This is a genomic window from Xanthomonas sp. JAI131 (assembly GCF_013410075.1).
Classification (GTDB): Bacteria; Pseudomonadota; Gammaproteobacteria; order Xanthomonadales; family Xanthomonadaceae; genus Xanthomonas_A; species Xanthomonas_A bonasiae.
This window is the reverse complement of record NZ_JACCCN010000001.1, coordinates 1,323,870-1,381,365: the sequence shown is the minus strand read 5'-3', so window position 1 is coordinate 1,381,365 and position 57,496 is coordinate 1,323,870. Positions and strand designations below refer to the sequence as shown.

The 57,496-nt window shown below is 69.0% G+C and carries 47 protein-coding genes (2 of these 47 only partly in view); 19 read left to right on the top strand and 28 right to left on the bottom strand.

Annotated features, from left to right (window positions below; genetic code table 11):
* The 6 genes from dnaK to HDC36_RS05665 all read left to right on the top strand — a co-directional run.
* Positions 1–871: the final stretch of a molecular chaperone DnaK gene (gene dnaK / locus HDC36_RS05690; protein ID WP_179565161.1), read on the top strand. 1,046 nt of this gene lie to the left of the window's left edge; 871 of the gene's 1,917 nt are visible here — the last part of the coding sequence; its start codon lies off the left edge, out of view; the stop codon is at positions 869–871.
* Between the two features lie 160 nt (positions 872–1,031).
* The gene (gene dnaJ / locus HDC36_RS05685) at positions 1,032–2,171 is read left to right on the top strand and encodes a molecular chaperone DnaJ (protein WP_179565159.1); all 1,140 of its coding nucleotides are present in this window, start codon (positions 1,032–1,034) and stop codon (positions 2,169–2,171) included.
* 393 nt (positions 2,172–2,564) lie between these two features.
* On the top strand, positions 2,565–4,685 hold the full coding sequence (locus tag HDC36_RS05680; RefSeq protein ID WP_179565157.1) for a hypothetical protein: 2,121 nt from the start codon (positions 2,565–2,567) through the stop codon (positions 4,683–4,685).
* Entirely contained in the window at positions 4,682–5,401 is a 720-nt protein-coding gene (locus HDC36_RS23635; RefSeq protein WP_218848002.1) for a DUF3142 domain-containing protein, read from the top strand. Before HDC36_RS05680 ends, HDC36_RS23635 begins: the two co-directional genes overlap by 4 nt.
* A gap of 46 nt (positions 5,402–5,447) precedes the next feature.
* Positions 5,448–6,356, top strand: coding sequence for a pyridoxal kinase (gene pdxY, locus HDC36_RS05670; RefSeq protein WP_179565155.1), 909 nt, complete (start codon positions 5,448–5,450; stop codon positions 6,354–6,356).
* The gene (locus HDC36_RS05665) at positions 6,353–7,465 is read left to right on the top strand and encodes a prephenate dehydrogenase (RefSeq protein ID WP_179565153.1); all 1,113 of its coding nucleotides are present in this window, start codon (positions 6,353–6,355) and stop codon (positions 7,463–7,465) included. Before pdxY ends, HDC36_RS05665 begins: the two co-directional genes overlap by 4 nt.
* Positions 7,466–7,827: 362 nt before the next feature.
* Here the strand turns inward: HDC36_RS05665 and HDC36_RS05660 are convergent, their stop codons facing one another.
* The 5 genes from HDC36_RS05660 to HDC36_RS05640 all read right to left on the bottom strand — a co-directional run bounded on the left by HDC36_RS05660 (position 7,828) and on the right by HDC36_RS05640 (position 12,400).
* Positions 7,828–8,040, bottom strand: a complete 213-nt coding sequence (locus HDC36_RS05660; RefSeq protein ID WP_179565151.1) for a hypothetical protein — start codon at positions 8,038–8,040, stop codon at positions 7,828–7,830.
* A gap of 125 nt (positions 8,041–8,165) precedes the next feature.
* Positions 8,166–9,932, bottom strand: a complete 1,767-nt coding sequence (locus tag HDC36_RS05655; RefSeq protein WP_179565149.1) for an ABC transporter transmembrane domain-containing protein — start codon at positions 9,930–9,932, stop codon at positions 8,166–8,168.
* Entirely contained in the window at positions 9,929–10,522 is a 594-nt protein-coding gene (locus HDC36_RS05650) for a YigZ family protein (protein WP_179565141.1), read from the bottom strand. Before HDC36_RS05650 ends, HDC36_RS05655 begins: the two co-directional genes overlap by 4 nt.
* Before the next feature lie 148 nt (positions 10,523–10,670).
* Complete coding sequence (locus HDC36_RS05645; protein WP_179565139.1) at positions 10,671–11,849, bottom strand: hypothetical protein; 1,179 nt, start codon at positions 11,847–11,849, stop codon at positions 10,671–10,673.
* On the bottom strand, positions 11,846–12,400 hold the full coding sequence (locus tag HDC36_RS05640) for an RNA polymerase sigma factor (RefSeq protein WP_179565137.1): 555 nt from the start codon (positions 12,398–12,400) through the stop codon (positions 11,846–11,848). The genes HDC36_RS05645 and HDC36_RS05640 overlap by 4 nt, the downstream gene beginning before the upstream one ends.
* 214 nt (positions 12,401–12,614) lie before the next feature.
* On the opposite strand from HDC36_RS05640, the gene HDC36_RS05635 reads away from it, so the two are divergent.
* The gene (locus HDC36_RS05635; RefSeq protein WP_179565135.1) at positions 12,615–15,491 is read left to right on the top strand and encodes an EAL domain-containing protein; all 2,877 of its coding nucleotides are present in this window, start codon (positions 12,615–12,617) and stop codon (positions 15,489–15,491) included.
* Positions 15,492–15,575: 84 nt separating this feature from the next.
* Here the strand turns inward: HDC36_RS05635 and HDC36_RS05630 are convergent, their stop codons facing one another.
* The 7 genes from HDC36_RS05630 to HDC36_RS05600 all read right to left on the bottom strand — a co-directional run bounded on the left by HDC36_RS05630 (position 15,576) and on the right by HDC36_RS05600 (position 24,934).
* Positions 15,576–15,860 carry a hypothetical protein gene (locus HDC36_RS05630; protein ID WP_255432594.1) on the bottom strand — a complete coding sequence of 95 codons (285 nt, stop codon included), beginning with the start codon at positions 15,858–15,860 and terminating at the stop codon, positions 15,576–15,578.
* A 275-nt stretch (positions 15,861–16,135) separates the two neighbouring features.
* Positions 16,136–16,729 (bottom strand): TIGR00730 family Rossman fold protein, encoded by a 594-nt coding sequence (locus tag HDC36_RS05625; protein WP_179565133.1) that lies wholly within the window; start codon positions 16,727–16,729, stop codon positions 16,136–16,138.
* A gap of 228 nt (positions 16,730–16,957) precedes the next feature.
* Positions 16,958–18,400, bottom strand: a complete 1,443-nt coding sequence (gene lpdA / locus HDC36_RS05620) for a dihydrolipoyl dehydrogenase (RefSeq protein WP_179565131.1) — start codon at positions 18,398–18,400, stop codon at positions 16,958–16,960.
* Between the two features lie 112 nt (positions 18,401–18,512).
* The gene (gene sucB / locus HDC36_RS05615; protein ID WP_179565129.1) at positions 18,513–19,727 is read right to left on the bottom strand and encodes a dihydrolipoyllysine-residue succinyltransferase; all 1,215 of its coding nucleotides are present in this window, start codon (positions 19,725–19,727) and stop codon (positions 18,513–18,515) included.
* Between the two features lie 42 nt (positions 19,728–19,769).
* A complete protein-coding gene (locus HDC36_RS05610) occupies positions 19,770–22,595 on the bottom strand; it encodes a 2-oxoglutarate dehydrogenase E1 component (protein WP_179565127.1) in 2,826 nt (941 codons plus the stop codon).
* 181 nt (positions 22,596–22,776) lie between these two features.
* Positions 22,777–23,685 carry a GNAT family N-acetyltransferase gene (locus HDC36_RS05605; RefSeq protein ID WP_179565125.1) on the bottom strand — a complete coding sequence of 303 codons (909 nt, stop codon included), beginning with the start codon at positions 23,683–23,685 and terminating at the stop codon, positions 22,777–22,779.
* A 10-nt stretch (positions 23,686–23,695) separates the two neighbouring features.
* On the bottom strand, positions 23,696–24,934 hold the full coding sequence (locus tag HDC36_RS05600; protein WP_179565123.1) for a cupin domain-containing protein: 1,239 nt from the start codon (positions 24,932–24,934) through the stop codon (positions 23,696–23,698).
* A gap of 237 nt (positions 24,935–25,171) precedes the next feature.
* On the opposite strand from HDC36_RS05600, the gene HDC36_RS05595 reads away from it, so the two are divergent.
* Positions 25,172–26,353 carry an OmpA family protein gene (locus HDC36_RS05595; RefSeq protein WP_179565121.1) on the top strand — a complete coding sequence of 394 codons (1,182 nt, stop codon included), beginning with the start codon at positions 25,172–25,174 and terminating at the stop codon, positions 26,351–26,353.
* A gap of 37 nt (positions 26,354–26,390) precedes the next feature.
* Here HDC36_RS05595 and HDC36_RS05590 read toward each other — a convergent pair whose 3' ends face one another.
* Positions 26,391–27,029, bottom strand: a complete 639-nt coding sequence (locus tag HDC36_RS05590) for a DUF3060 domain-containing protein (protein WP_179565119.1) — start codon at positions 27,027–27,029, stop codon at positions 26,391–26,393.
* Positions 27,030–27,099: 70 nt separating this feature from the next.
* On the bottom strand, positions 27,100–28,467 hold the full coding sequence (gene purB / locus HDC36_RS05585; RefSeq protein WP_179565117.1) for an adenylosuccinate lyase: 1,368 nt from the start codon (positions 28,465–28,467) through the stop codon (positions 27,100–27,102).
* Between the two features lie 225 nt (positions 28,468–28,692).
* Between purB and HDC36_RS05580 the strand changes: the two genes are divergently transcribed.
* Together HDC36_RS05580 and HDC36_RS05575 are read left to right on the top strand one after the other, a co-directional pair.
* Entirely contained in the window at positions 28,693–29,682 is a 990-nt protein-coding gene (locus HDC36_RS05580) for a YiiG family protein (protein ID WP_179565116.1), read from the top strand.
* Positions 29,683–30,146: 464 nt separating this feature from the next.
* Positions 30,147–31,559 carry a class II fumarate hydratase gene (locus HDC36_RS05575; protein WP_179565115.1) on the top strand — a complete coding sequence of 471 codons (1,413 nt, stop codon included), beginning with the start codon at positions 30,147–30,149 and terminating at the stop codon, positions 31,557–31,559.
* Positions 31,560–32,019: 460 nt separating this feature from the next.
* Here HDC36_RS05575 and HDC36_RS05570 read toward each other — a convergent pair whose 3' ends face one another.
* Genes HDC36_RS05570 through HDC36_RS05540 form a run of 7 tightly spaced genes read right to left on the bottom strand, consistent with a single transcriptional unit; the run spans position 32,020 to position 36,454 of the window.
* Positions 32,020–32,460 carry a hypothetical protein gene (locus HDC36_RS05570; RefSeq protein WP_179565114.1) on the bottom strand — a complete coding sequence of 147 codons (441 nt, stop codon included), beginning with the start codon at positions 32,458–32,460 and terminating at the stop codon, positions 32,020–32,022.
* Between the two features lie 53 nt (positions 32,461–32,513).
* Positions 32,514–33,074, bottom strand: a complete 561-nt coding sequence (locus HDC36_RS05565) for a DUF2884 family protein (RefSeq protein ID WP_179565113.1) — start codon at positions 33,072–33,074, stop codon at positions 32,514–32,516.
* A 40-nt stretch (positions 33,075–33,114) separates the two neighbouring features.
* Complete coding sequence (locus HDC36_RS05560) at positions 33,115–33,942, bottom strand: DUF2807 domain-containing protein (RefSeq protein ID WP_179565656.1); 828 nt, start codon at positions 33,940–33,942, stop codon at positions 33,115–33,117.
* 55 nt (positions 33,943–33,997) lie between these two features.
* Positions 33,998–34,978: an ABC transporter permease gene (locus HDC36_RS05555; RefSeq protein ID WP_179565112.1), complete on the bottom strand. Its 981-nt coding sequence runs from the start codon at positions 34,976–34,978 to the stop codon at positions 33,998–34,000.
* On the bottom strand, positions 34,975–35,856 hold the full coding sequence (locus HDC36_RS05550) for an ABC transporter ATP-binding protein (protein ID WP_179565111.1): 882 nt from the start codon (positions 35,854–35,856) through the stop codon (positions 34,975–34,977). The genes HDC36_RS05555 and HDC36_RS05550 overlap by 4 nt, the downstream gene beginning before the upstream one ends.
* Complete coding sequence (locus tag HDC36_RS05545; RefSeq protein ID WP_046980357.1) at positions 35,853–36,215, bottom strand: GntR family transcriptional regulator; 363 nt, start codon at positions 36,213–36,215, stop codon at positions 35,853–35,855. The genes HDC36_RS05550 and HDC36_RS05545 overlap by 4 nt, the downstream gene beginning before the upstream one ends.
* Positions 36,216–36,217: 2 nt before the next feature.
* Positions 36,218–36,454, bottom strand: coding sequence for a hypothetical protein (locus tag HDC36_RS05540; protein ID WP_009603375.1), 237 nt, complete (start codon positions 36,452–36,454; stop codon positions 36,218–36,220).
* Between the two features lie 130 nt (positions 36,455–36,584).
* Between HDC36_RS05540 and HDC36_RS05535 the strand changes: the two genes are divergently transcribed.
* The 7 genes from HDC36_RS05535 (at position 36,585) to HDC36_RS05505 (ending at position 43,596) form a co-directional block, all read left to right on the top strand.
* Entirely contained in the window at positions 36,585–37,151 is a 567-nt protein-coding gene (locus HDC36_RS05535; RefSeq protein WP_225209655.1) for a glutathione peroxidase, read from the top strand.
* 87 nt (positions 37,152–37,238) lie between these two features.
* A complete protein-coding gene (locus tag HDC36_RS05530) occupies positions 37,239–38,186 on the top strand; it encodes an FKBP-type peptidyl-prolyl cis-trans isomerase (protein WP_179565110.1) in 948 nt (315 codons plus the stop codon).
* A 15-nt stretch (positions 38,187–38,201) separates the two neighbouring features.
* Positions 38,202–39,545: a UDP-glucose/GDP-mannose dehydrogenase family protein gene (locus HDC36_RS05525; protein WP_179565108.1), complete on the top strand. Its 1,344-nt coding sequence runs from the start codon at positions 38,202–38,204 to the stop codon at positions 39,543–39,545.
* Positions 39,535–39,771, top strand: coding sequence for a SlyX family protein (locus tag HDC36_RS05520; RefSeq protein ID WP_003481221.1), 237 nt, complete (start codon positions 39,535–39,537; stop codon positions 39,769–39,771). Before HDC36_RS05525 ends, HDC36_RS05520 begins: the two co-directional genes overlap by 11 nt.
* A gap of 21 nt (positions 39,772–39,792) precedes the next feature.
* Entirely contained in the window at positions 39,793–40,569 is a 777-nt protein-coding gene (locus HDC36_RS05515; protein WP_179565106.1) for a DUF2058 family protein, read from the top strand.
* A 17-nt stretch (positions 40,570–40,586) separates the two neighbouring features.
* On the top strand, positions 40,587–42,734 hold the full coding sequence (locus tag HDC36_RS05510) for an acyltransferase family protein (protein ID WP_179565104.1): 2,148 nt from the start codon (positions 40,587–40,589) through the stop codon (positions 42,732–42,734).
* 31 nt (positions 42,735–42,765) lie between these two features.
* A complete protein-coding gene (locus tag HDC36_RS05505; RefSeq protein ID WP_255432592.1) occupies positions 42,766–43,596 on the top strand; it encodes a transporter in 831 nt (276 codons plus the stop codon).
* A gap of 224 nt (positions 43,597–43,820) precedes the next feature.
* On the opposite strand, the gene HDC36_RS05500 is transcribed toward HDC36_RS05505, so the two are convergent.
* The 4 genes from HDC36_RS05500 to HDC36_RS05485 all read right to left on the bottom strand — a co-directional run bounded on the left by HDC36_RS05500 (position 43,821) and on the right by HDC36_RS05485 (position 49,780).
* Entirely contained in the window at positions 43,821–44,714 is an 894-nt protein-coding gene (locus HDC36_RS05500; RefSeq protein WP_179565102.1) for an NAD(P)-dependent oxidoreductase, read from the bottom strand.
* A gap of 91 nt (positions 44,715–44,805) precedes the next feature.
* The gene (gene metH, locus HDC36_RS05495) at positions 44,806–47,613 is read right to left on the bottom strand and encodes a methionine synthase (protein WP_255432626.1); all 2,808 of its coding nucleotides are present in this window, start codon (positions 47,611–47,613) and stop codon (positions 44,806–44,808) included.
* Positions 47,614–47,675: 62 nt separating this feature from the next.
* Positions 47,676–48,800 (bottom strand): homocysteine S-methyltransferase family protein, encoded by a 1,125-nt coding sequence (locus HDC36_RS05490; protein ID WP_179565097.1) that lies wholly within the window; start codon positions 48,798–48,800, stop codon positions 47,676–47,678.
* Complete coding sequence (locus HDC36_RS05485; protein WP_179565095.1) at positions 48,797–49,780, bottom strand: metalloregulator ArsR/SmtB family transcription factor; 984 nt, start codon at positions 49,778–49,780, stop codon at positions 48,797–48,799. Before HDC36_RS05485 ends, HDC36_RS05490 begins: the two co-directional genes overlap by 4 nt.
* Positions 49,781–49,873: 93 nt before the next feature.
* Between HDC36_RS05485 and HDC36_RS05480 the strand changes: the two genes are divergently transcribed.
* Positions 49,874–51,055 carry an acyl-CoA dehydrogenase family protein gene (locus HDC36_RS05480; RefSeq protein WP_179565093.1) on the top strand — a complete coding sequence of 394 codons (1,182 nt, stop codon included), beginning with the start codon at positions 49,874–49,876 and terminating at the stop codon, positions 51,053–51,055.
* A gap of 179 nt (positions 51,056–51,234) precedes the next feature.
* Here HDC36_RS05480 and HDC36_RS05475 read toward each other — a convergent pair whose 3' ends face one another.
* The 3 genes from HDC36_RS05475 to HDC36_RS05465 are packed head-to-tail and all read right to left on the bottom strand — an operon-like array spanning position 51,235 to position 56,342.
* Complete coding sequence (locus tag HDC36_RS05475; protein ID WP_179565091.1) at positions 51,235–54,408, bottom strand: multidrug efflux RND transporter permease subunit; 3,174 nt, start codon at positions 54,406–54,408, stop codon at positions 51,235–51,237.
* A gap of 12 nt (positions 54,409–54,420) precedes the next feature.
* Positions 54,421–55,686: an efflux RND transporter periplasmic adaptor subunit gene (locus HDC36_RS05470; protein ID WP_179565089.1), complete on the bottom strand. Its 1,266-nt coding sequence runs from the start codon at positions 55,684–55,686 to the stop codon at positions 54,421–54,423.
* Positions 55,683–56,342: a TetR/AcrR family transcriptional regulator gene (locus HDC36_RS05465; protein ID WP_179565087.1), complete on the bottom strand. Its 660-nt coding sequence runs from the start codon at positions 56,340–56,342 to the stop codon at positions 55,683–55,685. The genes HDC36_RS05470 and HDC36_RS05465 overlap by 4 nt, the downstream gene beginning before the upstream one ends.
* A 252-nt stretch (positions 56,343–56,594) precedes the next feature.
* Between HDC36_RS05465 and HDC36_RS05460 the strand changes: the two genes are divergently transcribed.
* Positions 56,595–57,496, top strand: partial view of an NAD-glutamate dehydrogenase domain-containing protein gene (locus HDC36_RS05460; protein ID WP_179565085.1) — the beginning only. The gene runs 4,207 nt beyond the window's last position; only the first 902 of its 5,109 coding nucleotides appear in the window; it begins with the start codon at positions 56,595–56,597; its stop codon lies beyond the right edge, outside the window.

Genomic DNA, 57,496 nt, shown 5'->3' with positions numbered 1-57,496 from the left:
GAAGGTGCAGCAGGCGGTGGCCGAGTTCTTCGGCAAGGATCCGCGCAAGGACGTCAACCCCGACGAGGCCGTGGCGCTGGGCGCGGCGATCCAGGGCGGCGTGCTGGCCGGCGACGTCAAGGACGTGCTGCTGCTCGACGTGACCCCGCTGAGCCTGGGCATCGAGACCCTGGGTGGCGTGTTCACCAAGATCATCGAGAAGAACACCACGATCCCGACCAAGGCCTCGCAGACCTTCTCCACCGCCGAGGACAACCAGTCCGCGGTGACGGTGCACGTGCTGCAGGGCGAGCGCGAGCAGGCCCGCTACAACAAGTCGCTGGCCAAGTTCGACCTGTCCGGGATCGAGCCGGCGCCGCGCGGCCTGCCGCAGGTGGAGGTGTCCTTCGACATCGACGCCAACGGCATCCTGCACGTGTCGGCCAAGGACAAGAAGACCAACAAGGAACAGAAGGTCGAGATCAAGGCCGGCTCCGGCCTGTCGGACGACGAGATCCAGCGGATGGTCGCCGACGCGGAAGCCAACCGCGAGGAAGACAAGAAGTTCCATGAGCTGGTGCAGGCGCGCAACCAGGCCGACGGCCTCATCCACGCCACCCGCAGCGCGATCACCGAGCACGGAAGCAAGGTCGGCGGCGACGTGATCGGCAAGGTCGAGTCGGCCCTGGCGGACCTGGAAACGGCGATGAAGGGCGACGACAAGGGCCAGATCGAGGCCAAGACCAAGGTGCTGGAAGAAGCCGGGCAGTCGCTGTACGCGGCGGCGGCCGCCGGCGAGCAGCCGGGCGCTGCGCCGGGCGGCGCGCAGGCCGCGGCCGGCGACGACGTGGTCGACGCCGAGTTCACCGAGGTCAAGGACGACAAGAAGTAAGCCGGGATTCGGGATTCGGGAGCAGGGATTCGAAAGGCCTTCGCCTGTCCGCTTCCCGCTCCCGATACCCTGTCCGTAGCGCTCGCAAAAGCGGAAGAGTTGACGCTCTCCGCTTTTGCTTTACACGAATCCCGAATTTCGAATCCCTAATCTCCGCCCTATGAGCAAACGCGACTACTACGAAGTGCTGGGCGTGGCCCGTACCGCCAACGACGACGAGCTGAAGAAGGCCTATCGCCGTTGCGCGATGAAGTTCCACCCCGACCGCAATCCTGGCGACCACGCCGCCGAGGCGGCGTTCAAGGAGTGCAAGGAGGCCTACGAGGTCCTGTCCGACGGCAACAAGCGGCGCATGTATGACGCGCACGGCCATGCCGCGTTCGAGCACGGCATGGGCGGGATGGGCGGCGGTGGCGGTGCTGGCGGCCCGGACATGGGCGACATCTTCGGCGACATCTTCGGCAACATCTTCGGGGGCGCCGGCGGCGGTGGCGGCCGCGCGGCGCGGCGCGGCGCCGACATCGGCTACGTGCTGGAACTGGATCTGGAAGAGGCGGTGGCCGGGATCGAGCGGCGCATCGAGATTCCGACCCTGGGCGAATGCGAACACTGCCACGGCAGCGGCTCGGAAGACGGCAAGGTGGAGACCTGCACGACCTGCCAGGGGCGCGGCCAGGTGCGGATCCAGCGCGGCATCTTCGCGATGCAGCAGAGCTGCCCGCATTGCGCCGGGCGCGGCCAGATCGTACAGAACCCGTGCGGTACCTGCCACGGCGCCGGTCGCGTCGAGGAAACCAAGGTGCTGTCGGTGAAGATTCCGCCCGGCGTGGACAACGGCGACCGCATCCGTCTGTCCGGCGAAGGCGAGGCCGGTCCGGCCGGCACCCCGCCTGGCGATCTGTATGTGGAAGTGCGGGTGCGCGAGCATGCGATCTTCCAGCGCGACGGCGACGACCTGCACTGCGAAGTGCCGATCCGCATCTCCCAGGCCGCGCTCGGCGACACCGTGCGCGTGGCCACTCTGGGCGGCGAGGCGGAGATCCGCATTCCCGCCGAGACCCAGACCGGCAAGCTGTTCCGCTTGCGCGGCAAGGGCGTGCGTTCGGTGCGCAGCCGCAGCGAGGGCGACCTGTACTGCCGCGTGGTGGTGGAAACCCCGGTCAATCTCACCGCCGACCAGCGCAAGCTGCTGGAGCAGTTCGAATCCACCTTCACCGGCGAGGACGCGCGCAAGCATTCGCCGAAGTCGGCGACCTTCATCGACGGGGTGAAGGGGTTCTGGGACCGGATGACGTCGTAGAGCCGGGATTGGGGATTCGGGATTGGGGATTCGCAACGGCGGGTCCCGAGCGGCGGTCGCGAGTGTGTGGACCGATGGAAGAGGCACGTGCAGGGCGAGAGCCCGGTACGTGCCTTTTTCAGTTTTCTGGATTGCGATCGATTGCGTGCGAATCGAATGCCGGTTTCGAGAGGGATCGCCGCTGTGCTGCTGTTACCAATCCCCAATCCCGCATCCCAATCCCAGCACTTGAACTACGGCAATGCACGGAAGGAGTTCTGGGACCGGATGACCTCCTGATCCTTCCGCGCGGGCCGCGTCGGCGCAATGCCCGCGCGGCCGCGCTGGCCGCGCATCGCTAGCGTGCGCCGTCTGCGCCGCGTCACCCTGCGTGGCGCGGTCCGGCATGCGAACATGCCGCTACGCCGATCGCGGCGCATCTGGAGTGCAGAGTTCGCCATGGACATCGGCCGTTCCGTTGTTGCCCGCCTTGCCGCGCTGCTGCTGTGCGCTTGCTTTGCCGCACCCGCGCTCGCCAGTTCCGATGCCGGTTGCGACTCCAGCCTGCTGTTGGATTTCGGCGACTACAGCGGATGCCAGAACACCGTGGCGCTGGCGCCGGGCAGCGACACCCGGGTCAATCTGCTGCTGTTGATGCGCGATGGCGCCGCGCCGGCGGTGGCGCCTGCCAGCCCGCTCGAACCGGCGTTCACCTGGGAGGCGGCGGTGCAGGCGCTGCAACCGCCGGCGACCGATCAGGTCGCTGCTGCCGACGGGATGCTCGACGGCGAGGCGAACCGCTGCAACAGCAATGCGCGCGGCGGCAGCGAGTTCAACGAGGCGCTGAACGCGAACGCGCGCGTGCCGGCGACGGAAAAAGCGCGCTTGGTCCAGGCGCGGCCGGCGCAGTGCCCGGACCAGCAAATCGCTGCGCCCGACGGCGTGTCGTCGGCCGCAGGCAGGGAATTCGCGCAGTACCTGCAGGCCGCCAGCGCGTTCTATGCCGGCGCCTTCGATGCGTCCGCGCAGGGCTTCGATACGCTGGCAAAGGCGGCCGACCCCTGGCTCCGGGAGACGGCGCGCTACATGCTGGGGCGGGTCGCGCTCAACGCGGCGCAGGTCGATGGCTTCGACGAGTACGGCGTGCAGCGCGATCCACCGCAGTTCGACCGGGCCGCGTTGGCGCGCGCCGAGCGAGGGTTCGCCGCGTACCTGCACGACTATCCGCAAGGACGCTACGCCGTATCTGCACGCGGATTGCTGCGGCGGGTGTACTGGCTCGGTGGCGACACGCCGAAGCTGGCCGCCGAATACGAACGCTTGCTGCGCCTGCCCGCGGCGCAGCGCGGCCTGTCGGACCAGGAGCTGGCCCAGGAAATCGACAACAAGCTGCTGGCCAGCGCCGCTCCCGCGGCGCTGACCACGCCGCTGCTGCTGGCCGTGGCTGATCTCAAGGCGATGCGCTCGGGCGATGGCAGCGATGGCCACGGACTGTCGCCGGCCGCGCTGGAGGCGCAGCGGCCCCGCTTTGCCGACGAGCCTGACCTGTTCGCGCTGCTGCTGTCCAGCTACCAGTACTACGTGGCGCGGTCGCCGGCGCAGGCGCTGCGCCTGCTGGATGTCGGCAAGGGGCCGGCCAAGCGCGGCAGCGTGGCCTTCGCCGCCGCCATGCTCAAGGGCTTGGCGCTGGAGGACACCGGGGCGCCGGACCTGGCGGCCTACTGGCGGCGCCTGCTGGACCGTGCCGAGCCGGCGTTGCAGCAACCGCTGGTGCAGCTGGCGCTGGCGCGGCGCCTGGAGCGCGACCGTGCGCTCGACCAGGCGTTCGCCGCGGATTCTCCGATCGTCAACCAAGCCATCCGCGACCAGTTGCTGATCTACGCCGCCGGTGCCGACCTGCTGCGGCGTCGCGCGACGGCGACGGACGTGCCGGCGCACGAGCGCGAACTGGCCGCCTTCGTGCTGCTGTACAAGGAACTGTCGCGCGGCCAGGCCAAGGCCTTCCTGCAGGATCGCGTGCTGCTTGCCGACGTGCCGCACGACACCAGCGATCCCCGGCCCGGTGCTTACTGGTTGCCGCAGTCGTCGCCGCCGCTGGCGGTGTTCTCCGGCCCGTTCGAGCAGGGCGAGGATGCGTGCCCGGCGATCGAGGCGGTGGCGAAAACCCTGGCCGCTGCCCCGGCCGACGCCCATGCGCAGCTGTGCCTGGCGGATTTCATCCGGGTCATGAACTGGGATCACCTGCCGATCAACCAGCCACCGCCTGTCGCCGAGCTTGGCGGAGCGCCTGCGCAGTTTCCTGGCGCTGCGTATTTCCGTTTGCCCGTCTACCAACGCATCATCGACGACGCCCACGTGGCCGCCGACGACAAGGCCTATGCGCTGTATCGCGCCATCCAGTGCTATGCGCCCAGCGGGAACAACGATTGCGGCGGCAAGGACGTGCCGGTGAGCGAGCGCAAGCGTTGGTTCCAGCGCCTGAAACGGGAGTTTCCGTCCTCGGCCTGGGCGCAGGACCTGAAGTACTACTGGTGAGCGGCGCCATGCCCGGGCGCTGCGCCGTGCTGTTGGCGCTGTGCATGTCGATGGGCGCGGCGATCGCCGCACCGGTGGATGCGCGCCGCTACGATGCGTTCTGGCTCTGGGCCGGGGTGCGGCCGCAGCCGGTGCTGGCCAATGCGCGCCGCGTGTACCTGCTGCAGGCCGAGGTGCCGCTGGACGCCGGCGCGCCGGCACGACTGGTGGCGCAACGCGCCGCGCTGCCGCAGCTGCGCCACTGCCAGGTGTGGATGGTGTTGCGGGTGGAACGCATCGACTGGACGCCGGCATTGTTCGAGGCGGTCCTGGTGCAGCTGCAGCGCTGGCATGCGGCCGGCAACGACGTGGTCGGCCTGCAGATCGATTTCGATGCCGGTACCCGCCACCTCGCGCAGTACGTGGCGTTCCTGCGCACGCTGCGTGCGCGCTTGCCGGCCGGCTACCAACTCGGCATCACCGGCCTGCTGGACTGGAGTGTCAACGGCCGCGCCGAGGCGCTGGGCGGATTGCGCGGCGTGGTCGACGAGGTGGTGCTGCAGATCTACCAGGGACGCGCGGTGATCCCCGACTATCCGGTCTATGTCGCCCGGCTCGGCAGGCTGCGGGTGCCGTTCCGCATCGGCCTGCTGCAGGATGGCGACTGGCAGCCGCCGCAGGGCCTGCAGGACAATCCGTGGTTCCGCGGCTACGTGGTGTTCCTGCACAACCGCTGAGCGGTGCCGGTACGCCGCCGTGGCTGCCGCGGCCTAGAATGTGCGGATGAACGCATCCACTGCCAGCCATCTCGTCCACGGCCGTCGCCAGCGTCCGGATGGACCGTCGCCGATCGACGTGATCTCGGTACAGTCGCAATTGGTCTACGGCCACGCCGGCAACAGCGCGGCGGTGCCGCCGTTGCGCGCGCTGGGCCTGCGCGTGGCCGAAGTCCCCACGACCTTGCTCAGCAACGCGCCGTTCTACGACACCTTGCGCGGCAAGGTGCTGCCGTCGGACTGGTTCGCCGATCTGCTGCTCGGCGCCAGCGAGCGCGGCTTGCCGCAGCGTGCGCGCATGGTGGTGTCCGGCTATTTCGGCAGCGTCGGCAACGGCACTGCGTTCGCCGACTGGCTCGACGCCACGCTGCCGCAGTGCCCGTCGCTGCGCTACTGCCTGGATCCGGTGATCGGCGATACGCATACCGGACCCTATGTCGAGCCGGGCTTGGAAGCGGTGTTCGCCGAACGCCTGTTGCCGCATGCGTGGCTGGTCACGCCGAATGCGTTCGAACTCGGCCGCCTGACCGGCCTGCCGGCGCTGGCGCAGGACGATGCCATCGCCGCAGCGCGCGTGCTGCTGGCGCGCGGGCCGCAGTGGGTGTTGGCGCACAGCGTCAGCGGCGACGCAGGCCAGCTGGTGACCCTGGCGGTGAGCCGCGAGGCGGTCTACCGCTGGTGCTCGCCGCTATTGCCGGTGGACGTGGCCGGCACCGGCGACGTGCTGATGGCGCTGCTGGTCGCGTTCCTGCTGCGCGGCGACGCGTTCGAGCTGGCGATCGGCCGCGCCGTCGCCGGCGTGCATGCGGCGCTGGAAGCGACCCTGGCCAGCGGCTACGAGGAACTGGATGTGCTCGCCGCCGCGCCCGCGGCGCTGGCCACGCCCCTGCGCTTCGCCGCCGAGCGCCTGGCGTGAGCCTGCGCCCGGTCGTCGGCATCGTCGGCAGCGCCGGCGCCTATGGCCGCTGGCTGAGCCGGTTCTTCCGCGAGCGCATGCAGCTGGAGGTGGTCGGCCACGATCCGGCCGACCCGCAGTCGCTGGATCCCGATGCCGTGCTGCAGCGCGCGCAGGTGCTGATCTTCTCCGCGCCGATCCGGCACACGCCGGCGCTGATCGGCGACTACGTGCGCCGCGCCGCCGGGCGCGAACGCGAGCAACTGTGGCTGGACGTGACCTCGGTCAAGCGCGAGCCGGTGGCGGCGATGCTGGCGTCGCAGGCGGAAGTGGCCGGGCTGCATCCGATGACCGCGCCGCCGAAGTCGCCCACGCTCAAGGGCCGCGTGCTGGTGGTGTGCGAAGCGCGGTTGGCGCGTTGGAGCGAGTGGCTGCAACAGCTGTGCACGGCGCTGGAAGCCGAATGCGTGCGCAGCACGCCCGATCACCACGACCAGGTGATGGCGCTGGTGCAGGCGATGGTGCACGCCAGCCACCTGGCCCAGGCCGGCGTGTTGCGCACGCACGCGCCGACGCTGGGGCCGCTGGAGGCATTGATGCCATACCGTTCGGCCTCGTTCGAACTGGATACCGCGATCATCGCGCGCATCCTGGCGTTGAATCCGGCGATCTACGAAGACATCCAGTTCGGCAATCCGCATGTCGGCGGCGTGCTCGACGGCTTGATCGCGCAACTGTCGCGGCTGCGCGACCAGGTGAGCCGTGGCGACGATGCGGCGCGCGCGCAATTCCGCGCCGATTTCCTCGACGCCAATCGCCAGGCGCTGGGCGCGGCGGCGATCGCGCACGGCAACTACAGTTACGAACGCGTAGGTTATCTGCTCGCGGATCTGACCGAGCAGCTCACACTCAGCGTCTATCTGCCCGAAGACCGCGCCGGCTCGCTGCGGAGCTTGCTGTACGTGTTCGAGCGCCACGGCGTCAGCCTGGCCTCGATCCATTCCTCGCGCACGCCGGCCGGCGAACTGCATTTCCGCATCGGCTTCGACCCGGCCACCGTGGCGACGGCATTGGACGCCGCGGCAGCGGAGATCGATGCCAGCGGCATCGGCCGGGTGTTGCCGCGCTAGTCCGGTGCAAACGGCCACCCTGTAGGAGCGGCTTCAGCCGCGACAGGCAGTGCGATCAAGCGATCGGGTGTGGTCGGCGGGCAGCATGTTGCGCATGCATGTCCGTGTCCAGATAGTCACGGTCGCGGCTGAAGCCGCTCCTACAAGGGGTAGAGAGAACACACTGTTGCTGCAGCCGCACTTCATCCACAGGCAGTGTGGATGGAATGCGCGCAAACATGTGGATAAGTGTCTGCGCGCCTTGCTGGGCGGGCGTGTCAAGAGGCTTGGTCAATAATTGACCACTGGCCCGTCGCGCGTACCGCGCGCGAGGCGGACAGATCGCACTGCCGCTCGTCGTCGCTACGCGGCAGCGCGCGCGCTCACACCGCGGTCAGGGTCAGTTCGCCGCCGGTGGTGGTGAACTGCTGGCCGCGGCGGATCAGTTTGCGCCCGTCGGCCAGTTCGTAGCGCAGCGCCGGCGTGGACGGCGCGTCGTGCTGCGCCTGCTGCTGATGCTGGACTTCGTCCTGGAACTCGGTGATCAGATAGGCCTCGCCGTCGGGGCCGAGGGCGGGCAGTTGGCGAAAGGACATGGCGTGTCTCCTGAAGGCGATTCGTCGAACCGGATTGCGCCTGAAAACGCTGCCGGCGCCTTGCGCCGCCGCCGTTGCGTGGGGCGCAGCGGGACCGTAGTCCCGCCAGTGTTAGCACGGCGTGCTCAGTCGATGAATTGCAGCCGTGCCAGTTCCGCGTACAGGCCGCCCTGCGCCAGCAGCTCGGCATGGGTGCCCTGGGCGACGATGCGGCCGTGGTCCATCACCACGATGCGGTCGGCCTTGAGCACCGTTGCCAGGCGGTGCGCGATGACCAAGGTGGTGCGCCCGGCCATCAGGCGTTCCAGCGCCTGCTGCACGGCATGTTCGCTCTGTGCGTCGAGCGCGCTGGTGGCTTCGTCCAGCAGCAGGATCGGCGCGTCCTTGAGCAGGGCGCGGGCGATGGCGATGCGCTGCTGCTGGCCGCCGGACAGGCGCGCGCCGCGCTCGCCCAGTTCGCTGGCGTAGCCGTCCGGCAACTGGCGGATGAAGGTGTCGGCTTCGGCGGCGCGCGCCGCCGCCTCGACCTCGGCGTCGCTGGCCGTGAGCCGGCCGTAGCGGATGTTGTCGGCGGCGCTGGCCGCGAACAGGGTCGGATGCTGCGGCACCAGGCCGATGCCTTCGCGCAGCTGCGCCGGATCCAGTTCGCGCAGGTCGGCGCCGTCCACCCGCACCGTGCCCGATTGCGGATCGTGGAAGCGCAGCAGCAGCGACAGCACGGTGCTCTTGCCGGCGCCGGAGGGGCCGACCAGGGCCACGCTCTCGCCGGGCCGCACGTGCAGGTCGAAGCCGTCCAGCGCCGGATGGTCGGGGCGTTGCGGGTAGCGGAACACCACGTTGTCGAAGCGCACTTCGCCGCGCAGCGGCTGCGGCAGCGCGCGCGGCTGCGCCGGCGCCAGCACCTCGGGGCGTTCGGCGAACAGTTCGGCGATGCGGCCCATGCCGCCGGCCGCGCGCTGCAGGTCGTTCCAGACTTCGGCCAGCGACGCCACCGAGCCGCCGCCGAACATCGCATACAGCACGAACTGGCCGAGCGCGCCGGCGCTCAGTTCGCCGGCCGCCACTTCGTGCGCGCCGGACCACAGCACCAGCACGATTGCGCCGAACACCAGCACGATCGCCACCGCGGTGATCAGCGCCTGCGCGCGCACCCGGCGCCGCGCCACGTCCACCGACAGCGCAAGCGCCTGGCCGAAGCGGCCGCGCTCGTAGGGTTCGCGCGCATGCGCCTGCACCGTGCGCACCGCGCCCAGGGTTTCGGCGGCCAGCGTGTTGGCGTCGGCGACGCGGTCCTGGCTGGCGCGCGAGATCTTCTGCAGGCGGCGCGCGCCGAGCACGATCGGCAACACCGCCAGCGGGATGCCCAGCAGCGCGTAGGCGGCCAGGTGCGGGCTGGTCACGAACAGCATCACGATGCTGCCGATCGCGGTGACTGTGCTGCGCAGCGCCACCGACATGGTGCTGCCGATCACCCCGCGCAGCAGTTCGCTGTCGGCCGACAGCCGCGACACCAGCTCGCCGCTGCGGTTGCGGTCGTGGAAGCCGGCGTGCAGGCCGATCAGGTGCGCATACAGGCGCCCACGCAGGTCGGCGACGACCTTCTCGCCCAGCAGCGACACGAAGTAGAAGCGCAGCGCGGTGGCGATCGCCAGCACCACCGACACCGCGAACAGCAGCGCGAAGGACTGGTTGATCCTGCTGCCGTCGCTGAAACCGTGGTCGATCATCTGCCGGACCGCCACCGGCAGGCTCAGCGTCGCGCTGGAGGACACCGCCAGCGCCAGCAGCCAGGCGCCGAACAGGCCGCGCTGGCGCTGCACGAACGGCCACAGGGTGCGCAGGCTGCCGAGTTTGCGCAGCGACTTGGCCTGGTCGGCCGACGGATCGTTCATGCGGGGGAGGTTTCCGAACAGCGGACCCTGTTCCGAGTGGCGTCGCGCAGCCGCGTTTTCAAGGCGTCCACGCGATCGCTGGGCAGGCGCAGGTGCAGTTCGGCGCCGTCGGCGTCGAAGCGTTCATCGAGTTTTTCGGCGGCGCAGGCGCTCAGCGCCGCGTGCACCGCGCCCAGATCGTCGAAGCCGCAGTGCAGGGTGATCAGGCTCAAGGCCAGCAGCGGCTGCCGCGGCGCCAGGCGCAGGCACTCGGCGGCGGTGCCGCCGTAGGCGCGGACCAGGCCGCCGGCACCGAGCTTGATGCCGCCGTACCAGCGCGTGACCACCACCACTACGCGGTCGAAGCCCTGGCCGTCGATCGCCGCCAGGATCGGGCGGCCGGCGGTGCCGGCCGGTTCGCCGTCGTCGCTGGAGCGGTAGTCGTCGCCGTGGCGGTAGGCCCAGCAGTTGTGGGTGGCATCGGCCACCGCGACCTGCTGCACGAACGCCAGCGCCGCGCCGGCGTCGGCGATCGGCGCCGCCTGCGCCACAAAGCGGCTGTGCTTGATGTCCACGCTGTGGCTGACGAGGTGGGGAAGCGTATCGGGCATCGGCGCCATTCTAGACGAGGTGCTGTGGCCAGCTGCGGCTGACTGTGGTTCGGCGGCGCAACGTGCAGACGGATGCCTGCGCCGCGCACGGCCGCGGCATCGCGCGCACCGGCAACGGCACGCATCGCCTTCGATCGCGCAAGGCGATTCAGTCGTCGAGCAGGTCGCGCAGGTCGTCGGGGATGCGCGCGTGCGGATGCTCGCGTTGGAAGCGCTGCAGGCTGGCGTGCGCGGCGGCCTGCTCGCCGGCGTCGCGGCGCTCGCGGATGCGCGCCAGCCAGCGTCGCGGCGACAGGCGCGCGTCGCTTTCCGCCGCTGCCGCAAGCGCCGGATCGGTGCCGGAGGCGCGCGCGGATGCCGCCAACGGTGCGCTGTCCGCCGCGACCGGTGCGGCCGGCATCGCGGCTGGTGCCGGTGCCGGCGTTGCGATGAGGTTGCCTTCGACGCGCGCGGCGTATCCCTCCGCTTCCTGTGCTTGTGCGCTTGCCGCGTCGCTGCCGTCGCGCTCGGCGAGGTCTGCGCTGCGTTGCTGCAGCATGCGCCGGTCTTCGCGCTGCATGGCATTCGCCTCGCGCGTGCGCGCCGCCGGCTTCGCCAGCGCCTGCGGTGCCTGCGCGGGAGGCGTCAGCGCTTTTGCCGGGGCCGGCGGCGCGGGCGGTGCGGGAGGCGAGACCACGATCGGCGCGGGAGGCGGCGGCGCCAGCATCGGCGCCGGCTCGGCCGCAACCGGGGCCTCCGCGGGTGCTGCCGATGGTGCGGGCGCGGCGCGCATCGAGTCGAGATCGTTCGTTGCCGGCACCTGCTGCGGCGCGGACGCTGGCGCCGCCGGCGCGTCGGTGGGCGCGGTTGCCGCGCCGGACGCGACCGCCGCGTCTTCGGCGCCGGCCGACTGGGCGGCAATGGTGCGCTCGGCCGCCGCTTCGGAAGCGGCTGGTGCAGGAGCGACCGCGTCGGGAGCGACCGGCGCGGCCACCGGCGGTGTCGGGGTGCGCAGTTGCCAGGCGATGCCGACGGCCAGGGTCAACGATGCCGCCAGCCCGGTCCAGGCCGGCCAGCGCGCGCGGCGCTGCGGGGCCGTGCCGGAACGGGCCTGGTCCGCTGGCGCTGGCGCTGGCGCGGTTGCGCTCGCAACGGGTATCTGCGCCGCTGCCGGCTCGGCGTCGGCGCTGTGCGGCTGCGCGGAAGCGGTCGGCGCAGACGCCACCGCGGCACGCGCCGCGGCCAGGATCGCGGCGTCCAGCGCCGCCGACGGCGACGCCTGCCGGCCCAGCCGCAGGCGTTCGGCGAGGGCGCGTTCTTCCGGCGTCAGCGGTTCGTCGGCACTCATCCGCCCAGCCTCGCGCGCAATTTGTCCATCGCATAGCGCAGCCGCGACTTGACCGTCTCGCGGCCGACGCCGGTGATCTGTGCGATCTCCTCCAGGCTCAGTTCCTGTTCCAGGCGCAGCAGCAGCACTTCGCGTTGATCCTCCGGCAAGTCGTCGAGCGCCAGTTGCAGTTGGCGCCGCTGTTCGAACGCGGACAGCTGCCGCTCCGGCGTGTCCGGGTCCGGCACGCTGGCGGTGCGCAGTTCGGCATCGGCCGGCGCGGCCGGGCGGTGCTTGGCCGCGCGCCAGTGGTCGCCGAGCCGATTGTGGGCGATGCGCAGCAGCCAGGTGCTGAATGCAGCCTGCGGTTGCCAGCCCTGGCGCGCGGCGATGACCCGCTGCCACACGTCCTGGAACATTTCCTCGGCCAGCGCCACGTCGCGCAGCTGGCGCAGCAGGTAGTGATAGAGGCGGCCGCGGTGGCGCGCGTACAGGGTCTCGAACGCGCCGGCGTCGCCGGCCGCATAGGCCAGCATCAGGGTTTCGTCGCTCGTTTCGACCAGGGCGTCCACGGCGGCAAGCCTAAGCGTTCGCCGGCCCGGCGCATAGCGTGGCGTGAGGGTGGTGACGGCGGGCGGGGGCGGAATGGCAGCGGGCATCGTAGACAGTGAACGCGCCAGCGGCGCGCATGGGGTCACCGCGCGTGCGCCTGTTCACGTAAAAGGTATGCTGGCGTCTAAGGGGGAGGCGTGGGGCGGGTCCTACGTCATGCAGGAGTTGTTGTCGATGTTGTTTGAGCCGTCCGCGATCGACCGCCAGGATCACCCCGACGGCCCCGCTTCCATGCAGACCGCGGTTGCCTTGTGCGGCTTGCTGCCGCCCGGTAGCGACGTGGCCATCGCATGCGGCGACGGCACCGTCGGCGGACGCGTGTTCGGCGCTACGCCGGATGCGCCGGCATGGCTGCCGACGCTGGTCCGGCGGTGTCTCGCCGAGACCGTGCCGGCGCCTGCGCAGGCCTTGCTGCACGTGCTGAAGACGCCCGAGGGCGCCTGCGTGGCCGTGGCCGCCCGGCTGCAGCAGCCGCTGTCCGAGCCGCAGCGCGCCGCCTGGTGCGAGATGGCGGCCGCGTTCGGCCTGGCGCTGCTGGAAACCGAGCGCATGCGCGCGCGCATCGAGGGCCTGGAGAAGTCCAAGCAGCTGCAGCAGGCGCTGTACGAGATCGCCGACCTGGCCGGTGCGGATCTGGAAATGGGGCAGATGCTGCAGCACGTGCATTCGGTGCTGGACTCGCTGATGTACGCGGAGAACTGCTACATCGTCGAATACGACGAAGACCAGCAGAGCATGCGCTTCCTGTATTTCTCCGACCGGCACGACGATTTCGTCGCCGATCCGGAACGGCTGTACTACCAACGCGACATGCCCAACAGCCTGACCTTCGCCCTGCTGCGCCACGGCCAGGCGGTGCGCGGGCCGTCGCCGCAGGTGCGCGACCGCCTGCGGGTGGACTACGACGCCCTGCATGGCCCGGACAGCAAAGATTGGCTGGGCGTGCCGATGCTGCGCGAGGGCCGCGTCTGCGGCGCGATCGTGGTGCAGAACTACGACCGTGCGTTGCACTACACCGATGCCGACCGCGCGCTGCTGGCGTACGTCGCCCAGCACGTGCTGACCGCGATGGACCGGCGCCATGCGCAGGTGCAACTGGAGCGGCGCGTGCAGTTGCGCACCCAGGAACTGCAGCGCGCCAACCACGACCTGCAGGACGAGATCCAGGAGCGCAAGCGCGCCGAAACCCTGCAACTGGCCTTGTTCCGCATCGCCGAGCTGGCGATCCGCTCGGAGAGCCTGCAACAGTTCTACGCCGAGGTGCATGCCATCGTCGGCGGGCTGATCGATGCGCGCAATCTGTACATCGCGCTGCTGTCCGACGACGCCAAGATGCTGGAGTTCGTCTACTCGGTGGACGAGCACAGCCCGCGGCGCCCGCTGCGGCGGCGGGGCAGGGGCCTGACCGAGTACGTGATGCGCAAGCGCCGGCCGATGCTGCTGGAACTGGCGGAGATCGAAGCGCTGGTCGCGCAGGGCGAAGTGCAGGAATACGGCACGCGTTCGCACAGCTGGCTGGGCGTGCCGCTGTTCGACGAGGGCGAGGTGGTCGGCGCGATCGTGGTGCAGAGCTATACCACGCAGGTGCGTTTCACCGAATACGACCAGCGCCTGCTGACCTTCGTCGCGCACAACGTCGGCGGCGGCCTGGCGCGGCAGCGCGCGCAGGAACGGCTGCGGCTGGCGCATGCCGAATTGGAGCAGCGGGTGGCCGAGCGCACCCGCGAACTGGCCGAGGTCAACCAGCAGTTGCTGGCGCAGATCGCCGAGCGCTGGCGTGCCGAGCAGCGGTTGACCCATCAGGCGCTGCACGACGCGCTGACCGGCCTGCCGAACCGCTCGCACCTGCTGGACCGGCTCGGCGAAGCGATCAACCGCGCGCGCAACGGCGACGGCATGGCGTTCGCGGTGCTGTTCCTGGACCTGGACCGGTTCAAGCTGGTCAACGACAGCATCGGCCATGCCGCCGGCGACGACATGCTGGTGGAGGTGGCCAAGCGCATCGTCTCCACGCTGCGCAGCGACGATGTGGTCGCGCGCCTGGGCGGCGACGAGTTCGCGATCCTGGTCAGCTGCGAAGAGGGGCTGGAAGGCGTGCGCGAGTTGGCGCAGCGCCTGCTCGGCGTGCTCGGCCAGCCGATGTGGGTGGCCGGCCGCGAGCTGTTCCCGTCCGGCAGCCTGGGCATCGCCGCCTGGCACCCACGCTATCGCAGCGGCGAGGAACTGCTGCGCGACGCGGACGCGGCGATGTACCGGGCCAAGGCGCAGACCCAGGACCGCTGCGCGGTGTTCGACGAGGAGATGCGCGAGGCGGCGCTGCGCAGCCTGGACCTGGAGGCGGACCTGCGGCGAGCGATCAAAGGCGGCGACTTCGAGCCGTTCTACCAGCCGATCGTGCGCCTGATCGACGGCGAGGTGGTCGGCCACGAGGCGCTGCTGCGCTGGCGCCACGAGAGCCGCGGATTGCTGGTGCCCAGCCAGTTCATCGATCTGGGCGAGGACAGCGGGCTGATCGAGCAGGTGGACTGGCTGCTGTACGAGCAGGTGATCCAGCGTCTGGCGCGAAGCGGCACCGGTTACGTGTCGGTCAACGTCTCGCCGCGGCATTTCCGTTCGCCGGACTTCACCGAGCGGCTGTTCGGCCTGATCGATACCGCTGGCGCGGATCCGCGGCGGCTGCGGGTGGAGATCACGGAGGTGGCGCTGCTCGACGATGCGCCGCGCACGTTGACGATCCTGCAGGCGCTGCGCGAGCGCGGGGTGTTGGCGCAGTTGGACGATTTCGGCACGGGGTTTTCGGCGCTGTCGTATCTGCACCGGTTTCCGATCTCGGCGTTGAAGATCGATCAGAGTTTCGTCGCCGGTCTGCATGGCGAAAGCGGTGCGGGCAGTTATGCGCTGGTGCGCAGCATTCTGGCGTTGGCCAGTACGCTGGGTATCGAGACGATCGGCGAGGGCATCGAGACCGAGCAGCAGTTGGATACGCTGCGCGAGCTGGGTTGCGACTATGGGCAGGGGTATCTGTTGGGGCGGCCTGCGCAGCACGATTGATGGCGCGTATGTAAGTGCGTGCGAGTGCGTTTGGGTTGGATTGGAGCGAAGCAAACAGCAAAAGCTTTCGCGCTTTGGCGCGAGTCACTTTTCTTTGCTCGTGCAAAGAAAAGTAACCAAAAGAAAGCACGCCCTGCCTTGCGCCTTCCGCGCTGCGCGCTCCAGGTCCGCGTCCATGACGGGGATTCGCGGAAGGGGCATCCTGCCCCTGCCGCGAACGGCGCACATCCATGTGCGCCGCCCTTCGGGTTTTTCCCCGCCATGGCCGCCGCTGCGGAAGGGAACCCGGTAAATCAAAAGCAACAGCAACAGCAACAGCAACAGCAACGGCAGCAACAGCAGCAACAGCAGCTGCAGCAACAGCAGCAACAGCGGCTAGCCCGGCTGAAGCCCCTTGTGGGAGCGACTTCAGTCGCGACGAACGTAGTGGGGAATCTGCAGGCTTCGATTCGGTCGGCTCGGGGCTGAGGCCCGTCCACAGCACGCCGACCGGCGCTCCGACGTCCCTGTAGGAGCGGCTTCAGCCGCGACAGACATCGCCCGCATGCAGCGGACTGTGCGGCTTCTCGGGACTGAAACCTCTGCCGGCGATGCAGGGCGCGTTGCCACGCGCCCTGGGAGCGGCTGGTTAAGAGCAGTGGGTTTCAGCGCAACGTGTTGCGGCGCTTTTCGTCGATCCACTTCGACGCCTGCGCCGGGGTGTAGTCGTGCATCCAGGCCAGCATCGTGTCGATGTCGTCGCCGTACCACAGGTCGGCGCGCTGGTCCGGGTGCAGGAAGCGTTCGGCGACCATGCGGTCGATCATGCCGATCAGCGGGGCGTAGAACGCTTCCACGTCCAGGAACGCGCAGGGCTTGTTGCCGATGCCGAGCTGGCGCCAGGTCAGCATCTCGAAGATCTCTTCCATCGTGCCGAAGCCGCCGGGCAGGGCGATGAAGCCGTCGGACAGGTCGAACATGCGCGACTTGCGCTCGTGCATCGAGCCGACGATTTCCAGTTCGGTGAGGCCGCGGTGCGCCACTTCCCAGTCGGCCAACTGCTTGGGGATCACCCCGGTGACCTGGCCGCCGGCGGCGAGCACCGCATTGGCCACGGTGCCCATCAGTCCGACGTTGCCGCCGCCGTAGACCAGGCGCAGGCCCTGCTCGGCGATGCGCGTGCCCAGCGCGGTGGCGCGCTCGGCATAGGCGGGTTTGTTGCCGGCATTGGAACCACAATAGACGCAGATGCTTTTCATGGGATTGGGGATTCGGGATTGGGGATTCGTAAAAGCGGGGTGTTGCATGCGTGAGCGTTCACGGTGCTGGGAGCAGGACACGCGTCGTGGGTCGACTGATTCAGTATTTTGCGGTTATCCGCAAAGCACAACGCCGGGCTTTCGCCCGGCGCTATGCCATTGCCGGAACGATGCGGGATGGGGCCGCCGCTTTTGCGAATCCCCAATCCCGACTCCCGATTTCCGGCTTTAATTGGCCTTGTGGATGGCCCGCTTGCTCACCGCCATCGCGGCGTCGTGGATCGCTTCGGACAGGGTCGGGTGGGCGTGGCAGATGCGCGCCAGGTCGTCGGCCGAGCCGTTGAACTCCATCGCCAGCACGCCTTCGTGGACCAGTTCGGAGACGCCGACGCCGACCAGGTGCAGGCCGAGCACGCGGTCGGTCTCGGCATGCGCGATGACCTTGACGAAGCCGGCCGGCTCGCCCATCGCCACCGCGCGGCCGATCGCCGCGAACGGGAAGCTGCCGGTCTTGTACGGCACGTCCTCGGCCTTGAGCTGCTGCTCGGTCTTGCCGACCCAGGCGATTTCCGGCTCGGTGTAGATGACCCACGGAATCGTGTCGAAGTTGACGTGGCCGGGCAGGCCGGCGATCAGTTCGGCGACCGCGATGCCTTCCTCGAAGCCCTTGTGCGCCAGCATCGGCCCGCGCACGCAGTCGCCGATCGCCCACACGCCGTCGACGCCGGTGTGGCAATGCGCATCCACCTCGATCTGGCCGCGCTCGTTGACCTTGACCCCGGTGCCTTCGGCCAGCAGGCCCTTGGTCGCGGCGCGACGGCCCACGGCCACCAGCAGCTTGTCCACGGTCAGGCTCTTCTCGCCTTCGCCATCGGTATAGGTGACGACGCCTTCCTGCTTCTTGCCCTTGCCGGTGACCTCGGTCTTGGAGACCTTGGCGCCCAGCTTGATGTCCAGGCCCTGCTTCTTGAATTCCTTCAGCGCGGTCTTGGCCACTTCGGCATCGGCCAGGGCCAGGAAGTCCGGCAGCGCCTCGAGAATGGTGACCTCGGCGCCCAGGCGCTTCCACACGCTGCCCAGTTCCAGGCCGATCACGCCGGCGCCGATCACCGCCAGGCGCTTGGGCACTTCGCTGAAGTCGAGCGCGCCGACGTTGTCGACGATGGTGGCGCCGTCGAACTTGGCGAACGGCAGTTCGATCGAATCCGAACCGGCGGCGAGGATCACGTTGGTGCCCTTGAGCTCGACGACGCTGCCGTCGTGCTGCTTGACCTTGACCACGTTGCCCGCCTGCAGCTCGCCGAAGCCGTAATACGGAGTGATCTTGTTCGCCTTGAACAGCATCGCGATGCCGCCGGTGAACTGTTTGACGATCTTGTCCTTGCGCCCGACCATCGCCTCGACGTCGATCTTGGCGTCCTTGAAGCTGATGCCGTGCTCGCCGAACAGATGGCCCATGTTCCAGAACTGGCGCGAGGAATCCAGCAGCGCCTTGGACGGGATGCAGCCCACGCGCAGGCAGGTGCCGCCGAGGGCGGGCTTGCCGTCCTTGCCCAGCGCCGCGTCGATGCAGGCGACCTTCATGCCCAGCTGTGCGGCGCGGATTGCAGCGTGATAACCGGCCGGACCGGCACCGATGACGACGACGTCGAATTGTTCTTGTTCGCTCATTCTTCGCTCACGAGATTAGGGATTGGGGATTGGGGATTCGTAAGAAGCAGGATGCTCGGGATCGGGACGCTTTCGCTAATCCCGAATCCCGAATCACCAATCCCGGCTTTCATCACAGACCGAACAGCATCCGGCCCGGGTTTTCCAGCTGGTTCTTGATGTCGACCAGGAACTGCACCGAGTCCTTGCCGTCGATGATGCGGTGGTCGTAGGACAGCGCCAGGAACATCATCGGCGCGATCACGACCTGGCCGTTCTCGGCGATCGGACGCTCCTTGATCGCGTGCATGCCCAGGATCGCGCTCTGCGGCGGGTTGATGATCGGGGTCGACAGCAGCGAGCCGAAGGTGCCGCCGTTGGTCACGGTGAAGGTGCCGCCCTGCAGTTCTTCCAGGCTCAGCTTGCCGTCGCGCGCCTTCTTGGCGTAGTCGGCGATGCCCTTCTCGATCTCGGCGAACGACTGCCGCTCGACGTTGCGCAGCACCGGCGTGACCAGGCCCTTCTCGGTCGAGACCGCGATCGAGATGTCGCTGTAGCCGTGATAGATGATGTCCTCGCCGTCGATCGAGGCGTTGACCAGCGGGAAGCGCTGCAGCGCGTTGGCGGCCGCCTTGACGAAGAAGCTCATGAAGCCGAGCTTGATGCCGTGGGCCTTCTGGAACTCGTCCTGCAGCTCCTTGCGCGCGGCCGAGACCTTGGCCAGGTTGACTTCGTTGAAGGTGGTCAGCATCGCGGTCGAGTTCTTCGACTGCATCAGGCGCTCGGCGATGCGCTTGCGCACGCGGGTCATCGCCACGCGCTCTTCCGGACGCGCGCCGGCAGCCTTGCCGGCGCCGCCGTTCTTGGCGTAGTTGAGGATGTCTTCCTTGGTCACAGCGCCGCGGCGGCCGGTGCCGTCGACCTGGGCCGGATCCACGCCCTCGGTGATCGCCGAGAAACGTGCGCCCGGGGGCAGGCTGGAGACGTCGCCGGCGGCCTTGGCCGATTCGACCTTGGCGGCCTTCGGCGCTTCGGCAGCGGCGGCCTTCGGCGCCTCCGCCTTCGGTGCGTCGGCGACCTTGGCCTCGGCCGGAGCCGCGGCGGCGGTCGCGCCTTCCTCGATGATCGCCAGGATCTGCGAGCTGGTCACGGTGGCGCCGGCCTCGAACTTGATCTCCTTCAGTACGCCGTCGACCGGGGAGGGCACTTCCAATACGACCTTGTCGGTCTCCAGGTCCACCAGGTTCTCGTCGCGCTTGACCGCGTCGCCGGCTTTCTTGTGCCAGCTGGCGATGGTGGCATCGGATACGGATTCGGGCAGTACCGGAACTTTGACTTCGGTGGCCATTGCAGAGGGCGTCCTAGTGGGTCTTTTGAAGGGGAAGGAGGTTTATTCAGCGACTTGGTCGTTGAACGGATTCAATAGCGCGTCGGCGACCAGCTTCAGCTGCTCTTCCAGATGCTCGGCGAAATGGCCGGCAGCGGGAGACGGCGAGCGCGGGCGGCCGGCGTAGTGCAGGCTTTGCCCGTCGGCCAGGCAGGCCTGCAGGTGGTGCTTGATCTGGTACCAGGCGCCCTGGTTCTGCGGTTCTTCCTGGCACCAGACCAGGTCGGTGGCGTTGCCGTAGCGCTTCAGCTCCGCGGCCAGCAGCTCGCGCGGGAACGGGTACAGCTGCTCCACGCGCAGGAGGGCGACGTCGTCCTGGCCACGCTTGGTCTGATCCTCGAGCAGGTCGTAGTAGACCTTGCCCGAGCAGGCCACGACGCGCTTGACCTGCTTCGGATCGGCCTTCGCATCCGGGATCAGGTGCTGGAACTCGCCGTCGGCCAGTTCCTCTAGCGTCGACACCGCCAGCTTGTGGCGCAGCAGCGACTTGGGCGTCATCACCACCAGCGGCTTGCGCGTGGTCATGCGCATCTGCCGGCGGATCATGTGGAAGCACTGCGCCGGGGTGGTCGGCACGCAGACCAGCATGTTCTCCAGCGCGCACAGCTGCAGGAAGCGCTCCAGGCGCGCGGAACTGTGCTCCGGGCCTTGCCCTTCGTAGCCGTGCGGCAGGAACAGCGACAGGCCGCTGATGCGGCCCCACTTGGCTTCGCCGGCGGCGATGAACTGGTCGATCACCACCTGCGCGCCGTTGGCGAAATCGCCGAACTGCGCTTCCCAGATGCACAGCGCATTGGGGTCGGTGGTCGAGTAGCCGTACTCGAAGCCCATCACCGCTTCCTCGCTGAGCAGCGAGTCGATCACGGTGGCGTCTTCCGGGTTCTCGACCAGCTGGCGCAGCGGCAGGTAGTAGCTGTCGGTCTTCTGGTCGTGCAGGATCGCGTGACGGTGGAAGAACGTGCCGCGGCCGGCGTCCTGGCCGACCAGGCGCAGCTTGTGGCCCTCGCCGAGCAGGGTGGCGTAGGCCAGGTTCTCGGCGAAGCCCCAGTCGCCCGGCAGGTCGCCGGCGGCCATCTTCACGCGGTCGTCGTAGATCTTGGCCACGCGCGGATGCAGCTCCACGCCGGCCGGGATCGTGGTGATGATCTTGGCCAGCTGGTCCAGGGTCTTGCGCTTGACCGTGGTGTCGACCTTGTCGGCGAGCTTGCCGGACAGGTAGTTGCTCCAGTCGATGGCGAACTCGTCCGGCTTGCGGGTCGCCAGCTCGGTGGTGTATTCGCCCGAATCGAGCTTGTTGCGGTAGCTGTCGACCAGCGCCTGCGCCTCGCCCGACTGGATCACGCCCTCGCTTTCCAGCTGCGCGGCATACAGTTCGCGGGTGGTCTTGTGCTTGCGGATGGTCTGGTACATCACCGGCTGCGTCGCCGCCGGCTCGTCTGCCTCGTTGTGGCCCCAGCGGCGGTAGCAGACCAGGTCGATGACCACGTCCTTCTTGAACTGCTGGCGGAAGTCGTAGGCCAGGTTGGCCACGAACGCCACCGCGTCCGGATCGTCGCCGTTCACATGGAACACCGGCGCGCCGATCATCTTCGCCACGTCGGTGCAGTACAGCGTGGAGCGGGCGTCGTCGCGGGCGCTGGTGGTGAAGCCGATCTGGTTGTTGATGACGATGTGCACGGTGCCGCCGACCGCGAAGCCGCGCGCCTGCGACATCTGGAACAGCTCCATCACCACGCCCTGGCCGGCGAACGCGGCATCGCCGTGGATCACCACCGGCAGTACCGTCTTGCGCGCGGCGTCGCCGTAGCGCTCCTGGCGCGAACGCACGCTGCCGACCACGACCGGGTCGACGATTTCCAGGTGCGAGGGATTGAACGCCAGCGCCAGGTGTACCGAATTGCCGTCGGCCACCGCCACGTCGGCGGAGAAGCCCATGTGGTACTTGACGTCGCCGGTGTGGGCGCGGTCGTCGTGGGCGTGCTCGAACTTGCCTTCGAACTCGTCGAACAGCTTGCGCGGGTTCTTGCCCAGGGTGTTGACCAGCACGTTGAGGCGGCCGCGGTGGGCCATGCCGACCACGATGTCCTTGACCGCATCGGCGCCGGCGCGGCGCACCACCACGTCCATCATCGGGATCAGCGCATCGCCGCCTTCCAGCGAGAAGCGCTTCTGGCCGACGTACTTGGTGTGCAGGTAGCGCTCCAGGCCTTCGGCGGCGGTGATCCGCTCCAGCGTGCGGCGGCGGCTGTCGGCGTCGCCGGCGATGTTGCCGCCGGCGTTCTCCAGCCGCTGGTAGATCCACTGGCGCTGCTCGAATTCGGGGATGTGCATGAATTCGCTGCCGATCGACCCGGTGTAGGTCGCCTTCAGCCGCGCCAGCAGGTCGCGCAGCTTCATCCGCGGCTGGCCGCCGAGGCCGCCGGTGCTGAACTCGCTGCCCAGGTCGCTTTCCGACAGGCTGTGGAACGGCAGGCCCAGGTCCGGCGGATTGATCGGCGGGGTCAGCCCCAGCGGATCGAGCCGGGCGCCGAGGTGGCCGCGCGAGCGGTAGGCGGTGATCAGCCGGCCGACATGGCGTTCGCGCTCGTCGCCGCCGGGGCTGGTGCCGCTGTTGGCGGCCTGGCGCGCTGCGCTGGCGATGTGCGCGATGACCGCCGAGTGGGGAACGTCACCGGCGTCGCGGCCCTGGAAGCCGTCGAAGTAGGTCTTCCACTTGGGGTCGATGCTGTCGGGAGAGACCAGGTACTGCTCGTACAGGTCTTCGATATAGGCGGCATTGCCGCCGGCGAGTTGCGATGACTGCGCAAACTGCTTTAGGAGATTGTCCACGATGGTGGGGTCGGGTCGCTTTGTGGGTTGGCTTGCGGTTGGAACCGGCGGACGCGTGGCCTGCGCGGGCGTAATCAAGCGAAAAAATTATACCCCCATGCGCAAGCCGGGGTGTGCATTTCGGATACACAGGGGCTACGCAGGGTTCATGCATTGCGTCATCGGCGGCGGCGGCGCGGCGCTACCAGCCCAGCGCGCGCAGCTCGGTGCAGTCGCGCGAGCGCTCCCAGACCCGCGCGAACGCCTCGCGCAACTGGCGCGCGCGGCCGCCGCCGAGCAGGTCGGTCTCGCCGTCGTAACGGTGACCCAGCGCACGGAAGTAGTAGCCGCCGCCGTCGTTGACCAGGTACGCGGCGGCATAGCCCTGGTCGACCGGATCGACCACTTCGCGGAAGCGGAACACGCTGGGCAGGCGTTGCGCCAGGGCCAGCAACGGCGCGGCGGCGCGCTGCGGGGCGGCCGCATCGTGCAGCAGCACGCGCACCTGCTTGTCGTGCGCGGCCACCGCGAAGCGGCGCAGTTGCGCGAGCAGCGGCGCGCTGTCCAGCAGGCCCGGATCCAGTGCGCGGCTGTAGATCAGCACCTGGCGCCGCGCCTGCGCGACCACCGCGGCGCTGGCCGCGATCGCCGCGGCCGCATCCTCCACTGCGGCCGCGCCGCCGAGCAGCCGTTGCATCGGCTGCCGTGCGCCGCCGGCGCCGGCGCCGGCGCCGCGCGCGCCGGCCGGCAGGAAGCCGTGCCGGGCGTAGAAATCGAGCGTGGCCGGCGGCGCCTGCAGCTCCAGGCGCGGCCAGCGTCGGCGCTGCGCTTCCTCGATCAACGCGGCCAGCAGCGCGCTGCCGACGCCGCGACCGCGCCAGGCCGGCAGCACCGCCACGCAGCCGATGCGCTGCTCGGGGCCAAGCCGTGCGCTGCCGAGCGGCTGGCCGTCGTCGGCGCGGGCCAGCACGTGGTGGCTCAGCGCATCCAGGGCCTGCTCGGCCGCATCCGCAGGCGTCGGCAGGCCGGCCTGCGCGCGCAGCGCGCGCAGTTCCCCGGCCTGGCGGGCCGGGTCGAGCGTTTCGATGCGGAAGCCTGGGGCGGCGGGCATGGCGGGCGGCTCAGTCCTGCGCGTCGGCAACCTCGTCGTCGTGCTCGCTCTCGTCCAGCGGCTGGTAGAAGCCGGCTTCGACCAGCTGCAACAAGGTTTCGCGGCCGGCGGCGGACAGCGCCGCGTAGTCGCCGCCGTCGAGGTGCTCGGCCGCGGCCAGGCGCCGCGCGTCCTTGATCGGCAGGGCGAATTCCAGGCCGCTGCAGAACAGGGTGGCGCCGCGCGTGGCCCGGCGCCAGGCCGGCCGCGCCCACGGGTGGCGCTGCAGGACCAGGCCCTGGTCCAGCGCCGCGGCCACTTCCTGCGGCGCCGGCGGGTTGGCCGGCGGCAGGATCTCGCCGGCGGCGCGATAGGTGGTGATGAAGCGGCCGAACCAGGCGCCGAGGCGGTCGGGATCGTTCATGCGCAACGCGTTCAGCGCCTCGACCACGCGGCCCATCGCCGCCGCATCGATCTCGTACGGATCGGCCGGCACCTGCAGATCCTCGTCGTGGTAGCGCAGCGCCTCGTCGGCGCCGTCGATCAGGGTGTCCAGGTAGTCGCCGATCAGTTCGGCCGAGGACGGCGCGCGGGTGCCCACCGAGAAGGTCAGGCAGGCGTCTTCGGCGACGCCGTGGTGCGGCACCAGCGGCGGCAGGTACAGCATGTCGCCGGGGCCGAGCACCCAGTCGTGGGTGGGGCTGAAGCTGCGCAGCAGCTTCAGCTCGACGTCCTCGCGGAAGTCGGTCGGCGGCGCCGCGCGGCCCATCGACGCGCTGGCGTCGATCTGCCAGCGGCGGTGGCCGTGCGCCTGCAGCAGGAACACGTCGTAGTGGTCCACGTGCGCGCCGACCGAGCCGCCGGGGGCGGCGAAGCTGACCATCACGTCGTCCACGCGCCAGCGCGGCAGGAAACGGAACTGCTCGAGCAGGGCGCGGATGTCCGGGTCCCATTTGTCCACGTCCTGCACCAGCAGGGTCCAGTCGTGGTCGGGCATCCCCGGGAATTCGCTTTCCTGGAACGGCCCGCTGCGCACGCTCCAGCGGTCGTTTGCGCGGTCGTGCACGATCAGCCGCGACAGCGCGGCCTCTTCGCAGGCCAGGCCGGCCAGATCGCCCGGCTCGATCGGCGAGACGAAGCCGGGGAAGGCGTTGCGGATCAGCAGCGGCCGCTTGTGCCAGTAGTCGCGCAGGAAGCGCGCGGCGGGCATGCCCAGCGGCAGTTGCCGGGTGGCGTCGATTTCGATCGGGAACGAGGCGGGTTTCTTCATGGGCAGGCGGTCCGGCAGGGGCGAGGCCGACGTGGAGGCCGGCGATGGCCGCCATTGTCGCCCAGCCCGCCGCACGCTGCGTTGTCCGTGCGCATGGCGGCGGCTGCGGTGGCGTGCTTGCGGGCGCGGCGGGCGCCGTGCCCATGCCGTCGCGGTTAGCCCGCCGGTGCGGCGCCGGTTTGACAAGCGGCCTGCGCGCAAGCTGAAGTGCGCGCCTCAGCACCAGGAGGGAAGGGAATGCGTTCACTGCCGATCTTGCTGTCGTCGTTGTTGCTGGCAGGGTGTGGGACCGCGGACACGCCGGGTACGCCGTCCGCGCCGGCAGCTGCCGCGGCCAAGGCCTCCGCCCCGCCCGACACCACGGCCGCCGCTGCGGCGGACATGCCGGAGTTTCCGGCCATTCCGCTGATCGTGGTCCCGGAAATCCTCGGGGTGACGCCTGCGCAGCGTGCGCTGGAAGCGTCGATGAAGGGCGCGCTGGATCCGATCCAGGGCGTCAGCATCGCGCCGGCGCGCTGCGGCACCGATGGCGTGCTGGTCAACGATGCCGGCATCACCGGCGTCGATGCGCAGGGCAATCTGCTGCGCAACGGCGCGGACGGCCTGTTCAAGATCAACGCCGACGGCAGCGGCACGGCCAACTTCGAGGGCGGCCTGGTCCAGGTCAACGCCGACGGCAGCGGCACCATCAACGGCACGGTCGGCGACGGCGAGGACGCGATCGTGCGGGTGCAGGCGGATGGATCGGGCAGCTACAACGGCCCGGCCGGCCTGATCACGCTGGACGGCAGGGGCGCAGGCACCTGGAACGGCGGCAGCGGCCTGATCCAGAACAATGGCGACGGCAGCGGCACCTGGAACGGCCCTGAAGGCCTGGTGACCATCCATGCCGACGGTTCCGGCACCTGGAACGGCGAGCGCGAAATGATCCGCAACAACGGCGACGGTACCGGCATGATCGGCACGCCCGGGCGCAAGGTGGCGATGGCGCCGCTGCCCAAGGTGCCGCCGGCCGGGCGCTTCCCGCCGTTGCGCAAGTTCGCGCCGCCCGGCGCGCCATGCGGCTATCTGATCACCTTGAACGACCGGGTCCTGTTCGACTTCGACAAGTCGCAGATCCGCGCCGATGCCGCAACGGTGCTCGACACGCTGGCGACCGCGCTCGGCACCGTGCAGGCGCGCGACCTGGAAGTGGGCGGGCATACCGACAGCAAAGGCGGCGACGACTACAACCAGGCCTTGTCCGAACGCCGTGCCGCGGCGGTGCTCGAGGCGCTGCGGGCGCGCGGGCTGGCGCTGACGGCATCCGCCAAGGGCTACGGCGAATCGCGCCCGGTGGCGCCGAACCAGTTGCAAGGCCAGGACAATCCCGCCGGACGGCAGTTGAACCGGCGCGTGGAGATCTTCGTCAGGACCTGAGCGCGGTGCACGGCCCGGCCGCGTGGCGTCGGCACGCTCAGTTGCCGGCGATCTGGTTGTCGCGGCCGTAGTCCTGGACCTGCGCCTTGCCGGTTTGCTGGGTGAGCCGGTTCTTGCTGCCGTGCAGGGTCGCCGACCCGATGGCGACCGCGCGCAGCTGGTTATCGTCGCCCGGCACCGCCAACTCCTCGATGCGGCCCATCTGCAGGTTGCCGTGGCGGCCGAACAGCTCGACGCTCTTGGCGTCGCTGCGCATGACCACCTGCGCGTTGTCGCCGACCACGCGCACGCCTTCGGCATGCTCGATCTGCAAGGTGCCGTTCGCGCCCAGCAGCGCGATCGTGCCGCACTGTCCGCGCAGCACGAGACTGGCATCGCGGCCGGTGATGTCCAGGTTGTGGCCGTCGCAGTCGATGGTGCCGCTGGTCGAGGTCACCATCAGCGTCGGACGTTCGCCGTTGGGCTGGTCGCTGGCCTGCGCGTCGCCGGTCGCTTGTGCCGACATGCTGGGGACTGCAGGCACCGGCGCGATCGGTGCCGCGGCCGTGGCGGCGGCGGCAGGCGCGGCCGCCGCAGGTGGGGTCGCAACGGCGGCCTCGGTGCCGGAGGGCGAGGGCTGCTGGGTGCAGGCCGCCAACGCCAGCAACGGCAGGCAGAGAAACAGACTCCGTGTCATCGCATATCTCCTTGTCGGGGTTCGAAGGCAGCGTCGCCGCGCCGGCGAGGGCGCGGCCGGCGCGTCTGGCTCAGATCGCGCGCGCCAGGCGCTCGGCCAGGCCGGTGTAGCCGCCCGGGGTCAGCGCGCGCAGGCGTTGCTTGGCGTCCTCGGGCAGTTCCAGGGTTTCGACGAAGGCCTGCATCGAGGCGGCGGTGATGCCCTGGCCGCGGGTCAGCGCCTTCAGCTGCTCGTACGGGTTGGGCAGGCCGTGGCGGCGCATCACCGTCTGCACGGCTTCGGCCAGCACTTCCCAGGCGGCGTCGAGATCGCCATCCAGGCGCTCGGGATTGACGGTCAGCTTGCCCAGGCCCTTGGCCAGCGAATCCAGCGCCACCTGGCTGTGGCCGAACGCGGTGCCGAGCGCGCGCAGCACGGTGGAGTCGGTGAGGTCGCGTTGCCAGCGGCTGATCGGCAGCTTGGCGCTGAAATGTTCGAACAGCGCATTGGCGATGCCGAAGTTGCCTTCGGCGTTCTCGAAGTCGATCGGGTTGACCTTGTGCGGCATGGTCGAGGAGCCGACCTCGCCTTCCTTGAGCTTCTGCTTGAAGTAGCCCAGCGAGATGTAGCCCCAGATGTCGCGGGCCAGGTCGATCAGGACGGTGTTGGCGCGGCGGGTGGCATCGCCGAGTTCGGCGACGTTGTCGTGCGGCTCGATCTGGGTGGTGTAGGGGTTGAACACCAGGCCCAGGCCTTCGACGAAGCGCTGCGCGAACCCCGGCCAGTCCACGTCCGGATAGCTGGCCACGTGCGCGTTGTAGTTGCCGACCGCGCCGTTGATCTTGCCGGTCAGCTCGACCGCGGCGATCTGCCGGCGCTGGCGTTCCAGGCGCGCGACGACGTTGGCGATCTCCTTGCCCAGCGTGGTCGGCGAGGCGGTCTGGCCGTGGGTGCGCGACAGCATCGGCTGCGCGGCCTGGGCATGGGCCAGCGCGCGCAGCGAGGCGACCACGCCGTCCAGCGTCGGCAGCAGCACCTCGCGCCGCGCCTGCTCCAGCATCAGTCCGTAGCTGAGGTTGTTGATGTCCTCGCTGGTGCAGGCGAAATGCACGAACTCCAGCGCCGGGCCGAGTTCGGCGTCGTCCTTGAGCTGCTCCTTGATGAAGTACTCCACCGCCTTGACGTCGTGGTTGGTGGTGCGTTCGATCTGCTTGACCCGCGCCGCGTGCTCGACGCCGAAACGATCGGCCAGCGCGCGCAGCCGCTGCGTGGCGGCTGCCGAGAACGCGGGCAGCTCGGCGATGCCCGGTTCGGCGCCCAGCGCCAGCAGCCATTCGATTTCCACCTTCACCCGGGCCTTGATCAGGCCGTATTCGGAGAAGATCGGCCGCAGGGCATCGACCTTGCCGGCATAGCGGCCATCGAGCGGGGACAGGGCGAGCAGGGCGGAATCCGACATGGGCAGGGGCAGGGCGGCAGCGGTGGGGCGGATATTCTACGCCGGCCGCGCACCGGCCATGCCGTGCCGGCAGCCGCAGGACATCGGCGAGCGGGCGGGCGCGTGTGGACACGGCCGCTGCGGCGGACCGAAGCCTCGTTCCGCGACGGTCCGCATGCTGGCGCAGGACAAATGCGTGTTGCTAGAATGCGCGGCTGTAATCGTTTTCAACAGGGACGTACTCCTATGCATTCCCGCTTCCGCCTGGCTGCGCTGGCCGCTGCCGTCTCCGTTTTCCTGGTCGCCTGCGGCGGCAAACCGTCGGCCACTCCCGCCGCCCCGGCCGACGGCAAGGCGCCTGCCGATCACGCCGCGAGCGATCCGGACGCGGCGCTGACCAGCAAGCTCAACGCATATATCGAGTGCTTCAACAAGGTCGATGCGGACATCCACCGCGGCGCCCAGTCCTATGTGCGCTGGATGAAGGATCCCGCCGCCGGTCCGACCGGCAAGGAAACGACCGTGTACGGGCCGGCCAAGATCGACGAGTACGACATGAAGGTCTGCGATGCGCCGATGGTGCAGGCGGCTGCCGCCAAGCCCGTGCTGCCGGCGCTGGATGCGGCCGCGAAGCGCTATGCGGCGGCGCTGAAGACACTGCAGCCGTTGAGCAACCAGGTCTTCGATTACTACGAGCGCGAAGACTACCAGGACGACGCGTTCGCCAAGGGCAAGCAACTGCATGCGCCGCTGATGGCGGCCCTGTCCGAGTTCGCCGAGGCGAGCCAGGCGTTCAGCGACGAGCTGGACGCGCAGAACGATGCCGCCCAGCGTGAGCAGCTGAAGGCGATGGAGCAGGCCGAAGGCCGCACCCGCGAGTTCTACCGGCTGTCGATGATGCTCGAGGCCAAGGAGATCGTCGCCCTGCTGCAGGAAGACGCGTTCGATACGGACAAGGCCACCAGCCTGGTCGACGGCTTCAACAAGCTGTCCGACGAGGCGCACGCCAAGGTCGCCGACCAGGAGCCGGGCAAGCTGGACTGGAACAGCTTCGAGACCGCCGCGGAGAACTTCCGCAAGGAAGGCAAGGCGCGGATCAAGCGGGTCGTGGAAAAGACCCCGTACAGCAGCATGGAGCAGGGCTGGCTGGACAACCCGACGCTGGCGCCGGAAGGCTCGCCGGGACGGCTGCTGAAGAAGTACAACGATCTGGTCTTCCAGAGCAACCGCCAGTAATCGCAGATCGCGGCGGCCGGTTGCCATGCGGCCGCCGCTGCGCCTGGATCGGGAGCGCGGCCGCGCGGCGATGTCGCGCCGGGCGCTGCCGAAGTGCCCAGGCATTGGCGCTGCCGCCGGCCGATTCCCGCGCTCGATCCGGGCGCGCCTGCACCAGGCGCGCCAGACCCATGCCTGGCCGCCACTTCATTCCCTGCGCGGGGGATGTCCACGCCGCCGATACCCGCAAGGCATGCATGCCGGCAGCGGTGTGGCGGCGGTGACGCGTTCCGTCCGCAGCGCCATGCGGCCGCGGCGCCGCGCCTCCAGGCCTTGCTAACAACTGCTGGCGCACACTGCTGACGCCGGGCGCTGCGCCGCGGATAATGCCTGCGCCAGCCGCAGCTCCGCCAGCCTGCCTTCCCGGACGTCCCTCGCGACAGCGCCGGGTGGAATTCCTCTTATGCAGATGTGGAGATTGCGCAATGAGCGACAAATTCAGGGTCGAGCACGACAGCATGGGCGAGTTGCAGGTGCCGGCCGAGGCGTTGTGGGGTGCCCAGACCCAGCGTGCGGTGCAGAATTTTCCGGTGTCCGGGCAGCCGATGCCGCGCGGCTTCATCCGCGCGCTGGGCCTGATCAAGGCCGCCGCGGCCGGGGTCAACGCCGACCTGGAGCTGCTGCCCAAGGCCGTGGCCAAGGCGGTGCAGGCGGCCGCGCTGGAGGTGGCCGACGGCAGGCACGATGCGCATTTCCCGATCGACATCTACCAGACCGGCTCGGGCACCTCGTCCAACATGAACGCCAACGAGGTCATCGCCACGCTGGCCTCGCGCGCGGCCAAGCTGGGCGCGCCGGCGGTGCATCCGAACGACCACGTCAACCTCGGCCAGAGTTCCAACGACGTGGTGCCGACCGCGATCCGCGTCTCCGCCCAGCTGGCCACGCAGGAGCAACTGCTGCCGGCGTTGAAGCACCTGCGCAAGGTCATCGACAAGCGCGCCAGGCAACTGGACAAGGTGGTCAAGACCGGGCGCACGCACCTGATGGATGCGATGCCGCTGACCTTCGGCCAGGAGTTCGGCGCGTGGTCGGCGCAGTTGGCCTCGGCGCAGGAGCGGCTGCAGGACAGTCTCAAGCGGCTGCGGCGGCTGCCGCTGGGCGGCACCGCGATCGGCACCGGGATCAACGCCGATCCGCGCTTCGGCGGCAAGGTGGCCAAGGCCCTGTCCGCGCTGACCGGCTGCAAGTTCGACAGCGCCGACAACAAGTTCGAAGGCCTGGCGGCGCAGGACGATGCGGTGGAACTGTCCGGCCAGCTCAATGCGCTGGCGGTGGCGCTGATCAAGATCGCCAACGACCTGCGCTGGATGAATGCCGGACCGCTGGCCGGCCTCGGCGAGATCGAATTGCCGGCGCTGCAGCCGGGCAGCTCGATCATGCCGGGCAAGGTCAACCCGGTCATTCCCGAGGCCACGGTGATGGTCTGTGCGCAGGTCATCGGTCACCACACCGCGATCACCGTGGCCGGGCAGACCGGCAACTTCCAGTTGAACGTGGCGCTGCCGCTGATCGCGGCCAACCTGCTGGATTCGATCAACCTGCTGGCCAACGTGTCGCGGCTGCTGGCCGATTCGGCGATCGCCGGGCTGAAGGTGCGCGAGGATCGGGTCCGCGAGACCCTGGACCGCAATCCGATCCTGGTCACCGCGCTGAATCCGATCATCGGCTACGAAAAGGCGGCGGCGATCGCCAAGCGCGCCTACAAGGAGAACCGCCCGGTGCTGGAGATCGCGCTGGAGGACAGCGGCCTGGGCGAAGCCGAACTGCGCAAGCTGCTCGACCCGACGGCGCTGACCAAGGGCGGCATCCACGCCGGCGCGGGCGGCGGCGGCTGAGGCGCGGCGCGGCGCCTCGCATGGTGCGGCGGATGCCGTGCCATGGGGGGCAGGCGTATCGCGTTTGGAGCGGATCCAGGGAGCCGACAGGCCGTCGCACGAGGCGTAACCGGAGCCGCTGGACGAGCTTCCGGCAGATCGTCCAGTCAGCCGCAACACAGTTCCGAAACGTGCACCTTCACAGATTCGCGCGTCGCGACTGAAGTCGCTCCCACAACAGCCCTATGGGCTCGCCAACCTGGATGCGCTGTGGGAGGCGCTTCGGCCTCGACGGTATCCAACGCCGGAACCTTTGCCACCGTGCTTGTCGCGGCTGAAGCCGCTCCTGCAGGGGAGCTGCGATGGAATGTCCGGGTGCACTGTAGGAGCGGCTTCAGCCGCGACAGGATCCTGCGTTGCACGTCCATCGTCACCGCCGCGGCCGGGACCGATGGCGTATGTGCGGCAGGCGCCAGCTACTTCAGCGCCGTTCCGCCTGCAGGTTGCCGAAGCTTTCCTGGTAAGGCTGCAGCGACGGAATGTCGTGCAGCACCGCGCTCTGCAGGGCGCTGATTTCCGGCGTGGTGGCAAAGCCGACCGAGCGCATGTTCGGGTCCGGCGCCGCGGTTTCCAGGGTGCGCTGGCGCTGCATCTGCAAGTGCATGAACAGCTGTTGCAGTTGGGTGCGTTGCGCCTGCGGCAGCGGCAGTTCGATGTCGTCGATGCGCAGGCTGCCGTCGGGGCCGATCGAGGCGTTGGCGGCCGGCGCGCGGCGCAGCATCACGGTCATGCTGTCCACCGACACGCGCGGCTTGCCGCGTTCGGCGCGCGAGGACGAGGCTGCGCCGTCGCGCGCGCCGCACGCCGCCAGCAGCAGGCACAGCGAGACCAGGGAAAACCAGGCGACTAGCGTCTTCTTCATCGATCGATTCGGAGCAGGAGGGTCCCGGTCATTTTAGGCCGGGACCGCCGCAATTACTTGACCGATTTGTCGCAGTCGCTGATGTCGCTGGCATCGAGGCTGGCATAGGGCCGGAATGCCGGCAGCTGCTGCGCCAGCGTGTCCTGCGCCTGGCGCAGCGTCGCCACCTGCGCGCAGATCTTCAGCGCTTCCTGCTTGAGCTTCTCGGCCTGCGCCTCGATGTTCTCGCCGACGTGGTCGGTGTTGCCGCTGATGACCCCGGCCAGCGCATCGCCGGCCGCCTTCACCCCGAGCGCGGCGCCTTGCTTGCCGACCTCCAGGCCCTGCATGCCGACCGCGCCGAGTTGCGCGCGGTAGGACACCAGTAAGGCATGCTGCTCGGCGCTGACCGCGACCTGCTTGCCGTCGATCAGCAGGTCGCCGGCACGGGTGATGGTCGCCGGCGGTTGCCCGGACACCTTCAGGGTGATGTCGCCGTTGTCGAAGCTCAGGCTGCGCGCGCTGGGCGTGTTGCTGGTGGTCCGGTCGGACTGCGGCGTCGAGGGCTGGCAGGCGGCCAGGGCCAATAGCGCGATCAGGGCGACGCCGGCTGGCGCCAGGGAACGATGCTGCATGGGTGTGTCCTCGGTCGAAGCGAGAAGGGAAGGCCGCGGATCAGCGCGGCTTGGGCACGTTGACGCTGCCGCGCACGCCGCTGTGGTGGATGTCGCCGCTGCCGACCCGCTCCACGGTGAGGTTGCCGCCGACGCCGCTGACTTCCAGGTCGCCGGAGCCGATCGACTGCAGCGCCACGCTGCCGGTCACGTCGCGCAGCTGCGCATCGCCGGAGCCGATGCTGCCGATCTGCACCGCGCCGCGCACGCCGTGCACGGTCAGGTCGCCGGAGCCGACGGTGCCGATCTTGACGTCGCCGCCGACCTGGCTCGCCTTGACGTCGCCCGAACCCAGCGTCGGCAGGCTGAGGCTGCCGATGTCGCGCAGCTCGATGTCGCCCGATCCCACCGTGGCGCTGACCGCGCCGCGCACGCCGTGCGCATGCAGGTCGCCGGAGCCGACCGTGGCGTCGAGCGAGGCCACGCCGCCGATGTCGGCATCGCCGGAGCCCAGCCGCAACTGCACCGGCAGCGAACTGGGTACGCTGCCGGCCAGGTCCAGGTAGGCATAGCGGGTGCCCGAGCTGATGCCGTGGATCTTGCCGTCGTGCTGCAGGGTCACGATCAGCGTGTCGCCTTCGCGGCGCTGGCGCACGGTCAGTTCCTTCAGCATGTCCGCATCGGAGGCGCAGGCGCGACCGCGCAGTTCGAACGCGGCGCCGCTGCTGGCGCCGGTCAGCTTGAGGTTGTTCTGCTGCGCGTCGAAGATCACATTCTTGGCGCCGGCCAGGTCCAGTTTCAGGTTGCGTGGCTCCGAATGCCGGCATTCGTCGGCCAGGGCCAGGGCCGGTACCAGCAGCAGCGCGGACAGCAGCAAGGTCTTGCGCATCATCGTGAACTCCATATGCAAAGAGGGAATCGGGAAAGAGAGAGAGCGGTGCGGATCAGGCTTCGTCGCGCCAGCGGCGCAGGTAGATCGCCGCGACGATGAAGGCCACGCCGACCGCCGCGCCGATCCAGATGTCGGCGCTCTGGAAGATGCGCCAGGCATCGCTGAGCTGGATCGCGTTGGCCAGGTCCTGCGCGCCGTCGATCTGCGCCGGCGGCGCGCTCTCGCTCAGCACCGGCAGCCAGGTGCCCGGCAGCACGCTCAGCAGGCCGCGGTAGACCACCGTGTACCAGATCGCGTTGTGGTTCACGTGCAGCATCGGCAGGATGCCCATCATGCTCGCCATCACGCAGCCCAGGACCGGGATCAGCACCGCCCACAGGAACGGCTTGGTACGCGCCCAGGCCGAGCAGAGCATCAGCCAGCCGATGGTCGGCAGCGACCACATCACGTAGATCGGCAGGTTCGACAGCACGCCGCCGATGATGCGCAGCGGATGCGAGTGGGTGAAGACGGCGCCGCTCTGTTGCACGCCGTTGACCGACAGGGTCAATGCGGTGATCACCCACAGCGCGATGCCGATCAGCAAGCCGATGCCGATCGCCACGATCGGCGCCAGCAGCAGCGCCCAGGCGGCCTTGGACAGCACCGTGTTCAAGTCCGACAGCGGCAGCGACTTCCAGAACAGCACGCTGCGGTCGCGGCGGTCGTCGTACAGCGAACCCAGCGCGTAGAAGAACACCACGAAGCCCAGCACGATGCAGGCCAGCAACACGCCGGCCAGCATGGTGCCGTCGCCCACGGCGCCGATGATCTCGTTGACCTTTTGCGGGCCGCCGTCCCAGTTGATGCTGTTGGTATCGTTGCCGCGGCCGGCCACGGTGCCGATCAGCGCGAGCACCGCGTACAGCACGGTGATCACGCTGCCGGCGATGACCGGCGCCCACAGGAAACCGCCGCGGTTTTCCCAGTATTCGCGCTTCAGCAGCCACTTGAAGGTGGTCAGGGCAGAGATGGACTTTGCGGGTGCGTTCATGCGTAGGTCCCCTTCATGATGGCGACGAACAGGTCGGCCAGGCCGGGATTGCGGGTTTCGCCAAGCGCCGCCAGCTGCGCCTGCGGCACGCCGTCGTACAGGAACACGGTCTTGCCGAACGGCAGGCCGCGCTCGTCGATCGGCTGCAGCGCGCGCGCCGCGTCGATGCGCTCGGCCGGCACCAGCAACTCGGTGTAGCGCGTGGCCATGTGCTCCATGTCGGCGCTGAGCACGATGCGGCCGTCGCGGATGAACAGCACGTCGGTGAGGATGTGCTCGATCTCTTCGACCTGGTGGGTGGTGATGACGATGGTCTTCTGTTCGTCGAAGTAGTCCTCCAGCAGGCGCTGGTAGAACTCCTTGCGGTACAGGATGTCCAGGCCCAGGGTCGGTTCGTCGAGCACCAGCAGGCGCGCGTCGATCGCCATCACCAGCGCCAGGTGCAGCTGCACGATCATGCCCTTGGACATCTCGCGCACGCGCAGCTTGGGGGTGAGCTTGGTGTTGGCCAGGAAACGCTCGCACTTGGCGCGGTCGAAGCGCGGATGCACGCCGGCGACGAAGTCGATCGCCTCGCGCACCCGCATCCAGCGCGGCAGCACCGCCACGTCGGCGATGAAGCACACGTCGTTCATCAACTCGTTGCGCTGCTTGCGCGGGTCCATGCCCAGCACGCGCAGTTCGCCCTCCACCGCGGTCAGGCCGAGCACCGCCTTCAGCGCGGTGGTCTTGCCGGCGCCGTTGGGGCCGATCAGGCCGACGATGCGGCCCGGCGCGATCGCGAAGGAGGCATCGGCCAGCGCCGGCTTGTGGTTGTAGGTCTTGCGCAGCGAGCGCGCGGAGACGACGGATTCGGATGCGGCGACAGCGGCAGTCATGGTGTTTTCCCCGGTGGCAACAAGTCTTCCAATGTCAGGCCCAGGCGCTGGATCCGTTCCAGCACCAGTGGCCACTCTTCGTTGAGAAAGCGGTCGCGTTCGCTGCCGCGCAGCTTCTTGGCCGCTTCCTCGGTCATGAACATGCCCAGCCCGCGGCGCTTCTCGACCAGGGCCTCGTCGGCCAGTTCCTGGTAGGCGCGCGAGACGGTGATCGGGTTGAGCTGGTATTCGGCGGCGACCTGGCGCACCGAGGGCAGCGCGTCGCCGGGCTTGATGATGCCGTCCAGCATCATCGCGATCACGCGATCCTTCAGCTGGCGGTAGATCGGAGCGCCATCGCTCCATTGGATATCGCTCATGGTCAGCTCCGTGGACGCAGGGTGTGCGCGAAGGAGAAATAGGGCATCGACAGCGATGCACGCATCCGCCGCACCGGCGCGGGCGCGGCGGGAGGGGCGTGGCTGTCTTCCTGCGGCTCGCTGGCGCCATAATCGGGCGACCGTCCCTGGCTGCCTTGGGCGCCGACCCAGCTCACCGAGAACAGGGCGCCGACGATGACCATGGCCGGAAGGCTGCGCTGCATGCGTTGGAGGTTCATCGTTGGCCCTGCTCTGGGTGAGTGGTGTTGTATTTAACTATAACACCGTCACACGTCATGTCAACACGGCGATCGCCCCAACTCATGGCCTAGTGCCTGCGCGTTTCTTTTTTCCTCTTACGGTGCCCTGATGAAACTATCCAAGCGTTTGTTTTTCCTCGCGATCCTGGCCGCTGCCGGCACCGTCGGCAGTGCCTGGGCGGCCTCCTTGCTGGACCTGGACTACCGTCCGCTGGCCGGCAAGGACAAGGTGAATCTGAACAAGACCTACGGCGGCAAGGTGCTGCTGGTGGTCAATACCGCCAGCAAGTGCGGCTTCACCCCGCAGTACGACGGCCTGGAGCAGTTGCAGCAGCGCTACGCCGCGCAGGGTTTCAGCGTGCTCGGTTTCCCGTCCAACGACTTCAAGGGGCAGGAGCCCGGATCGGAGAAGCAGATCCAGGAATTCTGCACGCTGACCTACGGGGTCAAGTTCCCGATGTTCGAGAAGGTGCATGTGCTCGGCGCCGAGGCGACGCCGCTGTACCAGCAGCTGACCAAGGCCACCGGCGTGGCGCCGGGCTGGAACTTCCACAAGTATCTGATCGCGCGCGACGGACGCGTGGTCGCGCAGTTCCCCAGCAAGATCGCGCCGGACGATCCGTCCTTGCGTGCGGCCATCGAACGCGAACTGAAAGCGCAGCCGGGATCACATTGAATCCGGGTCGATATCGTTGCCGCGCATGCGACAATGCGGCCTCTGCGCCATGGCGGCGCCTCTAATTCACTTCCAGGAACGTAGCGAATGAAGATGGGAATGCGCGGCGCCGTGGCGTCGCTGTTGATGGGGATGGCGGTGGTCGCGGGCGCCGCGTCCGCGCAGGCGCCGGCGGCGGCCAAGCCGGCGGCGCTGGGCAGCGAGAAGCAGAAGGTCAGCTACGCGATCGGCATGGATGTGGCGCGTTCGTTCGAGCCGATCGCCCAGGACATCGACCTGGACGCCATGCAGCGCGCGATCGAGAACGCGTTCAAGGGCGGCAAGCCGCTGCTGTCCGACGAGCAGGCGCAGGCCACCGACACCGCATTGCGCACGCAGATGGCCGCGCGCGCCGGGCAGCCGATCCCGGGCATGGCGCCGGGCAGCCAGCCGCCGCCGGTGTCCAAGCAGAACGTGGGCCTGATGCTCGGCGATCGCGCGGTCGGCCCGTCGCTGGCGCGGATCCAGAACGAGATCGATCTGGCCACCTTGATGGGCGCGGTGCGCACCGTGTTCGCCAAGGGCGACACCGCGATGACCCAGGAGCAGGCGGCCGCCACGCTGCAGGCCTACAGCGCCTCCAAGCAGGCCGCCGCGTCGACCGAGAACCGCGAGAAGGGCAATGCCTTCCTGGCCCAGAACAAGACCCAGAAGGGCGTGGTCACCACGCCGTCGGGCCTGCAGTACATGGTGCTGCGCCAGGGCAGCGGTGAACGGCCGATGCCGACCAGCAAAGTGCGGGTGAACTACGAAGGCAAGCTGCTCAATGGCGAGGTGTTCGACAGCTCGTACAAGACCGGGCAGCCGGCCGAGTTCTCGCTCAGCCAGGTGGTGCCGGGCTGGAGCGAGGGCGTGGCGTTGATGCCGGTCGGCTCCAAGTACCGTTTCTGGATTCCGTCGAACCTGGGCTACGGCCCGCAGGGCACGCCGGGCGGCCCGATCGGCCCGGATTCCATGCTCACCTTCGACGTTGAACTGTTGGGCATCCTTCAATAACCGAAAGGAGATTACATGCGCGTAGCGATATTCGGCACCGGCTATGTCGGGCTTGTCACCGGAACCTGTCTGGCCGAGGTAGGCCATCACGTGGTATGCGTGGACATCGACCAAGCCAAAGTGGATGGGCTCAACAAGGGCGTGGTCCCGATCTACGAGCCTGGCCTCTCGCCGATGGTCAAGGCCAATCACGCCGCACGGAGGCTGTTCTTCACCACCGATGCGGCCAGCGCCATCGCGCATGGAGATATCGTGTTCATCGCCGTCGGCACGCCGCCGGACGAGGACGGTAGCGCCGATCTGCAGTACGTGCTGGCGGTGGCCCGCACCATCGGCCAGCACATCCAGGGACCGACCGTGGTGGTCAACAAGTCGACGGTGCCGGTCGGGACCGCCGACAAGGTGCGCGCGGCGATCGCCGCCGAGCTGGACAAGCGCGGCGAGACGATCGAGTTCGACGTGGTGTCCAATCCGGAATTCCTGAAGGAAGGCGACGCGGTCGCCGACTGCATGCGTCCGGACCGGATCGTGATCGGCAGCAGCAAGCCGGGCACCGCCGCGCGCCTGCGCCGCCTGTACGCGCCGTTCAACCGCAATCACGACCGCATCGTGGAGATGGACGTGCGTTCGGCCGAACTGACCAAGTACGCGGCCAACGCGATGCTGGCGACCAAGATCAGTTTCATGAACGAGATCGCCAACATCGCCGAGCGGGTCGGCGCCGACGTTGAGAAGGTGCGCCAGGGCATCGGCTCGGATCCGCGCATCGGCTGGCACTTCATCTACCCGGGCGCCGGCTACGGCGGCTCGTGCTTCCCCAAGGACGTGCAGGCGCTGGCGCGCACCGCGCAGCAGTACGGCCACGAGGCCAAGCTGCTGGATGCGGTGGAAGCGGTCAACGAGGCGCAGAAGGGCCATCTGTACGAGTTGATCCAGCGCCACTACGGCGGCGCCAGCGTGGCCGGCAAGACCTTCGCGGTGTGGGGCCTGGCGTTCAAGCCCAATACCGACGACATGCGCGCCGCGTCCAGCCGCCGCCTGCTGGCGCAGCTGTGGGAGGCCGGGGCGACGGTGCGTGCCTACGATCCGGAGGCGACCGAGGAAGCCAAGCGCATCTTCGGCGAACGCGGCGACCTGAGTTTCTGCGAGGACGCCTTCGCGGCGCTGGAAGGCGCCGATGCGCTGGTCGTGGTCACCGAGTGGAAGCAGTTCCGCAGCCCGGATTTCACCCGGATGAAGGAACTGCTCGGCGATGCGGTGGTGTTCGACGGCCGCAATCTCTACGATCCGCAGGAAATCGAGACCTTCGGCCTCGCTTACTATGGCATCGGCCGCGGGCGTTCGATCAGTGAAGCATGACTTCTCCACCCAGGATCGACTGCTGGAGAACCGGTTGATCGAGCTGGAGACGCGCCTGTCCTTCCAGGAACAGGCGCTGTCCGAGGTGAGCGATGCGTTGGCCGAGGCGCGTGCCGAAAGCCAACGCAACGCCACGCTGCTGCGCCATCTGCTCGAAGACCTGGGCAAGGTGCGCAGCACGCTGTATGCCGATGCCGCCGACGAACCACCCCCTCCGCATTATTGATACCGATCCGATCCTGCCACGATGAGCGATACCCTCCGCGACCAGCTGCTGGGCCTGGGCTTCAAGCCTGTGCCGAAACCCGAACGCCCAGAGCGCAACGCCACGCCCGCGCCGCCCTCGCGAGGGCGGCCCGGCCAGCGTCCGGCGCACGGCCACAAGCCGGCCGGCGCGCGTGGCGAACGCCCGCATGCCGCCGGCAAGCCCGATGGCGCGCGTGCGCATGACGGCGCCGGCCGTCCGCGCGGCGACGGCGCCGCGCGTCCGCATGCGGCAGGCGACGGCCGCGGCCGTCCGCAGGGTGCGGGCAGGCCGCAGGGCGCGCCTGGCCAGCAGCCGGCGCGGCCGCATGCCGCACGGCCGCCGCGCACGCGCGAGGACATCGACCTGGCCAAGGCCTATGCGATCCGTGCGCAGCGCGAGAAGGACGAGCGCATCGAGGCCGAGCGGCTCAAGCAGGAACAGGCGCGGCTGCGCCGCGAGGCGCGGGCCAAGCTCGACGAACTGCTCAAGGACCAGGCGCTGAACCACGCCGAGGCCGACATCGCCCGCCATTTCCCCTATGGCGGCAAGATCAAGCGCATCTACGTCACCGCCGAGCAGCTCAAGGCGCTCAATGCCGGCGAGCTGGGTGTGCTGCAGCAGAACGGCCGCTACCTGCTGGTGACCGCGGCGCTGCTGGATCAGGCCGAGGCGATCTTCCCGGCGTCGGTGGCGCTGCGGGTCGATCCGAACGCCACGGCCGAAGAGGATCCCTACGCCGATCCGAAGTACCAGATCCCCGACGACCTGGTCTGGTAAGCGTGGCTTTCCCAGGGATGGGGCGCGCAGGGGCCGGGCGCCTGCACCCGTCATCGCCCGCGCACGCGGCGGGCGGCTATCTGCCGTATATCGACGGACTGCGCGCGCTCGCGGTGCTGGCGGTCATCGCCTACCACCTGGATCCGGCCTGGCTGCCGGGCGGGTTCACCGGCGTCGACGTGTTCTTCGTGATCTCCGGCTTCGTGGTCAGCGCCTCGCTGCAGCGCTTGCCGGCGGCCGGCAGCTGGGGCGTGTTCGCGCAGTTCTATGCGCGGCGCATGCGCCGCATCGCGCCGGCGCTGGTGGCCTGTCTGCTGGCGACCGCACTGGCCAGCGGCCTGTTCATTCCCGACTCCTGGTTGAGCGAGACCAGCGCCAAGACCGGGCGCATGGCCTTCGTCGGCCTCAGCAACTGGGTGCTGGCCGCCAGCGACAACGATTATTTCTCGCCGAAGGCCGAGTTCAATCCGTACACGCATACCTGGTCGCTGGGCGTGGAAGAGCAGTTCTACCTGCTGTTCCCGTTGCTGTTCCTGGCCTGGAACCGTGGCGGCCGCGGCCGCGCGTGGTCGACGTTGCTGGTGGCGCTGGCCTCGGCCGGTTCGCTGGCGTATGCGCTGCTGCGCAGCCGCGGTGGCGGCGAGGCCGGCGCTGCGTTCTACCTGACCACCGCGCGCTTCTGGCAACTGGGCAGCGGCGTGCTGCTGTACCAGGCGCTGGCGCTGAGCGGACGCTTCGATGCCGGCGTTGCGCCGGCACCGCGTGCGGCCTGGAACTGGCGTTCGCCGCTGCTGGCGTTGGCGCTGGGCTTGGTCGGCTACGGATTGTGGCGTGCGCGCCCCGGGTACTCGCCGTGGCCCGACGGCCTGTGGCCGGTACTGGGTACGCTGGGCCTGCTGGGATTGCTGCATGGCGCGCCCGCCGGCTGGATCAAGCGGGCGCTGTCGCAGCGCGCGGTGGTGGCGATCGGCCGCGTCTCCTATTCGCTGTACCTGTGGCATTGGCCGGTGTTCGTGCTGTTCCGCTGGACCGTGGGCCTGGAGTCGGCGCTGGCCAAAGCGGTGGCGCTGCTGCTGGTGGCGGCGCTGGCGATCGCCTCGTACCGCTGGGTGGAACTGCCATGGCGCAGCGGCCGCATCGGCAAGGCGCGCACGCCGGCGCGCACCATCGCCGCCGGGCTGGGCCTGATCCTGCTCGCCGCCGGCGTGCATGCGCTGCTGCTGGACACGCAGCGCTACTACTCGCTGAGCACGGTGAGCCGGCATCCGCTGGACTGGTACGCGTATGCCAAGGGCATGCGCAAGGAGTTCCCGCGCTGCACGCTGAAGACCGGACGGGCGGAGCTGCAGGTCGGCAGCGCCAAGCTGTTCGAGCGCGGCGATTGCGACCTGCGCGACCGCGGCCTGGAGACGCCGCGCAAGCCGACCCAGCTGTTCGTCGCCGGCGATTCGCATGCGCTGGCCTACAACGAACTGCTGCGCCGCTTCGCGCTGCAGAGCGGTGTGGCGGTGCGCCTGTACGGCGTCGGCGGGTGTCCGATCGTGGGCCTGCAGGCCTGGCAGGCGACGCACGCCGGTTGCCAGGCCTACGAGCGCAGCACCCTGGCCGATGTCACCGCGCATGCGCGCGACGGCGACGTGCTGTTCCTGCCGGCGCTGCGCCTGCTGCGCCTGGCCGAGCAGACCCAGCTGTTCGACGAGGCGGCGGTGATGGCCGAGCAGGACAGTGCGCAGGCGCAGGCGGTACGCGCTGCCGGCGAAGAGGCGGCGGTCGCGTTGCTGCAGCCGTTGGCGCAGCGCGGGGTGCGCATCGTGTTCGAGGCGCCCAAGCCATTGCTGCGCGCTCCGCCGTACCGCTGTTCGGACTGGTTCAACCGCGGCAACGCGATCTGCGCGCGCGGCACGCAGATCCAGCGCGACACGATGGAACGCTACCGCGCGCCGGTGCTGCAGAGCCTGCAGCGGATCGCCGCGCGGCTGCCGCATGCCTCGGTCTGGGATCCGTTGCCGGTGCTGTGCGAGCCGCAGCGTTGCGCCGGCATGCGCGACGGGCACCCGTTGTTCTTCGATGCCGATCACCTCAGCGGCTACGGCAATCGGCTGCTGTTGCCGGGCTTCACGGCGCACTTCAAGGCGGTGCAGGCAGAATCGGGCACGGCGCCGTGAGCGGCGGCGCTCGCTCTTGCGGAGGCAGACCATGACCACAGCCAGTTCCGTTGCGCCGTTGCGCGTGCAGGTCCGCAGCCGCGGCGCATGCGCAACGCATCGCGCCGTGGCGTTCCTGCATTGCGCGCTGGTGCTCGGCGCTCTGGGCGCCGCAAGCGTCGCCCATGCCGACGACGCGCCGGCGTTCGACCGCCCCGGCATCGGCTTCGCGTCGCAGACCCTGCCGGCCGGCGGCATCGCCTGGGAGCAGGCGCTGTCGGACGTGAGCTACGACCGCAGCGGCGGCGTGCACACCACCGAGTACGTGGCCGACAGCCGCCTGCGGATCGGCCTGAGCGCGCAGGCGGAGCTGCAATTGGCCATCGACAGCCAGGTCTGGCAGCGCGTGCGCGGCACCGGCGAGGATTTCCGCGGGCATGGCGGCGGCGATGCCAGCATCGGTTTGAAATGGGCGTTGCCGAGCACGCGCGACACGTTTTCCTGGGCCGTGCTCGGCACCGCCGCGGTGCCGGTAGGGCGCGCGCCGTACGGCGACGATGGGCATCGCTACGATCTCGGCGTCAGCGCCGGCTGGGACCTGGACGGCGGCCGTAATGTCGCGCTGTACGCCAACCTCAGCGACAGCGACGACGGCCACGGCTGGACCGTGTCGCCGAGCTATACGTTCTACGCGCGGGGCGACCTCAGCGCCTATGCCGAAGCCGGCATCGGCGGCGGCGAGGACGAGATGCGCGCGCTCGGCACCGGGCTGACCTGGTTGATCGCCCAGCGCGTGCAGCTGGACCTGTCGGTGCTGCGCGGCTTGTCCGCGCCGACGTCGGATTGGCAGGGCGGCCTCGGCGTATCGGTGCTGCTGCGCTGAGCAGCCGTAAGCCCCTCTCCCCCCGGGAGAGGGGTTGGGGTGAGGGTCCGGCGCGCAGCGACTCGTGGAATTGGGTGCACGAGGCTGCGCCCGTACCCTCATCCGCCCCTGCGGGGCACGGAGAAGGGAGTAGCCGTAAGCCCCTCTCCCGCCGGTAGAGGGGGTCCGGCGCGAAGCGTCTCGCGCAGTTGGGTGCATGAGGCTACGCCGATGCCGGCGCGCGCTCACTCGCGTGCGGGCTCGCCGTCGCCGGGTGGCAGGACCTCCGGCACGTGCTGGTCGTAGTGCGCCAGCACCTCTTCGAAGCCGTAACGCGGTCGCCAGTCCAGCGCCTGCAGCGCCTGCTGTGCCGAGTAGACGCGGTCGATCCGCGTCGGCAGCGGCCAGCCGCGGCGCCGGAACGCGTCGACCAGCAACGGCGCGCGCTGCCGCAGCAGCGCCTGCGGGTCGAGGTGCAGCGCCTGGCAATCCTCGCGCAGGAACGGCGTGGCGCCGGAGACGACGAAGGTCGCCGCGACCGGGCCGGCATGGGCCAGTGCCGCCGCGTGCGCATCGGCGACGTCGCGCGCGTCGATGCCGCGGTGCAGGCGGAACACCGCCATCAGATTGGCCGGTTCGGGGAAGCAGCGCGACATGCGCAGGATGCGCACGCTCGGCCCGCCTTGGGCGGCCGCCTCGCGCAGCAGCGCTTCGGCCTCCAGCTTGGTGTGGTGATAGATGGTCTGCGGCTGCGGCGCCAGTTCTTCGTCGACCCAGGCGGCCGTGTCGACGGGGCTGGCGGCGCTGCCGTACAGCGCGGTGGTGCTGGTGAAGACGATGCGGCCGACGCCGGCCGCGCTCGCCGCATCGAGCACGCGGCGGGTGCCATCGACGTTGACCTGGCGGAACCTGGCTGCGCCGACGTGCGGCACATGCGGTGCGTGCAGCGCCGCGGTGTGCACCACCGCGTCCGCGCCCTGCATCGCACGCGCCAGCAGCGCGCTGTCGGCCAGGTCGCCGACCCAGGCGGCGGTGGAGGAGGGCGCGCTGTCGAAGCCGTCGACGCGGTGCTGCCGCGACAGGCGGATGTGGATCGCGCGGCCGATGCGGCCGCTGCTGCCGGTGACCACGACCTTCATGGGGACAGTTCCGATGGCTTGGAGGCTTTGCTCAGGGAGTGCGTTGCGGCGACTGCGCGCGGGCGGCGACCGGCGGCGGGCCCGTCACGGCTCACTCCGGATCGTAGTCCAGGTTCGAGGCCAGCCAGCGCTCGGCCTGCAGCAGCGGCACGCCCTTGCGCCGCGCGTAGTCGGCGACCTGTTCCTTGGTCAGACGCCCGACCACGAAATACTGGCTCTGCGGATGGCTGAAGTAATAGCCGGACACCGCCGCGGTCGGCAGCATCGCGAAACTTTCGGTCAGCGCCATGCCGGCGTTGCGTTCGGCGTCGAGCAGCGCGAACAGGGTCTTCTTCTCGCTGTGCTCGGGGCAGGCCGGATAGCCGGGGGCAGGGCGGATGCCGCGGTACTTCTCGGCGATCAGCGCCTCGTTGTCCAGCGCCTCGTCGGCGACATAGCCCCAGAATTCGCGGCGTACGCGCTGGTGCAGGCGCTCGGCCAAGGCCTCGGCCAGGCGATCGGCCAGCGCCTTGAGCAGGATCGCGTTGTAGTCGTCGTGCGCGGCCTCGAACCGCGCCACGTGCGGCTCGATGCCGATGCCGGCGGTGACCGCGAACGCCCCGATCCAGTCCTGCTTGCCGCTGTCCTTGGGCGCGATGAAATCGGCCAGGCAGAAATCGGGCCGTTCGACCGGCTTGTCGACTTGTTGGCGCAGGAAATGCAGGAGAAGCCGGGATTGGGGATTGGGGATTGGGGATTGGGCGGGCTGTTGCGAATCTCCAATCCCGACTCCCGAATCCCGGTGATCCTCCAGGATCACCTCCACATCGTCGCCCACGCTATTCGCCGGCCACAGCCCGAACACCGCCTTGGCGGTCAGCCACTTCTCGGCGACGATGCGCTTGAGCATCGCGCGCGCGTCGCGGTACAGCTCGCTGGCCTGGCTGCCGACGACCGCGTCGCTGAGGATCGCGGGGAACTTGCCGGCCAGTTCCCAGGCCTGGAAGAACGGGGTCCAGTCGATCAGGTCGATCAGCTCGGGCAGCGGATAATCGTCGAACACGTGCAGGCCCGGCTGCTTCGGCACCGGCGGCGTGTAGGCGTCCCAGCCGCCGTCGAAGCGCTGCGCGCGTGCCTTTTCCAGCGACACCAGGCGCTTGGCGTCGCCGCGGTTCTTGTGACGCTGGCGGATCTCGGCGTAGTCGGCGTCGTTGGCGGCGACGAACGCGGCGCGCAGGTCCTTGGAGATCAGCGACTGGGCCACGCCGACCGCGCGCGAGGCGTCCTTGACCCACACCGTCGGCGCGCCGTAATGCGGGTCGATCTTCAGCGCGGTGTGCGCACGCGAGGTGGTGGCGCCGCCGATCAGCAACGGCATCGAGAAGCCCTGCCGCTGCATCTCGCGGGCGACGTGGCTCATCTCCTCCAGCGACGGGGTGATCAGCCCGGACAGGCCGATGATGTCGGCGTTCTCGGCGCGCGCGCGGTCGAGGATGGTCTGGGTCGGCACCATCACCCCCAGGTCGATCACGTCGAAATTGTTGCAGGCCAGGACCACGCCGACGATGTTCTTGCCGATGTCGTGCACGTCGCCCTTGACCGTGGCCATGATGATCTTGCCGTTGGACTTGCCGGTGTCGCCGGTGCGCAGCTTTTCCGCCTCGATGTACGGCAGCAGGTAGGCCACCGCCTTCTTCATCACCCGCGCCGACTTGACCACCTGGGGCAGGAACATCTTGCCGGCGCCGAACAGGTCGCCGACCACGTTCATGCCGTCCATCAGCGGGCCTTCGATCACGTCCAGCGGGCGCGTGGACTGTTGCCGCGCTTCCTCGGTATCGAGTTCCACGTAGGCGTCCACGCCGTGCACCAGCGCGTGCGCCAGCCGCGCGCGCACCGGCTTTTCGCGCCAGCTCAGGTCCTCGACGCTGCTCTGGCCCTTCTTGCCCTTGTAGCGCTCGGCGATCTCCAGCAGGCGCTCGGTGCCGTCGCGGCGGCGGTTGAGGATCACGTCCTCCACCCGTTCGCGCAGGTCCGGGTCGAGGTCGTCGTAGATCGGCATGCCGCCGGCGTTGACGATACCCATGTCCATGCCCGCGGCGATCGCGTGGTACAGGAACACCGAATGGATCGCCTGGCGCACGGTCTCGTTGCCGCGGAACGAGAACGACACGTTGGACACGCCGCCGGACACGTGGCAATGCGGCAGGGTCTTGCGGATGATGCGGGTGGCCTCGATGAAGTCCACCGCGTAGTTGTCGTGTTCCTCGATGCCGGTGGCCACGGCGAAGATGTTCGGGTCGAAGATGATGTCTTCCGGCGGGAAGCCGACCTGCTCGGTCAGGATCCGGTAGGCACGGCTGCAGATCTCGACCTTGCGCGCGCAGGTGTCGGCCTGGCCCTGCTCGTCGAACGCCATCACCACCGCGGCGGCGCCGTAGCGCAGCACCTTGCGCGCGTGCTCGACGAACACCGCCTCGCCTTCCTTCAGCGAGATCGAGTTGACCACGCTCTTGCCCTGCAGGCACTTCAGCCCGGCCTCGATCACGCTCCACTTGGAGGAGTCGACCATGATCGGGATGCGCGCGATGTCCGGCTCGGACATGATCAGGTTGAGAAAGCGGGTCATCGCCTTCTCCGAATCGATCAGGCCCTCGTCCATGTTGACGTCGAGGATCTGCGCGCCGCTGGCGACCTGCTGGCGCGCCACCTCCACCGCCTCCTCGTAGCGTTCTTCCTTGACCAGCTTGCGGAACTGCGCGCTGCCGGTGACGTTGGTGCGCTCGCCGACGTTGACGAACAGCAGGTCCGGGGTCAGCAGCAGCGGCTCCAGGCCGGACAGGCGGGTAATGCGGACGGACATGGGCTCAGCCTTTCGGGATCGTTGCCGTGGCCGCGCGCGCGCGACCGACGGGCGCAGCGCACACCGGACGGCGCGCGTGCACTGCGAATGCGTGAAGCGATAGCGGGCGCGTGCGCATCTCAGGCGGCCTGTGCCTGGGCCTGCGCCGCCAGCGGCGTGCGCGGACGCAGCCCGCGCATCGCCTCGGCGATCGCCTGGATATGCGCCGGGGTGGTGCCGCAGCAGCCGCCGACCAGGTTCAGCAGGCCGGATTCGGCGAACTCCTTCAGGGTCGCCGCCATTTCCTCCGGGGTCTCGTCGTACTCGCCGAAGGCGTTGGGCAGGCCGGCGTTGGGATGCGCGCTGACGTAGCCGTCGGCGATCCGCGCCAGCGTCTCCACGTGCGGGCGCAGGTCGCTGGCGCCGAGCGCGCAGTTCAATCCCACCGACAGCGGCCGGCCGTGCGCGACCGAGGCGTAGAACGCCTCGGCGGTCTGCCCGGACAGGGTGCGCCCGGAGGCATCGGTGATGGTGCCGGAGATCATCACCGGCAGCCGCCCGCCGCGCGCGTCGAACACTTCCTCGATCGCGTACAGCGCCGCCTTGGCGTTGAGCGTGTCGAAGATGGTTTCCACCATCAGCGTGTCGGCGCCGCCGTCGATCAGGCCCTCGACCGCTTCGCGGTAGGTGCCGCGCAGTTCGTCGAAGCTGGTGTTGCGGAAGCCGGGATCGTTGACGTCGGGGCTGATCGAGGCGGTGCGGCTGGTCGGGCCGAGCACGCCGATGACGAAGCGCGGCTTGTCCGGGGTGAGCGCCTCGACCGCGTCGCAGCACGCGCGCGCGACCTGCGCGCCGGCCTTGTTCAATTCGTAGACCAGATGTTCCAGGTGGTAGTCGGCCTGGCTGATCGAGGTGGCGTTGAAGGTGTTGGTTTCCAGCAGGTCGGCGCCGGCGTCGAGGTAGGCGCGATGGATGCCGGCGATCACTTCCGGCCGCGACAGCAGCAACAGGTCGTTGTTGCCTTTCAGGTCGTGGCCCTGCGGCGCGTGGTCGCAGCCGGGTCCATGCACGTGCGCGCCGTCATAGCCGGCGGCGAAACGCTCGCCGCGGTAGTCGGCCTCCTGCAGGTCGTGGCGCTGGATCATGGTGCCCATCGCACCGTCGATGATCAGGATGCGTTCGGACAGCGCCTGCAGCAGCTTCTGCGTGCGCTGCGGATGCAGCCAGGGGACCTGGGACTGGGAAGAAACGTCAGAGATGCTCACGCGCCTGCTCCTGCCTTTGCTTTGACGATTCCCGAATCCCCATTCCCGAATCCCGGCTTCACCGCAATCAACGAAATCACCTCGAAATGCGGCGGCCGCTTCTCGCGGGTCACGGTTTCCAGGCTGGACACGTCCAGCCCGGCCTTGTCGACGAACTTGCGCAGTTCCTTGGAGGCGAAGCCCAGGTTGACGTGGCCGTAGGCCTGCACCGCGGCCTTGTGTTCGTGGCGGGCGAGGCTGCACAGCAGCAGGCGCCCGCCGGGGCGCAGCACCCGCGCCGATTCGGCTACCGCCTGCGCCGGCTTGGCCGCGTAGGTCAGCGCGTGCATCATCACCACCAGGTCGAAGCTGGCGTCGGCGAACGGCAGCGCGTGCATGTCGCCTTCGCGCACTTCCACGTTGCCGAGCCGGCGCAGGCGTTCGCTGGCCGCGGCCACCACCCGCGCGCTGGTGTCGATGCACACGTAGCGGCGCGCATGCGGGGCCACCAGTTCGGCCAGCACGCCGTCGCCGGAGGCGATGTCGAGCACGTCGCCGGTTTCCAGCAGCGGCAACGCGGTGCGCGCCAGCGCTTCCCAGGTGCGCCCGGGCGAGTAGTGGCGCTCCATGTCGCCGGCCACCGAGTCGGCCCAGTTCTGGTCGGCGGCGCGGTTGGCCAGCACCGCGGCCACGCGCTCGGCGTCCTGGCGCAGCAGCGGATCGTCGCTGCCGGTGCTCAGCGCCAGCCACAGCGCGCGCTGCGCCGGGTCCAGCTGCGCCTCGTCGAAGCGGTAGTAGGCCGACACGCCGGCGCGGCGGTCGCGCACCAGCCCGGCCTCCTTCAGCTTGGCCAGGTGGGTGGACACGCGCGGTTGCGCCAGCCGGGTGATCGCCGACAGCTCGGCCACGGTCAGCTCTTCCTGCTCCAGCAAGGCCAGCAGGCGCACCCGGGTCGCATCGGCGAACACCTTCAGCCGGGTCGACCAGTCCTCCAGATCCATAATATCTTCCTATCGCGATATAGAGATATTCTGGTCCCGCGGACGCATCGGGTCAAGTCGTGCACACGCCTGCGTATGGTCTGGGTGGCTACAATGGCGCACCAGACAGCCCGGGAGGGGTTCTACGTGGATTTCAGCTTTACTGAAGAGCAATTGATGATCCAGGACGTGGCGCGACGCATCGCCCAGGAACGGATCGCCCCGAGCGCCGAGCATCACGACCGCACCGGCGAGTTCCCGCTGGAGAACATCCGCCTGCTCGGCGAGAACGGCCTGATGGGCATCGAGGTGCCGGAGGAATACGGCGGTGCCGGCATGGACCCGATCGCCTACGTGCTGGCGATGGTCGAGATCGCCGCCGGCGACGCCGCCCATTCCACCATCGTGTCGGTCAACAACTCGCTGTTCTGCGCCGGCATCCTCAAGAACGGCAACGAGGCGCAGAAGCAGAAGTACGTGCGCGCGATCGCCGACGGCAGCCACATCGGCGCGTTCGCGCTGACCGAGCCGCAGTCCGGCTCCGACGCCACCGCGATGCGTTGCCGGGCGGTGCGCCAGGACGACGGCAGCTTCGTGATCAACGGCAAGAAGAGCTGGATCACCTCCGGCCCGGTCGCCAAGTACATCGTGCTGTTCGCGGTCACCGACCCGGAGCAGGGCTCGCGCGGCATCACCGCGTTCGTGATCGACACCGACAAGCCCGGCTTCCATCGTGGCAAGACCGAGCCCAAGCTCGGCATCCGCGCCTCGGCCACCTGCGAGATCGAGTTCCAGGACTACGTGGCGAGCCCGGACGAGGTTCTGGGTGCGCCGGGCGAGGGTTTCAAGATCGCGATGAGCGTGCTCGACGCCGGCCGCATCGGCATCGCCTCGCAGGCGATCGGCATCGCCCGCGCCGCCTACCAGGCCACCCTGGACTACGTGAAGGAGCGCAAGGCGTTCGGCTCGCCGATCGGCGCGTTCCAGATGACCCAGGCCAAGATCGCCGACATGAAGTGCAAGCTCGACGCGTCGCTGCTGCTGACGCTGCGCGCGGCATGGGCGAAGGGGCAGGGCCAGCGCTTCACCACCGAGGCCTCGGTGGCCAAGCTGACCGCGTCCGAAGCGGCGATGTGGATCACCCACCAGGCGGTGCAGATCCATGGCGGCATGGGCTACTCGAAGGAAATGCCGCTGGAGCGCTATTTCCGCGACGCCAAGATCACCGAGATCTACGAAGGCACCTCTGAAATCCAGCGCTTGGTGATCGCCCGCAACGAGACCGGATTGCGTTGAGCTGGGAATAGGGAGTCGGGAATGGGGAATCGGACCGGCGCTGCGGCAGGCAGTGCCGGAACCGGCAAAAAAAAAGCGGCCGATAAGGCCGCTTTTTTTGTTCGCATCAGCAATCTGGGGTTCTCAAGGACCCGGGATTCCTGACGAATCCCGACTCCCCAATCCCCAATCCCGGCCCCTCACCGATCCGGCTGGTTCCGGTTCTGCCCTTCCTGCTGGATCGCCACGTACTCCTTCGACGGCTCGTCCAGCTTGTCGCCGAGCATGCGCCGCACCACCACGAAGAACAGCGGGATGAACAGCACGCCGAGCAAGGTGGCGAACACCATGCCGCCGATCACGCCGGTGCCGATCGAGTGGCGCGCGTTGGCGCCGGCGCCGGTGGAGATCGCCATCGGCAGCACGCCGAGGATGAACGCGAACGAGGTCATCAGGATCGGACGGAAGCGCAGGTGCGCCGCCTCGGTGGCCGCTTCGCGCAGGGTCTTGCCCGCCGCGCGCTGCTCCACCGCGAACTCCACGATCAGGATCGCGTTCTTCGCCGCCAGGCCGATCACCGTGATCATGCCGATCTTGAAGTAGATGTCGTTCGGCAGGCCGCGCAGCAGCGAGAAGGTGATCGCGCCGAGCACGCCGATCGGCACCACCAGCAGTACCGAGACCGGGATCGACCAGCTCTCGTACAGCGCCGCCAGGCACAGGAACACCACCACGATCGACAGCACCAGCAGCAGCGTGGCGCTGTTGCCGGCGATGATCTCCTGGTACGACATGCCGCTCCAGTCGAAGCCGAAGCCCGGCGGCAGATCGTTGTTGACGATCTCCTCCATCGCGCTCATCGCCTGGCCGGAACTGCCGCCCGGGGCCGGGTTGCCGACCACGTTGACCGCCGAATAGCCGTTGTAGCGGCTCAGCGACGGCGAGCTGTAGATCCAGTTCGACTTCACCACCGTGCTCAGCGGGATCATCTGCGGCAGGCCGTCGCTGTCGGTGGCGCTGCTGCTGGGCACGTAGAAGTTGCGCAGCGATTCCGGACCGGTGCGGAACGGTGCGTCGGCCTGCATGTTGACGCGCTTGATGCGGCCTTCGTAGAAGAAGTCGTTGACGTACACCGGCGCCAGCATCATCTGGATCGACTGGTAGATGTCGCTGACCGACAGCCCCATCGACTGCGCCTGCACGCGGTCCACGCTCAGCTGCAGCTGCGGCGCGTTCTCCAGGCCGTTGGGGCGCACCCCGGCCAGCGCGTCCTGGCGCGCGGCGGCCTTGCCGAGCAGGATGTTGCGCGCCTGGGTCAGCGCCTCCTCGCCGGCGCCGGTGCGGTCCTGCAGCCACATGTCGAAGCCGCCGAACTGGCCCAGCCCGTTCACCGTGGGCAGGTTGACCACGAAGATCTGCGCGCCCTTGATGCCGTAGAACATCCCGTTCAACTGCTGGATCAGGTCGGTGGCGGTGACGTCGCGGTCGGCCCACGGCTTGAGCCGGATGAAGCCCATGCCGACGTTCTCGCCGCGGCCCAGGAAGCTGAAGCCGGCCACCTGCAGCATGCCTTCCACGGCCTTCTGCTGCTGCAGCACGCCGCGCATCTGCGCGAACACCTCGTTGGTGCGGCCGACCGTGGCGCCCGGCGGCAACTGCACGATCGCCAGCGCGAAGCCCTGGTCTTCCTCGGGCAGGAAGCTGCCGGGCATGCGCGTGAACAGGAAGCCGCACAGCACCACCAGCAACGCGAACACCGCCATCCAGCGCGGCGCGCGGCGGATGGTGCCGCCGACCGCGCCGACGTAGCGGTGCGCCAGCTTGTCGTAGTACTTGTTGAAGTTGCGGTACACCCAGTTCGGGTTCTCGTTGTGGGTGGCCTTCAGGAACGCCGCGCACAGCGCCGGGGTGAAGCTCAGCGCCAGGAACGCCGAGAACCCCATCGCCATGGCGATGGTGATCGCGAACTGCTTGTAGATCGCGCCGGCCGCGCCGGGCTGCATCGCCGAGGGGATGAACACCGCCGCCAGCACCACGGTGATCGCCACCACCGCGCCGGTGATCTGGGTCATCGCCTTCTGCGTGGCCGCCTTCGGCGCCAGGTGCTCTTCGGACATGATGCGTTCGACGTTCTCGATCACCACGATCGCGTCGTCGACCACGATGCCGATCGCCAGCACCATCGCGAACAGGGTCAGCTGGTTGATGGTGAAGCCGATCACCCACATGCCCAGGAAGGTGCCCAGCAGCGCCACCGGGATCACCAGGGTGGGGATGATGGTGGCGCGGAAGTTCTGCAGGAACACCAGCATCACCAGGAACACCAGCACGATCGCCTCGGCCAGGGTCTTGACCACTTCCTCGATCGAGATCCGCACGAAGGTGGTGCTTTCGTACGGGGTGAACCAGCTCACGCCCTGCGGGAAGCTCGGCTGCAGCTCGTCCATCTTGGCCTTGACCGCCTCGGACACGCTCAGCGCATTGGCGCCGGGCAGCAGCTGGATCGCGAACGCGCCGGTCGGCTTGCCGTTGTACTGGGTGTCGAAGCCGAAGCTGGTCGGGCCGAACGCGACCCGCGCCACGTCCTTCAGCCGCACCACGCTGCCGTTGCTGTCCGCGCGCAGGATGATGTTCTCGAACTGCTCGGGCGAGCTGAAGCGGCCTTCGGCGGTGACCGTGGCGGTGAACGACTGCCCGGACGGGGCCGGATCGGAGCCGATCGAGCCGGCGGCGAACTGCACGTTCTGCGCGCTGATCGCGTTGTACACCTGGCTCGGCGACAGGTGATAGCCCTGCAGCTTTTCCGGGTTCAGCCAGATGTCCATCGCGTATTCGGCGCCGAACTGCTGGGTGCTGCCGACGCCGGGCACGCGCGAGATCTGCTCCAGCACGCGCGAGCCGACGATGTCGTTGAGCGCGCTGCGGTCGATCGACGGGTTTTCCGAGCGCAGCGCGATCACGCTGAGGAAGCCGGCGTTGGCCTTGGCCACCACCACACCCTGCGCGGTCACTTCCGAGGGCAGGCGCGGCGTCGCCAGCGACACCTTGTTCTGCACCTGCACCTGGGCGATGTCGGCATTGGTGCCGGTCTCGAAGGTCAGGGTGACGGTGGCGGTGCCACTGGAGGAGGACGAGGAGCTGAAGTACAGCAGGTGATCGATGCCGGTCAGCTGCTGCTCGATCACCTGGGTGACCGAGCGCTCGGTGGTGTCGGCGCTGGCGCCGGGGTAGGTCGCGGTGACGGTGACCTGCGGCGGCGCGATCGAGGGATAGGATTCGACGCCGAGGTTGAGGATGGCGATCACGCCGCTGAGCGAGATCAGGATCGCCACCACCCAGGCGAAGACCGGGTGTTCGATGAAGAACTTAGGCATGGCGGGGGTCCGTTACTGCTGCTCGGGCTTGGAATCGGCCGCGGCGGCCGGCGTGTCGCCGCTCGCTGCGCCCTGCGGTTGGCCGGCGGCCTTGTCCTGCGGCGCGGCGCCAGCGGGCGCCTGGCCCTGCGGCGCGGCGCCGCCCGGAGCGCCCGGGGTCCACGGCGTGGCCTTGGCCGGCGCGCCTTCCTTGGCCTTCTGCAGGCCGGAGACGATGACCTGGTCGCCGGCGGCCAGGCCGGAGCCGACGATCCACTTGCCTTCCTGCTGGCCGACCGTGACCACGTCCTTGCGCAGCACCTTGCCGTCCTTGCCGACCACCAGCGCATAGGCGCCCTTGGCGTCGCGCTGGATCGCTTCCTGCGGGATCAGGTAGGCGTTGTTGCGCTGGCCCAGGTTGGCGGCGAAGCTGACGAATGCGCCGGGCAGCAGCACCCGGTCCGGATTGGGCAGCAGGGCGCGCAGGGTCACCGAGCCGGTGCTCGGATCGACCGCGGTATCGGAGAAGTCCAGCGTGCCGGACTGGGCATAGACGCTGCCGTCGCCGAGCTTGACCTGCACGGTCGACTTGCCCTCGTCGTTCAGCGCCACGTTGCCCTGGGTCTGCGCCTGGCGCAGCTGCGCCAGTTCGTCCGAACTCATCGAGAAGTTCACGTACAGCGGGTCGAGCTGGTCGATTGTGGTCAGCAGGGTGGTGTCGCCCTGGCCGACCAGCGCGCCTTCGGTGACCTGCTGCTTGCCGGCGCGGCCGGCGATCGGCGCGGTGACGGTGGCGTAGCCCAGGTTGATGCGTGCGGTGTCCACCGCGGCGCGCGCCTGCTGCACCGACGCGGCCGAGGTGCGTTCGGTTGCCTCGGCGGTGTCCAGATCGGACTTGGACACGTAGGCCTGCGGCGCCAGGCTGCGCGCGCGGGTGGCGGCGACCTTGGCGTTGGCGTAGGTGGCCTCGGCCGCGGCCAGCTGGCCCTGCGCCGACGCCAGCGAGGCGCGCAGCGGCGCCGGATCGATCTGGAACAGCGGCTGGCCTTCCTTCACGTCGGTGCCTTCGGTGTACAGGCGCTTTTCCAGCACCCCGGCCACGCGGGCGCGCACGTCGGCGCTGCGGTAGGCGGACAGGCGCCCGACCATGTCGCGCTGCAACGGCAGCGTCTGCGGCTTGGCTTCCAGCACGCCCACTTCCGGCGGCGGCATGGCCTGCTGTTCTTCTTGTTTCTTGCAGGACGCCAACACCACCACGACGGCGCAGGCCAGGGCGAGAGAACGCAACGGGGAGGTCATCGGGTGGTACTCCGGTCTGGTGTCGAAAACGAAAGGGAAGGGGCAGGTGGCGCGGCGAACGCGCGCAGGAAACCGTCGACGGCGAATTCGGCCCAGGCGCGCTGCGCGGCGGCGTCGCTGCGATGGGCGGTATGGAAGCGTTGGCGCTCGAAATCCATCCCGACGATCATGCTCAACAGCAGTTCGGCCATGAAGTGCGGATCGTCATGGCGCAGCTGGCCGGCGGCCACCGCCAGTTGCAGGCGCTCGCTCAGGCGCTGCATCAGCGCCTCGGCGCTGTCGCGGAACAGCGCGCGGACCTGCTCGGGGAAATGCCGCGATTCGGCCGCGATCAGCTGGCAGCTCTGCAGCACGCTCGGCTCGGACAGCTGCTCCAGGTACTCGCGGGCGAAGCGCAGCAGGCTGCCGCGCAGTTCGCCCTGCGCCGGACCCAGGTGCGTGGCGCTCAGTTCGGTATGGTCCTGCATCACCCGCTGCAGCAGGTCCTGCTTGCTGCGGTAGCGGCTGTACAGGGTCTGCTTGGAGCAGCCGGCGCGGGCGGCCACCGCGTCCATGCTCAGACGCATGCCGGCCTGGGCCAACAGTTCGCGCACGGCGGCGTACACGCGCTGATCGCGCGCCTGAGGCAGGCGGGACGGGGCAGGGGAGGCGGTCATTGAATGTGGACTATACCGTCCAGTTTAGAATTGGAACAGCCTTGACATCGGCGCGCCGATCGCGACAAGTCCCGGCATCGGCGACGCTCCGCTGCACGAAGTTATGACGGCGTGACGGCGGCGCGCGCGACTTTGCCCGATATGGCGCGTCGTTTCGTTCCCGGCGCTGGTTTGCGCCATGCAGCAAGGTAGTTGAACGCGCCACCGGTACAATTCTGGCTTTCCCAACGAGCATCGTTGTTGCTCCCCGTCATGAAACCCAAATCAGACGCTTCCCGTTCCAGCACGTCCTCGGCCGGATCCTCCAGCAAGTCCGCGTCCAAGCCCGCTTCCCCCTCGTCCAAGGCGTCCGCCAAGCCGTCGGCCAAGCAGGCCAAGGCCGCACCGGTCGCGAACAAGCGCGGCGCGGCGCGCGCCACCGCCAATTCGCGGGTGATCGACGCCGTGCCGGCCGCTTCCGCCGGCGGCTTCAGCCTGGAGCCGGTGTACGCGGCCCTGCGCCAGCGCTATCCGGGCGGCCGCCAGGCCGAGGCGCAGGCCTTCGCCGAGGAGTTCTACAAGCGCATGGAGGAGGACGAGTTCCCCCACCACAGCGCGCCGGAATGGGCCGCGCTGGCGGCGTCGATGCTGGAGTTCGCGCGCAAGCGCAAGCCGGGCACGTTCAACGTGCGGGTGTTCAATCCGAGCCTGAAGGAAGACGGCTGGGAGTCCTCGCGCACGGTGCTGCAGATCGTCAACGACGACATGCCGTTCCTGGTGGATTCGGTGAGCATGGCGCTGTCGGAGCTGGGCATCGGCGTGCACGTGCTCGGCCACCCGGTGCTGCGCATGAGCCGCGACAAGGGCGGCAAGCTGGAGACGGTCGGCGAGGGCAAGCCGGAATCGCTGATGCTGCTGGAGATCGACCGGCAGCCGCCGGAGGACATGCCGCGGGTGGATGCGGCGATCCAGCGCATCCTCGGCGAGGTGCGCAACATCGTGCGCGACTGGAGCGGCATGCGCGAGAAGATGCTGACCCTGGCCGACGACCTGACCACGCGGCGCCTGCCGGTGGACGACAAGGGCCGGCGCGAGGCGCAGGAATTCCTGCGCTGGGCCGCGGCCGACCATTTCACCTTCTTCGGCTACCGCGAATACCGGGTCGAGAAGCAGGG

Bases quoted from the DNA above. Each gene is read 5' to 3' on its own strand.
- dnaJ (WP_179565159.1), top strand. From the start codon at position 1,032: ATGAGCAAACGCGACTACTACGAAGTGCTGGGCGTGGCCCGTACCGCC.
- HDC36_RS05680 (WP_179565157.1), top strand. From the start codon at position 2,565: ATGCCGCTACGCCGATCGCGGCGCATCTGGAGTGCAGAGTTCGCCATG.
- pdxY (WP_179565155.1), top strand. From the start codon at position 5,448: ATGAACGCATCCACTGCCAGCCATCTCGTCCACGGCCGTCGCCAGCGT.
- HDC36_RS05660 (WP_179565151.1), bottom strand. From the start codon at position 8,040: ATGTCCTTTCGCCAACTGCCCGCCCTCGGCCCCGACGGCGAGGCCTAT.
- HDC36_RS05655 (WP_179565149.1), bottom strand. From the start codon at position 9,932: ATGAACGATCCGTCGGCCGACCAGGCCAAGTCGCTGCGCAAACTCGGC.
- HDC36_RS05650 (WP_179565141.1), bottom strand. From the start codon at position 10,522: ATGCCCGATACGCTTCCCCACCTCGTCAGCCACAGCGTGGACATCAAG.
- HDC36_RS05645 (WP_179565139.1), bottom strand. From the start codon at position 11,849: ATGAGTGCCGACGAACCGCTGACGCCGGAAGAACGCGCCCTCGCCGAA.
- HDC36_RS05635 (WP_179565135.1), top strand. From the start codon at position 12,615: ATGTTGTTTGAGCCGTCCGCGATCGACCGCCAGGATCACCCCGACGGC.
- HDC36_RS05625 (WP_179565133.1), bottom strand. From the start codon at position 16,729: ATGAAAAGCATCTGCGTCTATTGTGGTTCCAATGCCGGCAACAAACCC.
- lpdA (WP_179565131.1), bottom strand. From the start codon at position 18,400: ATGAGCGAACAAGAACAATTCGACGTCGTCGTCATCGGTGCCGGTCCG.
- sucB (WP_179565129.1), bottom strand. From the start codon at position 19,727: ATGGCCACCGAAGTCAAAGTTCCGGTACTGCCCGAATCCGTATCCGAT.
- HDC36_RS05605 (WP_179565125.1), bottom strand. From the start codon at position 23,685: ATGCCCGCCGCCCCAGGCTTCCGCATCGAAACGCTCGACCCGGCCCGC.
- HDC36_RS05600 (WP_179565123.1), bottom strand. From the start codon at position 24,934: ATGAAGAAACCCGCCTCGTTCCCGATCGAAATCGACGCCACCCGGCAA.
- HDC36_RS05595 (WP_179565121.1), top strand. From the start codon at position 25,172: ATGCGTTCACTGCCGATCTTGCTGTCGTCGTTGTTGCTGGCAGGGTGT.
- HDC36_RS05590 (WP_179565119.1), bottom strand. From the start codon at position 27,029: ATGACACGGAGTCTGTTTCTCTGCCTGCCGTTGCTGGCGTTGGCGGCC.
- purB (WP_179565117.1), bottom strand. From the start codon at position 28,467: ATGTCGGATTCCGCCCTGCTCGCCCTGTCCCCGCTCGATGGCCGCTAT.
- HDC36_RS05580 (WP_179565116.1), top strand. From the start codon at position 28,693: ATGCATTCCCGCTTCCGCCTGGCTGCGCTGGCCGCTGCCGTCTCCGTT.
- HDC36_RS05575 (WP_179565115.1), top strand. From the start codon at position 30,147: ATGAGCGACAAATTCAGGGTCGAGCACGACAGCATGGGCGAGTTGCAG.
- HDC36_RS05570 (WP_179565114.1), bottom strand. From the start codon at position 32,460: ATGAAGAAGACGCTAGTCGCCTGGTTTTCCCTGGTCTCGCTGTGCCTG.
- HDC36_RS05565 (WP_179565113.1), bottom strand. From the start codon at position 33,074: ATGCAGCATCGTTCCCTGGCGCCAGCCGGCGTCGCCCTGATCGCGCTA.
- HDC36_RS05560 (WP_179565656.1), bottom strand. From the start codon at position 33,942: ATGCGCAAGACCTTGCTGCTGTCCGCGCTGCTGCTGGTACCGGCCCTG.
- HDC36_RS05555 (WP_179565112.1), bottom strand. From the start codon at position 34,978: ATGAACGCACCCGCAAAGTCCATCTCTGCCCTGACCACCTTCAAGTGG.
- HDC36_RS05550 (WP_179565111.1), bottom strand. From the start codon at position 35,856: ATGACTGCCGCTGTCGCCGCATCCGAATCCGTCGTCTCCGCGCGCTCG.
- HDC36_RS05545 (WP_046980357.1), bottom strand. From the start codon at position 36,215: ATGAGCGATATCCAATGGAGCGATGGCGCTCCGATCTACCGCCAGCTG.
- HDC36_RS05540 (WP_009603375.1), bottom strand. From the start codon at position 36,454: ATGAACCTCCAACGCATGCAGCGCAGCCTTCCGGCCATGGTCATCGTC.
- HDC36_RS05535 (WP_225209655.1), top strand. From the start codon at position 36,585: ATGAAACTATCCAAGCGTTTGTTTTTCCTCGCGATCCTGGCCGCTGCC.
- HDC36_RS05530 (WP_179565110.1), top strand. From the start codon at position 37,239: ATGAAGATGGGAATGCGCGGCGCCGTGGCGTCGCTGTTGATGGGGATG.
- HDC36_RS05525 (WP_179565108.1), top strand. From the start codon at position 38,202: ATGCGCGTAGCGATATTCGGCACCGGCTATGTCGGGCTTGTCACCGGA.
- HDC36_RS05515 (WP_179565106.1), top strand. From the start codon at position 39,793: ATGAGCGATACCCTCCGCGACCAGCTGCTGGGCCTGGGCTTCAAGCCT.
- HDC36_RS05510 (WP_179565104.1), top strand. From the start codon at position 40,587: ATGGGGCGCGCAGGGGCCGGGCGCCTGCACCCGTCATCGCCCGCGCAC.
- HDC36_RS05505 (WP_255432592.1), top strand. From the start codon at position 42,766: ATGACCACAGCCAGTTCCGTTGCGCCGTTGCGCGTGCAGGTCCGCAGC.
- HDC36_RS05500 (WP_179565102.1), bottom strand. From the start codon at position 44,714: ATGAAGGTCGTGGTCACCGGCAGCAGCGGCCGCATCGGCCGCGCGATC.
- HDC36_RS05485 (WP_179565095.1), bottom strand. From the start codon at position 49,780: ATGGATCTGGAGGACTGGTCGACCCGGCTGAAGGTGTTCGCCGATGCG.
- HDC36_RS05480 (WP_179565093.1), top strand. From the start codon at position 49,874: ATGGCGCACCAGACAGCCCGGGAGGGGTTCTACGTGGATTTCAGCTTT.
- HDC36_RS05475 (WP_179565091.1), bottom strand. From the start codon at position 54,408: ATGCCTAAGTTCTTCATCGAACACCCGGTCTTCGCCTGGGTGGTGGCG.
- HDC36_RS05470 (WP_179565089.1), bottom strand. From the start codon at position 55,686: ATGACCTCCCCGTTGCGTTCTCTCGCCCTGGCCTGCGCCGTCGTGGTG.
- HDC36_RS05465 (WP_179565087.1), bottom strand. From the start codon at position 56,342: ATGACCGCCTCCCCTGCCCCGTCCCGCCTGCCTCAGGCGCGCGATCAG.